Source organism: Mycolicibacterium houstonense (genome assembly GCF_900078665.2).
In the GTDB taxonomy this organism is placed as follows: Bacteria; Actinomycetota; Actinomycetes; order Mycobacteriales; family Mycobacteriaceae; genus Mycobacterium; species Mycobacterium houstonense.
The window spans coordinates 519,834-577,318 of the sequence record NZ_LT546207.1; the positions used below are offsets into that span (position 1 = coordinate 519,834).

Below are 57,485 nucleotides of genomic sequence, written 5' to 3' on the forward strand. Positions count from 1 at the left end.
CCCCGGGTGCGCCGGCACCTGGTGCCCCGGCGCCGACCCCGGCCCCCGCACCGCCTGCGCCCGGCGACAAGAAGGCCGCCCTGGCCCAGCGCATCGCCGACGAGAAGGAGCTGCGGCAGAGCACCAACCCGTCGATCCAGATCCTGGCGCTGCAGTACCAGGCGACCCGGTGCGGCGAGGACGACGTGCTCGCCGGCAATGACGATCCGAACCTGCCGCTGATCACCTGCTCCACCGACGGACAGACGGTGTACCTGCTGAGCAAGTCGATCATGAGCGGCGAGGAGATCGCCGACGCCACCTCCGGCCTGAACCAGCAGCAGGGTCAGTACGTCGTGGACGTGACCTTCAAGAGCGGGGGAGCCAAGACCTGGGCCGATTTCACCGCGGCCAACGTGGGCACCCAGACGGCGTTCACGCTCGATTCGCAGGTGGTGAGCGCACCCGAGATCCGGGAGCCCATCCCGGGCGGCAACACCCAGATCACCGGGCAGTTCAATGCCGACACGGCCAAGGAGCTGGCCAACGTGCTGCGGTACGGCTCGTTGCCGCTGTCGTTCGAATCGTCTGAGGCCGAGACGGTTTCGGCCACGCTGGGCCTGTCTTCGCTGAAGGCGGGTCTGATCGCGGGCGCCATCGGCCTTGCCGCGGTGCTGATCTACTCGCTGGTGTACTACCGCGTGCTCGGCCTGTTGGTGGCGTTGTCGCTGATCGCCGCCGGCGCCGCGGTCTACGCGATCCTCGTGCTGCTCGGCAGACACATCGGCTACACCCTTGACTTGGCCGGCATCGCCGGTCTGATCATCGGTATCGGCACCACCGCGGACTCCTTCGTGGTGTTCTTCGAACGCATCAAGGACGAGATCCGTGAGGGTCGCACGTTCCGGTCCGCGGTACCGCGAGGCTGGGCCAGGGCCCGCAAGACGATCGTGTCCGGCAACGCCGTGACGTTCCTGGCCGCCGCGGTGCTCTACTTCCTGGCGATCGGCCAGGTCAAGGGCTTCGCCTTCACCACGGGCCTGACCACCATCCTCGATCTTGTGGTGGTGTTCCTGGTGACCTGGCCGCTGGTGTACCTGGCGTCCAAGTCCCCGATGATGGCCAAGCCGGCATTGAACGGATTGGGAGCCGTGCAGCAGATCGCGCGGGAACGCCGGGAAACCGCACATGCGACCGCGGGACGGGGATAGCGACATGGCCGCTGAGAACACAGAACAGACAGAATCGACCGCCGTCGAGGCGGACGCCATCGAGTCGGCGTCCGCGGCGGGCACGAACCTGCCCAAGCACGGGTTCTTCGTCCGCCTCTACACCGGAACCGGTGCGTTCGAGGTCATCGGACGCCGCAAGCTCTGGTACACGGTCAGCGGTGTCATCTTCGCGGTGGCCGTGGTCAGCATCGTGCTGCGGGGCTTCACGTTCGGCATCGACTTCGAGGGCGGCACCAAGGTGTCGATGCCGGCCCAGGGGGCCCACGGCGTCGTTTCCGTGCAGCAGGTCGAGGACGTGTACAGCGATGCGTTGGGTCGCGCGCCCGACTCGGTGGTCATGGTCGGAAGCGGTGAATCGGCCACGGTGCAGGTCCGCTCCGAGACGCTGACGAACGAGGAAACCGAGAAGCTGCGGACCGCGTTGTTCGACGCTTTCCAGCCGAAGGGCAGTGACGGACAGCCCAGCAAGCAGGCGATCAGCGATTCGGCGGTGTCGGAGACCTGGGGCGGCCAGATCACGCAGAAGATGCTGATCGCGCTGGTGGCGTTCCTGGTGCTGGCCGCGATCTACATCGCCTGGCGCTACGAGCGCTACATGGCGATCGCCGCGCTGACGGCCATGTTCTTCACCGTCATCAGCACGGCGGGCATCTACTCGCTGGTTGGCTGGGAGGTGACACCGGCGACGGTGATCGGCCTGCTCACCATTCTGGGTTTCTCGATCTACGACACCGTCATCGTGTTCGACAAGGTCGAGGAGAACACGAACGGCTTCGAGCACACCACCAGACGCACCTTCGCCGAACAGGCGAACCTCGCGGTGAACCAGACGTTCATGCGGTCGATCAACACGAGCGTGATCTCGGTGCTGCCGATCATCGCGCTGATGGTGATCGCGGTGTGGCTGCTGGGCGTGGGCACGCTCAAGGACCTGGCCCTGGTGCAGTTGGTGGGCGTCTTCACCGGCGCGTACTCGTCGATCTTCTTCGCCACCCCGCTGCTGGTCTCGCTGCGCGAGCGCACCGAGTTGGTGCGCAAGCACANCGTCGGGCAAGCGGAACACCCGGCGGTAAACGCGGATGGTTCAGTGGCGGGCCTTCGCCCGGGCACGGACAGCGGTGACAGCGGCGGCGCTGTCCGTGGTCGCCGGAATGGGGCTGTCGGCATGCTCTGACAGTGCGGCCGACGAGATCGACTACGCCGTCGACGGCACACTGACCACCTACAACACCAACACCGTGGCCGGTGCCGCGTCCGCCGGGCCGCAGGCGTTCGCCCGGGCGCTGACCGGGTTCGCCTATCACGGTCCGGAAGGACAGGTGGTCGCGGACAACGACTTCGGCTCGGTGTCGGTCGTGGGGCGCGCCCCGCTGGTACTCGACTACGTGATCAGCGACAAGGCGGTCTACTCCGACGGCAAACCGGTCACCTGTGACGACCTGGTGCTGGCCTGGGGTGCGCAGTCCGGCCGGTTCCCCGGGTTCGACGCCGCCAGCCGTGCGGGGTATCGCGATATCGGCACGGTGGATTGTGCGCCCGGCCAGAAACGGGCCAGGGTGTCGTTCGCCCAGGACCGCGGATTCATCGACTACGGCCACCTGTTCGCGGCGACCGCGCTGATGCCCGCACACGTGATCGCCGACGAGCTCGGCCTCGGCGACGGCGGCGTCACGACCGCCCTGCAGACCGCCGACCAACCCACCATCGACCGTATCGCCAAGGCGTGGAACACGGTCTGGGACCTCAAGCCCGACCTGGACCTCAAACGCTTCCCGTCCTCGGGGCCCTACAAGATCGACTCGGTGTCCGACGACGGCGTGGTGGTGCTCGTCGCCAACGACAAGTGGTGGGGCACCCCGCCCATCACCAACCGGATCGCGGTGTGGCCCCGTGGCGCCGACATCCAGGAACGGGTCAACGAGGGGGCCTTCGACGTCGTCGACATCGAGTCGGGATCGTCGGGCCTGCTCAACCTGCCCGACGACTACGTCAGCATGGAGAGCCCGTCGGCCGGCATCGAACAGTTGATCTTCGCGCCGGGCGGTCCGCTGGCCGCCCCGCCGGCTCGCCGCGCCGTGGCACTGTGCACCCCGCGTGACGTGATCGCGCGCAATGCGGCGACCCCGATCGTCAATTCCCGGCTCAGTCCGGTCGCCGACGATGCCTTCAGTGCGGCCGAGAACGGCGGTGACGCAGGGCAGTTCGGCGTGGCGAACCCCAATGCCGCCCGCGCCGCGCTGAACAACAAGCCACTGACCGTGCGCATCGGCTACCAGACGCCCAACGCCAGGCTGGCCGCCACCGTCGGCGCGATCGCGAAGTCGTGCGCCGCGGCCGGCGTGACGGTCCAGGACGCCGGATCGGCCACGGCCGGCCCGGTCGCGTTGCGCAACAACGAGTTCGACGCCCTGCTGGCCAGCACCGGCGGAGCCGCGGGCAGCGGTTCGTCGGGCTCGTCGGCGATCGACGCGTACGCGTTCCACTCCGGCAACGGCAACAACCTGCCCGCGTATGCCAACGAGCGGATCGACGGCATCGTCGACGCGCTGGCCGTCACCACCGATCCGAAGGAACTGGCCCGCCTGGTGGGGGAGGGCGCGCCGATCCTGTGGGCCGACATGCCCACCCTGCCGCTGTACCGCCAGCAGCGCACGGTCCTGACGTCGACCAAGATGTATGCCGTGAGCGGAAACCCGACCCGGTGGGGCGCAGGCTGGAACATGGACCGCTGGAAGCTGTCCACATGAGCGGCGACACGGGCGAGGCCGGCGCCGCAGAGATCTCCCGGCTGGTCAAATCCCTGATCCGGGAGGTCCCCGACTTTCCCGAGCCAGGGGTGCAGTTCAAAGACCTGACGCCGTTGCTGGCCGACGCCGACGGGCTGGCCGCGGTGACCGACGCGCTGGCCGCCACCGCGGCCGATGCCGATCTGGTCGCCGGCCTGGATGCCCGGGGCTTCCTGCTGGGTGCGGCGGTGGCGACCCGGCTCGGTACCGGTGTGCTGGCGGTGCGCAAGGGCGGGAAATTGCCGCCGCCGGTGCACAGCGTGACGTATCAGCTGGAGTACGGCACCGCGACGCTGGAGATCCCGTCCGACGGGATTGATATCGCCGGCCGCAACGTTGTGATCATCGACGATGTCCTCGCCACCGGCGGAACTCTGGGCGCCGCGGCGCGGCTGTTGAAGGCCTGCGGTGCCAACGTGCTGAGCGCGGCCGTCGTGCTGGAACTGACGGCCCTGGAGGGCCGGGCCGCCGTGGCGCCACTGAGGGTCAGCAGCCTGCACACGGTGTGAGGGATATCCTCGAAATCTGAGTGAACCGCAGGAGGTGACGATGGCCGGCGAATCGGGTACGGACACAGGCGCGGGCCAGGCGGTGCAGTTGCCTCCGAAGCCGCCGGGCGCCGCGCCCGAGGCCGCCAAGCCTTCCGAGACCGCGAAGGCCGTCGACACCGCCAAGCTTCCGGATACGACCAAGCTGCCCGATACCACCAAGACCAGCGCGTCGCGCCGGGTACGGGCCCGGTTGGCCCGCCGGATGACCTCGCAGCGCAGCGCGGTCAACCCGGTCCTGGAGCCGCTCGTCGCGGTCCACCGGGAGATCTACCCCAAGGCCGACCTGCAGTTGCTGCAGCGGGCCTACGACGTCGCCGAGCAGCGGCACGCCGATCAGCTGCGCAAGTCGGGTGATCCCTACATCACCCACCCGCTCGCGGTGGCCAACATCCTGGCCGAGTTGGGTATGGACACCACCACGCTGGTGGCCGCCCTCCTGCACGACACCGTCGAGGACACCGGCTACACCCTGGAGGCGCTGACCGCCGAGTTCGGCGCCGAGGTCGGGCACCTGGTCGACGGCGTCACCAAGCTGGACAAGGTGGTGCTCGGTTCGGCCGCCGAGGGCGAGACGATCCGCAAGATGATCATCGCCATGGCCCGCGACCCGCGGGTGCTGGTGATCAAGGTCGCCGACCGGCTGCACAACATGCGCACCATGCGGTTCCTGCCGCCCGAGAAGCAGGCCCGCAAGGCCCGCGAGACGCTGGAAGTGATTGCGCCACTGGCGCATCGGCTCGGCATGGCGACGGTCAAGTGGGAGCTGGAAGACCTGTCGTTCGCGATCCTGCATCCGAAGAAGTACGAGGAGATCGTGCGCCTGGTCGCCGACCGGGCGCCGTCGCGCGACACCTACCTGGCCAAGGTGCGTGCCGAGATCGGGGTGGCGCTGAGCGCCATGAAGATCAACGCCGTGGTCGAGGGCAGGCCCAAGCACTACTGGTCGATCTACCAGAAGATGATCGTCAAGGGCCGCGACTTCGACGACATCCACGATCTGGTCGGCGTGCGCATCCTGTGCGACGAGATCCGCGATTGCTATGCGGCCGTCGGCGTCGTGCATTCGCTGTGGCAGCCGATGGCCGGCCGGTTCAAGGACTACATCGCCCAGCCGCGCTACGGCGTCTACCAGTCGCTGCACACCACCGTGGTGGGCCCGGAGGGCAAGCCCCTGGAGGTGCAGATCCGCACCCGCGACATGCACCGCACCGCCGAATACGGCATCGCGGCGCACTGGCGCTACAAGGAAGCCAAGGGCCGCAACGGAGTTCCGCAGAGCCATGCCGCCACCGAGATCGATGACATGGCATGGATGCGTCAGCTCCTGGATTGGCAGCGGGAGGCCGCCGACCCCGGCGAGTTCCTCGAGTCGTTGCGTTACGACCTTGCGGTCAAGGAGATCTTCGTCTTCACCCCCAAGGGCGACGTGATCAACCTGCCCACCGGGTCGACCCCGGTCGACTTCGCCTACGCCGTGCACACCGAGGTGGGGCACCGCTGTATCGGGGCGCGGGTCAACGGCAGGTTGGTCGCCCTGGAGCGCAAGCTGGAAAACGGTGAGGTCGTCGAGGTGTTCACCTCGAAGGCCCCCAACGCCGGGCCGTCGCGCGATTGGCAGACCTTCGTGGTGTCGCCCCGGGCCAAGGCCAAGATTCGGCAGTGGTTCGCCAAGGAGCGCCGCGAAGAGGCCCTGGAATCCGGTAAGGACGCCATCGCCCGCGAGGTCCGCCGCGGCGGACTTCCGTTGCAGCGCTTGATCAATGCCGACTCCATGGCATCGCTTGCCCGTGAGTTGCGCTACACCGATGTGNCGTGACGGTCCAGGACGCCGGATCGGCCACGGCCGGCCCGGTCGCGTTGCGCAACAACGAGTTCGACGCCCTGCTGGCCAGCACCGGCGGAGCCGCGGGCAGCGGTTCGTCGGGCTCGTCGGCGATCGACGCGTACGCGTTCCACTCCGGCAACGGCAACAACCTGCCCGCGTATGCCAACGAGCGGATCGACGGCATCGTCGACGCGCTGGCCGTCACCACCGATCCGAAGGAACTGGCCCGCCTGGTGGGGGAGGGCGCGCCGATCCTGTGGGCCGACATGCCCACCCTGCCGCTGTACCGCCAGCAGCGCACGGTCCTGACGTCGACCAAGATGTATGCCGTGAGCGGAAACCCGACCCGGTGGGGCGCAGGCTGGAACATGGACCGCTGGAAGCTGTCCACATGAGCGGCGACACGGGCGANGCGGCCGAGGACGAGCTCGCCGAGCGGTCCACCCCGGCCACCATGCCGGTGCGCCAGCGCAGCACCGACGACACCGGTGTCGCGGTGCCGGGCGCGCCGGGAACGCTCACCAAACTGGCCAAGTGCTGCACCCCGGTACCCGGTGACACCATCATGGGCTTCGTGACCCGCGGTGGCGGCGTCAGTGTGCACCGCACCGACTGCACCAATGCCGCGTCGCTGCAACAACAGTCGGAACGCATCATCGAGGTCAACTGGGCGCCGTCACCGTCCTCGGTGTTCCTGGTGGCCATCCAGGTCGAGGCCCTGGACCGGCACCGCCTGCTCTCCGACGTGACCCGGGTACTGGCCGACGAGAAGGTGAACATCTTGTCGGCCTCGGTGACGACGTCCAACGACCGGGTGGCGATCAGCCGTTTCACCTTCGAGATGGGCGATCCCAAGCATCTCGGCCACCTGCTCAGCGTGGTGCGCAACGTGGAAGGCGTCTACGACGTCTACCGCGTCACCAGTGCGGCGTAGGGACCGCCGCCGCGACCGTCCGCGTCAGTCTTGCGAAGCGGGAGAACCCTTCCAGATCAACAGGTCTCGGCCCCCGGCGTTGTAGACGACGCTGTCCGGTGCCGCACCGGTGACGTCGAAATAGAGCTCGCCCTCGGCGGACTGACCCTCGGTCAGCGTGCTCGGGTTGACCCCTTCGGCGGCGGGAACGGTGAAGATGACCCGGTAGGTCTGGCCGTTGGCGGCGCGGAGGTTGAAGTTGGAGATGATCGGGGTGACGGAGCCCTTGATCGCCTTGACGGTGGCGTCGGCCTCCCACAGCTGCCCGACCGGTTGATAGCCGGGAAGGGCGTCGTCGGCGGGCNCGCGGCCTGCGGGGCGGCGGCCAGTGCGAGCGCCGCGGCGCCTGCGATGGCGAACGGGGTGGTGAGCATGTTGATCATCCGCACGTCTCCTTGTCCGTCTGGGGCAAAGCCAACCCTAGGCCCGGCTCAGTCCACGCTGACCGACGCGATGGTCAGCGGCGTGGCGGGCTCGCCGTCGTTGCTCCCATCGGCCACGCCGTCCGCGGCGATCTCGTCCAGGATGGCCAGCCCGCTCGTGTCGACGGTGCCGAACACGGTGTAGGTCGGCGGCAGCAGCGAATCCTCGTACACCAGGAAGAACTGGCTGCCGTTCGTACCCGGCCCGGCGTTGGCCATGGCCACCGTGCCGCGCGGATAGATCACCGGGATTTCCACGGCCGGGTCCGAGAGCCGGTACTGATTGGTCGGGTACTCGTTGGGGAAGCGGTACCCGGGTCCACCGGTTCCGGTGCCCGAGGGATCGCCGCACTGCAGCATCGCCAGGTGGCCGGTGGCGAGCCGATGACATGTGGTGCCGTCGAAGAATCCCTGGTGGGCCAGGCTGGCGAAGTTGTTCACCGTGCACGGCGCCTGGCCGTTGGCGAGGTCCAGGCCGATGTTGCCGTGGTCGGTGGCGATCGCGGCGCTGACGGTGGCGGGTTCGGTCGGTACCTTTCCGGTCCGCGGCGGCGTGGCGGGCCGGGCCGCGGGTTCGGGGATCGCCGGGTACTGGCAGTTGGCGCCGAGGTTCTTGGGCGCCACGAACTCGGGCAGCGGCGGGCCGGCGGCCGCTGTGCCGCGCTCCGGCTGGGGCAGATTCTCGACCGTCCGGACCATGAAAACGGCGAACAACACCGACACCACCATCACCAGGATCGTCACCACCGTCATGACGTACCCGATGATCAGGCCGGCGATCGCGAGGCCACGACCCTCCTCGCCGCTGCGTTTGATCTGCGACAGCGAGATGTGCCCGAACACGATGCCCAGCGGCGCGAACACGAGTGAGCACACCAGGGCCGCGACCGCCATGCTGTTGGTGCGGGCCGACGGCGGATAGCCGGCCGGATATCCCACCGGGTAACCCGGCCAGGGGGCGGGCTGGTCCGGCTGGTAACCGCCGTACGGAGGCGGGGCAGTCAACGGTGACTAGTCCAGCGCGACGGACTTCAGCTCGACGTCGAGCGCCGGCTTTCCGTCGCCGCCACCGCCGGCCACACCGGCCGCGGCGATCTTGTCGAGGGTGGCCAGGCCGGTGTCGTCGATCTTGCCGAAGACGGTGTAGTTCGGCGGCAGCTGCGAGTCCTGGTACACCAGGAAGAACTGACTGCCGTTCGTGTTCGGCCCGGCGTTGGCCATGGCCAGCGTGCCGCGCGGATAGAGCACCGGCTGCTGCAGCGCCGGGTTGTCCGGCTGGTACTGGTTGGTCGGGTATTCGTTGGCGAACTGGTAGCCGGGGCCGCCAGTGCCCTGGCCGGTCGGGTCACCGCACTGCAGCACCGACAGGCCGCCCGTGGTCAGCCGGTGGCACGGGGTGTCGTTGAAGAAGTTCTTGGAGGCCAGGCTGGCGAAACTGTTCACCGTGCAGGGCGCCTTGGCGTTGTCGAGCTGGAGCCCGATGTTGCCCTGTGTGGTCACCATGCTGACGCTGATGGTGGCCGGGTCGGTGGGGACCTTGCCGGAGTGCGGCGGCTCGACCGGCTTGCTGGCGGCGCCTGCGGCCGGGTACTGGCAGTTGGCGCCGAGGTCGGCGGGCGCGACGAAGGCCGGCAGCTGACCGTCGGCGGCAGGCTGGGCCGCGGTGCCCGACGTCGCCGTGGTGGTGGACGCCGATGCGGTGGTGCTGCCCGAATCCTTGCTGGTGAACATGAACGTGGCGACGACGGCCGCGATGACGACGACGGCGCCTACCGCGGAGCCCGCGATGGTCAAGATGCGTCGTTTGCGTTCCTGGGCGGCGCGACGCTCCAGCTGACGTTCCAGCTTGCGCTTGGCCGTCGCACGCCGTTGTTCGTTGGTCGGCACCGCGGTAGTCCTCCTTGTGTGCGGTTGGGTCGGTGACGAGTCTGCCAGGCGCCCGGCGCGTCGGGCTTGCGACCCGCGGGAGCCCGAGGTCGGGGCACCATGCCCGACTCCGGCGACGTGGGAAACTGGCAACGTGCTCATCACCGGATTTCCGGCCGGGATGCTGGCGTGCAACTGCTATGTCCTCGCCGAGCGACCAGGTGCCGACGCGATCGTCGTCGACCCCGGCCAGCGCGCGATGGACCGGTTGCGCCGCATCCTCGACGAGAACCGCCTGACCCCGGCCGCCGTGCTGCTGACCCACGGTCACGTCGATCACATCTGGTCGGCCCAGAAGGTGGCCGACGCCTACGGCTGCCCGGCCTACATCCACCCTGAGGACCGGTTCATGCTGACCGACCCGATCAAGGGGTTCGGCCCACGCCTGGCCCAGCTCGCGTTCGGCGCGCTGTTCTCCGAGCCCAAACAGCTGATCGAGCTGGACCGCGACGGCCAGACGCTCGATTTCGGGGGTGTCTCGGTGAGCGTCGACCACACGCCGGGACACACCAGGGGATCGGTGGTGTTCCGGGTGGCCGGCGGGCAGGAGCAGGGCGACCGGGGATTGAGCGCAGCCACCGTGTTCACGGGAGATACGCTGTTCCGGTCCTCGGTGGGCCGCACCGACCTGCCCGGTGGCAGCGGACGTGACCTGCTCACCTCGATCGTCACAAAGCTGTTGGTACTCGACGACGACACCGTGGTATTACCAGGGCACGGCCCGAGTTCGACCATCGGGCACGAACGCCGTACCAACCCGTTTCTCGAAGGTTTAACTCTGTGACTTCTGCATTCCAGGCGCCCAAGGGCGTGCCCGACTACCTTCCGCCGGAGTCGGCGCAGTTCGTCGCGGTTCGGGACGGTCTGCTGACCGCGGCGCGCCGCGCCGGGTACGGCGACATCGAGCTGCCGATCTTCGAGGACACCGCGCTGTTCGCCCGCGGGGTGGGTGAGTCCACCGATGTGGTGTCCAAGGAGATGTACACCTTCGCCGATCGTGGTGACCGTTCGGTGACGCTGCGCCCCGAGGGCACCGCCGGGGTGATCCGGGCCGTGATCCAGCACCGGCTGGACCGCGGTGCGCTGCCGGTCAAGCTCTGCTACTCGGGTCCGTTCTTCCGCTACGAACGCCCGCAGGCCGGGCGCTACCGCCAGCTGCAACAGGTCGGCGTCGAGGCCATCGGCATCGACGACCCCGCGCTCGACGCCGAGGTGATCGCGGTCGCCGACGCCGGGTTCCGCTCGCTGGGCCTGGACGGTTTCCGCCTCGAGATCACCTCGCTGGGCGATGACACCTGCCGCCCCGCCTACCGCGAGCTGCTGCAGGACTTCCTGTTCAAGCTCGACCTCGACGAGGACACCCGGCGTCGCGCCGAGATCAACCCGCTGCGGGTGCTCGACGACAAGCGGCCCCACGTGCGGGAGATGACCGCCGATGCGCCGCTGATGCTCGATCACCTGTCCGACAGCGCCAAGCAGCACTTCGAGACGGTGCAGGCCTATCTCGAGGCCCTCGGTGTGCCGTACGTGATCAACCCGCGGATGGTGCGCGGGCTCGACTACTACACCAAGACCACGTTCGAGTTCGTGCACGACGGGCTGGGCGCACAGTCCGGCATCGGCGGCGGCGGCCGCTATGACGGGCTGATGAGCCAGCTCGGCGGCCAGGACGTCTCGGGTATCGGCTTCGGTCTCGGCGTCGACCGCACCCTGCTGGCGCTGCAGGCCGAGGGCAAGACGGTGGCCGGGGTCGGCGGCGTCGAGGTGTTCGGGGTTCCGCTGGGGGACGCCGCCAAGCTCGAGCTGGCCAAGCTGGCCGCGCGGTTGCGTGCCGATGGGGTCCGGGTGGATCTGGCCTACGGTGACCGCGGGCTCAAGGGCGCGATGAAGGCCGCCGACCGTTCGGGTGCCAAGTACGCCCTGGTGGCCGGCGACCGCGACATCGAGGCCGGGACGGTCGGGCTCAAAGACCTGTCGACCGGCGAGCAGGTCGACGTGCCCGCCGATTCCGTTGTCGCCGAGGTGCTTTCCCGCCTGGCCTAGCGCGGCTTCGTGCACCGCGATCGTGCGTGTCTGTCGGCCGCCGCGCCGTCGAACACCGGCATTCTGCGCACGCTCGTCGCTGCCCGGCCGCTTGTCAGCGGCCGTGCACCACGGCGGTCAGCACGGCGTCGAGGTCGCCGATGCCTCCGGTGAACGGGTTGCCCCGCTTGAGGATCCAGTCCCCGTTGGGTGTGCCGGCGACGAGCTTCGGTGAACTGGAGCCCAGTTGCATCCGGCGCTGGAACCGCACCTGTGACAGCGGCGCCACCACCGCGCCGTCGGCGTCGGTGAACACGCCTCTGGCCCGGTCGAACACCGCCACCGGCCGGTAGCCGGTGAGCGGCCGCCTGCCGTTGGCCTTGATCCGACGTACCGCCGCCGCAGTGGCGACCGCGAATGCCAGGCCGACGGCCAGGAACACCGCGCTCACCACGGGCGGGATGTCGGAGCCGCCGGAGACGGCGAGAGTGACGGCACCGAACCCGCCGAACACCACCGCCAGCACGCCGAGGACGAACGCCGTCGTCGCCAGGGGCCCGGTCGCCCGGTCGATGACGATGACGAGCGGGCCCTGTTCGGCCACCACCGCTCCGCCGGTCTCGGCGAGGATTCGAGGTTCGCCCACGGTGCTCATGGGCGAAGTGTGCGCCTCGCGCGCCGCGAGCGTGCACGAAATGCCGACCATCGGCGGCGTGTTGGGCAGCAGACCCGCCCGCTCGCGGGGCAGGGGGGATCAGATGGCCATGGCGGCGCGGACGTCGGCCTCGGAGGCCGAGCCACCGGTGCCGCTGGAGGTGATCCGGCCGGACTCCAGGATGTAGTAGCGCTGGGCGGATTCCAGCGCGAAACCGATGTGTTGCTCCACCAACAACACCCCGAGATCGCCGCGGGCGGTCAGCGACGTGATCGCGGCCTCGATCTCGGCCACCACCGACGGCTGGATGCCTTCGGTGGGCTCGTCGAGGATCAGGCACTTCGGCGAGGTGATCAAGGCGCGGGCGATCGCGAGCTGTTGACGTTGGCCGCCGGAGAGCAGGCCGGCGCGCCGGGGGAGCAGTTCCTTGAGGGCGGGGAACAGATCCAGCTGCTCATCGATCAGGGCCTTGCCGTTGCGCCGGCCGTCGGCGACCACCTGGAGGTTCTCCGCGGTGGTCAGCTGGCCGAACGACTGCTGGCCCTGTGGCACATAGGCCAAACCCCGGGCGACGCGTGCGCTCGGGCGCAGCTTGGTGATGTCCTCACCGCCGAAAAGCACCTTGCCCGCAGTGCATCTGAGCAGCCCGACGGCCGCGCGCAGCAGTGTCGTCTTGCCGGCGCCGTTGTGGCCCATCACCGCGGCGACCCCGTCGGACGGCACTGCGATACTCGCCCCGTGGATCACCTCCGATCGGCCGTAACCGGTGCGGACGTCGAGCATTTCGAGCATCAGGAGATTCCTTCCACGCCGGCCGCGGCGGTGCCGAGATAGACCTCTTGAACCTTCGGGTTGGCCTGAACCTCGGCCACCGAACCCTCGGCGATCACCTGACCGCGCGCCAGCACCGTCACCGATGTGGCGAATGCCCGCATGAAGTCCATGTCGTGCTCGACCACCACCACGGTGCGGGCGCCGCCGATGCGGCGCAACAGGTTTCCGGTTTCCTCGCGCTCCTCATGGCTCATCCCGGCGACCGGCTCGTCGAGCAACAGGACATCGGCGTTCTGCACCAGCAGCATGCCGATCTCCAGCCATTGCTTCTGGCCGTGGGCCAGGACGCCGGCCGGCTGGTCGGCCAGATCCGCCAGGCCGGTGGTCTCCAGCGCCTCCTCAATGGCCGGCAGGATGCCGTGCCGTCGGCGCAACAGGGTCCAGGGGGAGCGGCCTGCCCCCGCGGCGATGTCGAGGTTCTGCAGCACGGTCAATTGCTCGAACACGCTCGCGGTCTGAAAGGTGCGGCCCACGCCCTGCCGGGCGATCTGGTGCACCTTCTTGCCGAGCAGTTCCACCCCGGACTTGTTCACCGAGCCCGTGGCCGCCACCAGGCCGGTGATGGCGTCGATGACGGTCGTCTTGCCCGCCCCGTTGGGGCCGATCAGGAATCGCAGATCCCCTTGGAACAGGGTCAGATCCACGTCGCTGACCGCCTTGAACCCATCGAAATCGACGGTGAGCCCGCGGACTTCGAGATACTCCGCACCCATGCCCGCGTTGCCGCCGGCCACGGGCTCCGGGCTCTGGTCGGGTTCGGTCACGGCCTCGGTCACGATGCGGCCCCTACTTTCTCGTTGTCGGGATCGGTGTCCGGTGTCGTCTGGGGCTCGGCCGCCACGTGATCCGGAGTGGTGGACCTCTTGCGCCGCCACCTGCTGAACAGCACACCGAGGCCGGCCAGTCCGGCGGGGAAGAACCCGACCACGACGATGAACAGCAGCCCCTGGGCATAGATCCATCCGGACGGAAAGCGTTCGGAGAACAGGGTTTGCGCCCATGCCACCCCGATGGCGCCGAGGACCGGGCCGAGCAGCGTGGTGCGCCCGCCGATCGCGACGCCGATCAGGAATGCGATGGACGGCACGATCCCGACTTGTGACGGCGCGATGAACCCGACGATCGGCACGAACAGGGCGCCGGCGATGCTGGCGAACAACGCGGCCAGCGTGTAGGCCACCACCTTGATGTTCGCCGGGTCGTACCCCAGGAACCGCACCCGCTCCTCGCCGTCACGCACGGCGACCAGTAGTTCGCCGTACCGGCTGGACATCAGCTGGCGCACCAGCGCCACCACGATCAGCAGGGTGGCCGCCGCGATGAAGTACACCATCCGTTTGTTCGCCGGATCGTTGAGGTTGAACCCGAAGAAGGTGCGGAAGTTGGTCAGGCCGTTGCTGCCACCCAGGCTGGTCTGGCCGACGAGCAGGATCGCCAGCGCGGCGGCCAGCGCCTGCGACAGGATCGCGAAGTAGGCGCCCTTCACCCGGCGTTTGAACACCCCGAAGCCGAGCAGCGCGGCGATTCCGGTCGGGAACAACAGGATCGCCAGGAGAGTGAACGCCGGAGAGGCGAACGGCTCCCAATAGCCCGGCAGCTCACGGACACCGGCGATCTGCATGAAGTCGGGAACGTCGTGTCCGCGGATCGAAGCGTCGGCGATCTTGAGGTGCATGCCCATCAGGTAGCCGCCCAGGCCGAAGAACACGCCTTGGCCGAGCACGAGCATTCCGCCTCGGCCCCAAGCCAATCCGATGCCCGCGGCCACGATCGCGAAGCACAGGAACTTGCCGAGCAGGCTGAGCCGGAAATCCGACAGCACGGCAGGCGCGACCCCGAACAGCACCACCGCCGCGATACCGAACCCGGCCCAGGTCTGCCAGCGGCCGAGGCGGGTGCGTACGTCTTGTGTCAGCGCGCTCATGCCAGGCTCCTGGTTCGGACCGTGAACAAGCCCTGTGGGCGTACCTGCAGGAAGATCACGATGATGACGAACACGATCACCTTGGCCAGCGACGCCGTGGTGCTGTACTCGATGAACGAGTTCAGGAAGCCCAGCGCCAAGGCGGCGATCACGGTGCCCTTGATCTGGCCCAGCCCGCCGACCACCACCACCAGGAACGCGTCGATCAGGAAGCTCTGACCGATGGTCGGACTGGTGGAGCCGATCAGGGTCAATGCCACCCCGGCCACCGCCGCCAGCCCGGATCCGATGAAGAACGTGGTGATATCGGTCCGGCGGGACGAGATGCCGCTGGTCTCGGCCAGATCCCGGTTCTGCACCACCGCCCGGATCCGCCGCCCCATCGGGCTGGTCTTGAGCACGGTGGCGAGCACCGCCACGCACACGATCGCCAACACCAGGATGAAGATGCGGGTCTTGGGTACCACCGCGCCCAGGATTTCCACGCCGCCCGAGAGCCATTCCGGGGCAACCACATTGACCGCGGGTGCGCCGAAGATGTCTCGGGCCACCTGTTGCAGGATCAAGCCGACGCCGAAGGTGACCAGCAGCGTGTCCAGGGGGCGGCCGTACATCCGCTGGATGAGGGTCACCTCGAGCAGCGCTCCCATGGCGCCGCCGACGAGGAACCCGACGACCAAGGAGAACAGCAGGGAGGCACCGGCATTGGTGATGATCTGCTGCACCACATATGCGGTGTAGCAGCCGGCCATGATGAACTCGCCGTGCGCCATGTTGATGACGCCCATCTGGCCGAAGGTCAGGGAAAGGCCCAGTGCCGCCAGCAACAGGATCGAGCCGAGGCTCAACCCTGTTGCCAGCTGGCCGATGAGGATGTCCATGCGTGATTGGTTCCCGTCAGCTGGACAGCCCGGCCGCCCACGGGTAGGACTTCAGGTACGGATCGGGCTCGATCGGCCCCTTGGACTCCCAGATCGTGTAAATCAGTCCGTCGGGCCGGATTTCGCCGATGCGGGCGGTCTTGGTGATGTGGTGGTTCTCGCCGTCGATGGTGACCTTGCCCTCAGGGGCCTCGAAGCTCACGCCGTCCGCGTTGTCCTGAATCGCCTTGACGTCGAACGACTTGGCCTTTTCGACCGTGTTCTTCCACAGGTAGACCGAGGTGTAGGCCGCCTCCATGGGATCCGAGGTGGGCTTCTTGGGATCTTTGACGAAGTCCTTGTAGGCCTTGACGAACGCCTTGTTCACCGGGGTGTCGATGGTCTCGTAGTAGTTCCACGCGGTCAGCTGGCCGGCGACGTTCTGGACGCCGATTCCGCCGACCTCTTCCTCGGCGATCGATACCGAGACCACGGGCATCTGCTGCGGCGTCAGGCCGACGTTCTTGTACTCGCGGAAGAACGCGACGTTGGAGTCGCCGTTGAGCGTGTTGAACACCGCGTCCGCGTCGGCGCTACGGACCTTGTTGACGATGGTGGAGAAGTCGGTCGAACCCAGCGGCGTGTAGTCCTCGCCCTTGATCTCGATGCCGTTCTCCTTGGCGTAGGCCTTGATGATGCGGTTGGCCGTCTGGGGGAACACGTAGTCGCTGCCCACGAGGTAGAGCGATTTGACGCCCTTCTCCTTGAGGTAGTCCAGCGCGGGCACGATCTGCTGGTTGGTGGTGGCGCCGGTGTAGAAGATGTTCTTGCTCGACTCCAGCCCCTCGTACTGAACCGGGTAGTACAGCAGGGCGTTCGCGCTTTCGAAGACCGGCAGCATGGCCTTGCGGCTCGACGAGGTCCAGCCGCCGAACACCGCGGCCACGCAGTCGCTACTGATCAGCTTCTCGGCCTTCTCAGCGAATACCGTGGGCTCGGACGCGCCGTCCTCACCGATCAGCTCGATCTGTTTGCCCAGGACGCCGCCCCCGGCGTTGATCTCCTGGACCGCGAGCTTGATCGCATCGCGCACCGTCACCTCGGAAATGGCCATCGTGCCCGACAAGGAGTTCAGTGATCCGACCTTGATCTTCGGGCCGGACGTGTCCACACACGTTGCCGCATTTGCTGCGTCGGATTCGCTCGCGCGGCTACCGCAGCCAGCCAGGATCAAACTGGCAACGGCGATCAAACTCCCTGCCGCGAGTGTTGACCGGCGCAATGGCATACGGTTGGGCCGATGAGCGCTCGCGCGACGAGCATTTCCTGGACGCATGGGCGACCTTTCCCTTGAATTGCAGCGCGTATCCACCCGATGGCCATCGGGTGGCGGTGCAAGAGCGGAACACACTGTGCGGGTGTCGAATCGGGACGTTAGAGCGCCGCTGTTACTGAGAAATGTCTGTGTGTGACAAACAAATTAACCTCTAGCTAGACGGGGGTTGGTCTGCCGTTGGATCGGAATTCCGAAGCCCATTAGTCGCAGCTGTAACAAAGCGGTAGCCTGCGTCGATATGACGAACATGCGAAAAGTGACAACCACGGTCGGTGCGGCGCTGGTTCTGGCGGCCGCGGGTATGGCGGTCTCCAACGCAACGTCGTATGCGGAACCGGAGGCGCAGGGCCATCAGGTCCGCTACACCCTCACCTCGGGCGCGCCTTACGAGTTCGACCTCTACTACCTGACGACGCAGCCGGCGAGTAAAGACGCCTACAACGCCGACGCGTACAAGTACCTGCAGAAGGCAACGGTCAACGTCGGTCCCGATGCGCCGTGGGTGTTCGAAACCACGCTGGCCGATCCGCAGTGGGCCATCTTCACCGTCGCGAGCACCACGCACGGCGGCCGGGCCCAGCCCAACGCACACTGCGAGATCGCCGTCGACGGCCAGGTCGCGGTTCAGAACGACCACCCCTACAGCCCGCGCTGCCAGCTCGGTCAGTGGTGATCTGACCCGCCCGCGGGTGTGGTGATCTGACCCGCTCGCGGGTGTGGTGACCTGACCCGCTCGCGGGTGTGGTGATCCGACCCGCCCGGCGCGGCGATCGTTCTCACCAGGTGGGAACGGCTTGACGAATCGTTCGAACTATTGTTCGATAACTGTGTGCGTGCGACGCGGTACCGCTGCCGCTCTTCGGCGCACACCGACTGGGGTTCGCGCTACGGCGCGCGCCGGTGCCGTACCCGAAACCGCGGCGCCGGCGCTCCAGTTCCCCTTTTCGCCTCGGCCTGCATAGCCGGGATGGCAATGACTTTGCCAAGTGTCATTCTGGGCTGGGCAGCTCGTCCGCGGCAACCATGTCCCGGTGGCGTTGAGCGCGGCCAGATCGAATGCCGGAACCAATTCCGTTGTAGCGCACCTCCTGTCGCTCCCGCGAAACCGCGCCCGGGCGGCATCGACGGGCCGACACGGCTGAAATTACTTGACATCGACATCGAACAATTGTTCGATATGGGCATGCGGTGGGACGGGCAGGCGGTGCGTGCCGATGACGGGGCGCTGCCCGGTCTGCAGCGGCTCGGCTTCGTCCGCAGTGTCCGCACGCCGCAATTCGAGGGCATCACGTTCCATGAGGTGCTGTGCAAGTCGGCGCTGAACAAGGTGCCCGCGGCCTCGATGCTGCCGTTCCGGTACACGGTCAACGGCTATCGCGGGTGCAGTCACGCCTGCCGGTATTGCTTTGCGCGTCCGACGCATGAGTATCTCGACTTCGACAGCGGCGCGGATTTCGACAGCCAGGTGGTGGTGAAGACCAACGTGGCCGAGGTGCTGGCGCGTGAGGTACGGCGCCGGTCCTGGACGCGTGAGACGGTCGCCCTTGGCACCAACACCGATCCCTATCAACGTGCCGAAGGGCGCTACGCCCTGATGCCCGGAATCATTGCCGCACTGGCCGATTCGGGCACACCATTCTCCATTCTCACCAAGGGCACGCTGCTGCGCCGCGATCTGCCGTTGATCGCCGAGGCCTCGCGCCACGTCGACGTGAGTGTCGCGGTGTCCCTGGCGGTCGGAGATCCGGAGCTGCACCGCCAGGTGGAGCCTGGGACCCCGTCGCCCGACGCTCGGCTCGGTCTGATCGCCGCCATTCGCGATGCCGGGCTGCAGTGTCACGTGATGGTTGCGCCGGTGCTGCCGCGTCTGACGGATTCGGCCGAGCAGCTGGACGACCTGCTCAGCCGCATCGCGGCGGCAGGCGCCGGCGGCGTGACGGTGTTCGGGCTGCATCTGCGGGGGACGACGCGCGGCTGGTTCATGTCCTGGCTGCAGCGCGAGCACCCCGAACTGGTCGGTGAATATCAGCGGTTGTACCGACGCGGCGCGTACCTGCCTGCGGATTACCGCGACATGCTTCGTACCCGGGTGGCACCTCTGGTGGCCCGGTACGGATTGACTGGGCGAGCGCCCGTGGCGCGCGCCGGTGCCGTACGTGAAACCGCGGCACCGGCGCACCCGGTCCTGTTCTGAGGGCGGTCGGTGTGTCGGCGATGGCCCCGAACTGTCGGCCGATCACTGTGATTCATTGTGGGCGCAATACTTTCGAGCCCGGGCCGCGAGGGTTCGGGACAGCGCGACCACCTCGGGCGTGAGCCCGGTCCAGTCGTCAGCCAGCGTGCCCAGGTAGCCGGCGCGGGCACGGTTCAGCAGCTCGCGGTCGGCCGGCTCCAACGTCGGTGCCAGAGTTTCGGCTGCGACGTCTTTGGCGACGATCTCGCCGTCGGCGGCGGTCAGAACCATGCGCGCCAAGGTGAGCAGGGTATTGCGTTCGTCGCCTTCGACGCCGTCCAGTACGTCGGGGATGGTGTCGCACACGGCGGTTCTGAGCAGTTCCCGCGGCACAGGCAGGGCCACACTGTCGAGCGCGGCGCCGCGCAGCACCCGGTGGGCGGATTGGGCAGTGGCCATGAGGATGATGACATCGATGTCGTCGGAAGGCTCCGGAACGTGACCGGCGACGAGTTCTGCCCGCCGCCACTCGCCGTACTGGAAATCGTGGCGGGGCCGATACCGCCAGGATTGGTCGTCGTCGATGACGACACTCGTGAGTTCGACGGGCCGTCGCTGCGCGGCATCAGGAAACCGCTCCGAATGCCCTCGCCAGCCCGACACCTCGAGTAGCACCGAGGTCAGCGCCCTGCGTTCCTCCGTGATGAGGGATCGGTGCGTCAGTACGAGCAGATCGACGTCGCTGTCGGGCTTCAGGCCGGAACTGACGCTCGATCCGTAGAGGTAAACGCCGACGATGCCGCCCGGATTCTGTTGATCAAGGTGGTCGAGAATCCGGGTAACCGCGTCCTCCATGACACCACGTTAACCGCCGGGTACGAGCGGAGACTTCAGCTCTTGTTGCGCTTGACCTGATTGAACGGCACCCCACGGTCAGCCGCGAACTCCCGTGGAAAGCCGAGGATCCGCTCGCCGATCACATTCCGTGCCATCTCCGAACTCCCGCCGCCCAGCGATCCGGTCTGCCGGGACAGATAGCGCACCCCGATCTCCATCAGGCCGGAAAGTTCTGGCGCATCGCCGGACCCCTGATCGACGACGCCGGCGGTGCCCGCGATGGCCAATGCGGTGTCCACCTCGAGCTCGGTGGTTTCGGCATGGAACAACCGGATCAGGGTGCCGGCATTCGGTGGCAGCGAGCCGTTGCCGATGGCGGCGCCGACGTGGTCGATGAGCTGTTTCTTGACGATGCGCCGCACCAGGGCGCGCCCGGCCAGATCTTGCACGCGGGCGTCGTCGCCCTGGCCGGTGGCCTCGGCCAGCCCGATGTGGTCCGGCGGCATCTCGTTGGCGTTCTCGGCCCCGGTTCCGCTGGCGAATTCCGAGCCGCCACCGACGGCGCGACGCTCGTGGTGCAGTTGCCGCGAGGCCACCGTCCAGCCGTCGTTGACCTGGCCCACCACGGCGCCGGCCGGGAGCTCCAGGTTGTCGAAGAACTCTTCGCAGAATTCCTCGTTGCCGTTCACCTCGGTGATGCGGCGCATCGTGATACCCGGCGCGTTCAGCGGCACCAGGAACATGGTCAGTCCCTCGTGTTTGGGCACCGTCCAGTCGGTGCGGGCCAGCATCAGCCCGTAGTCGGCGGCGAAGGCGCTGGTGCTCCAGGTCTTGGCGCCGTTGATGATCCAGGTGTCGCCCCGGAGTTCGGCGCGGGTGATCACCCCGGCCAGATCCGACCCGCCACTGGGCTCGGACAACAGCTGGCACAGCACCTCGTCGCCGCGGATCGCCGCCGAGATGCGCTCACGCTTCTGCTCAACGCTACCCATGTCGAGAATCGTCGCGCCGCAGATGGTGAACGAGGGGGTGTTGAGGATGAGCGGCATCTCGTAGTTGCGGCACTCGTCGTTGAATGCCTTCTGGTAGGCGTAGTCGAGGCCCAGGCCACCGTATTCGCGCGGGAAGCAGATGCCGGCGAAACCGCCTTCGTAGAGTCGCTTCTGCAGTTCCTTTGCGCGTTCCCAGGATTCGGTCTCGGCCCGTACGGAGAACGGTGGATCGTTCGGATCGATGGGCGGCATGTTCTGGGCCAGCCAGGCGCGGGCGCGGAGCGCGAATTCCTCGACGGACTCCGTCGTTGCGGGGGTGCTCACGGTGTCGGTCACGCTCCAACCTCCTCGGCGACGCGGGTCTTGCGGCTCAACGCGTACACCGCGCGGTGGTGATCCTCGGGGGAGCCGTAGAGCGCCCGGTACAGGGCGACCCGCCGTAGGTACAGGTGCAGATCGTGTTCCCAGGTCACGCCGATCCCGCCGTGCAACTGCACACAGTNCGGTGTGCCCGGGACACGCCGATCCCGCCGTGCAACTGCACACAGTCGTGGAGCATCACCGGGGCACGTTCGACCACATAGGCTTTCGCGGCGCTGACGAGCTTCGGCGCCTCGGGGGAGCGTTCGGCCACCGCGGCCACGGCGCCCGCTGTGGTGGCGCGCGCGGCTTCGAACCACATCTTCATGTCGGCGGCGCGATGCTTGAGCGCTTGGTAGGACGCCAGTGGACGGCCGAAGCTGTGCCGGTCGGTGAGCCACTGATTCGTCATCGTCAGCACCGCGTCGAGAATCCCGACGATCTCCGCGCACTGCAGTATCAGGGCCAGCTGGCGCTGGCGTTCGATGATGCCCGACGCTTGATCGGCGGTCCCGACCGCGGCGGACTCGCCGACCTGCACGCCGTCGAATTGCACCCGGGCGTAACGCTTGACCAGATCGACCGAGTTCTGCGGCGTGACCGTGACACCGGCCGTGTCGGTCGGCACGACGAACTGCCGGGTCTGGCCGTCACAGTCGGCCACCACCAGCAACACATCACTGCGGTCGCCGGCCTCCACTCGGTCCTTGACGCCGTCGATCCGGTAGCCAGACCCGGTGCGGGTGGCGGTGGTGGCGATATCGGTGGCCGCCTGCAGGGCGTCGAACGGCCGGCCCGGCTCGTAGACCGCCCACGACGCCACGGTTTCCCCGGACACCAGTGCCTCGATCAGTTGCTCGTGGCCGCCGGGTGCTTCGACCAGGCCGGCCAGCACGACGCTCACCGGATGTAGGGGACCGGGGGCCACGGTGCGGCCGGCCTGTTCGGCGAGCAGGGCCAGGTCGGTGACCCCGTCCCCGGATGGACTGCCGCCGCCCAGTTCCTCGGGTACCAGCAGGCTGGCCCACCCCAATTCGGCTGCGCGTCCCCACCATTCGGTGTCGAACGAGCTGCCCTCGGCGTGCAGTTCGCGCACCCGGCTCAGCGGGACTTCCTTTTCCAGGAAGGCCTGGGCGGTCGAGGTGAACAGCATCTGTTCCGGATTTGCCACATCGGTCATGTAGTCGGCCAGCTTCTTGTATTCGAGGACAGGACTGGGTCAGGTCAGGACGAGCGCCGGGACATCGGGCCGGTACACCTTCTTGTTCTCGACCTTGAACAGGTCGACGAGGTTGCCGCCCATCACCTTTCGCACACCTTCGTCGTCGAGGCCGTGCGCCTCCAGATCGTCGACCAGCTTGATCGGATCGGCAAGGCCCTCCGGATGCGGCCAGTCGGAGCCGAAGATGATGCGGTCGGCGCCGCAGAGGTCGGCCATCTGCTTGAAGTCGTCCTCCCAGAATGGCGCGACGTACACACCACGCTTGAACGCCTCGATCGGATCTTCCGGAAACTCCTGCGGCATCTTCGAATAGACGTCTTTGAACTGGTAGAAGAGGTAGGGCACCCAGGAGGCGCCGTTCTCGACCGACAGGATGCGCAGGTCCGGGTTGCGGGTCAACGCGCCGTGGCAGACCAGCGCGGCCATGGTGTCTTCGATCGGCCGTTTGCCCATCGCGACCATCCGGAACGCCGTCGGCTTGAACGGCAGGAACTCGTCGGCCGGTTCCCAGTCGTTGAGGTACTGCGCGTACCCGCTGTCGGAGGCGTGCATGCACACCGGGATGCCTGCCTTGACGCACGCGTCCCAGAACGGGTCGAACTCAGCGAATCCCAGCGACCGGGTACCGCGATAGCCGGGCACCGGCGCCGGCCGAACCAGCACGGTCTTCGCGCCGCGCTCCAGGCACCATTCGAGTTCTTCCAGCGCCCGGTCGACCACACCGAGATTGATCACCGGCGTCGAGAAGATGCGATCGGCGTAGTTGAACTGCCATGTCTCGTACATCCATTCGTTGAGCGCGTGGATGATGTCGAGGATCAGGTCGGGATCGTCCTTGAGGCGTTCCTCCACCAAGCTGGCCAGCGTCGGGAACATGATGGTGTAGTCCAGGCCGAGGCTGTCCAGAACCTCAAGGCGTGCTTCGGGATTGCGGAAGGCGGGAATGGCCTTCATCGGTTTGCCCATCACCTCGCGGTAGCTCTTGCCGCCGCTGCCGTGGCGGAAATACTCCTCCTGGGCGCCGGGCCGGGCGACCACCTCGAACGTGGGGTTCGGGATGTAGTCGCTGATCTGGTTGCGCACCACGATCTTCGTGCGGCCGTGCACGTCGATGTAGTCGATGACGCCCTTGCGGTGCTCCGGGAGGAACTTCGTCAGCGCTTCCTTGGGCTCGTAGAAGTGGTTGTCGGCGTCGAACACCGGATACGGAAGCTCGCGTGAGGGCATGTTCGCCTCCTGGAAGAGTGATATTTTCCGGAATTGGTAATGACGTTACCACGTGCGGAGCCCGTCGGCCGAGCCCATTCGGGCGATCGCTCAAAAGCGGGGGAAAGGGCAGGTCACGCCCCGGATTGAGGGACAAGGAGGCCCCTCGCGCAGAACTCGTAGATGTGCTGGCCTTCGATGGGGGTCCCGTTGAGCTCGACCCCCAGTGAGCGCAGGCGCATCGCGCCGAGCACGGACTGCATGATCAGGGCCGCGGTGCTCTGCACGTCGATGTCGGCGCGGAACGCGCCGGCGTCCATTCCGCGGTGCAGGATGTCGCCGATGAGCTCGTGCAACGGTGCCAGCACGCGGGCGTACTCCTGGGGCAATGACTCGGCGAGGTGGTCGTTGTAGAACGTCAGGCCGCGATTGATGCTGTCCTGGGTGCTCGACGATGCGGGGACGGTGATGCGGTCGATGAGTGCGCGCAGCGCCTCGGGCCCCGGTAGCCCGTCGGTATCGGAGCGCCAGCGCTGTGTGGATTCGGACATGATCTTGTCGATCAGGGCCAGCAGTAGCTCGTCCTTGGAGGAAAAGTGCTGGTAGAACGACCGTAGCGAGGTCTTGGATCGTTCCACCACCTCGAGCACGGTGAAGTCGGTGCGCCCGGTCTCGCCGAGGATGGTCAGCGCCGATTTCATGAAGCGCCGGGCCCGGTCCGCCTGCGCCTCGGCGCGCGGGTTGTGCGACGCTCGCTCGACCGGCCTAGCCATTGCGCCATCACCTCCGTCATGCTGCACTTGCGAGAATGACGTTACCGGTTCGGTAGAAGCAATAGGCGGGTTGCGATTGACTGAGTGGTTCTTGTTCCTGCCCCAGGTGCGGTTGGACGTCGGCGATATCGTCGAGCGGGCGACGGTGGCCGAGGCGTGCGGATTCGACGGCATCGCGTTCATCGATCATCTGGAGGCGCCCGGTGCCACCCACCAAAGCATCTGGGAGGCAATGACTGTCGCGACCTGGGTGGCCGCCCGCACCGAACGCCTGCGGATCGGTCATCTGGTCTTGTGCGATGCGTTCCGTCATCCGGCGGTGCTGGCCAAACAGGCCGTCACGCTGTCGGAAGCCACCGGCGGCCGGTTCGAGCTCGGTCTCGGTTCGGGTTCGTGGCCGCAGGAGTTCGAGCGGTTCGGGGTGCATACCGGCGACGCCGCGGCGCGGGTACGCCGGCTGGGGGAGAACCTGCAGCTGCTGCGGCAGTACTGGGGCGGCGACGACGAACGAGCGCAGAAGCCGCGTCCCGAACACCCAATTCCCTTGGTACTCGGGGGAACCGGCAAGCGCATGATGGATCTGGTCCGCGCCCACGCCGACTGGTGGAACGTCCCGTCACATCAGCTCGACCGGCTGCCGGCGTTACTGCCGACGGTGGGCAGCGCGCGGGTGTCGCTGCAGCAGATGGTCGGCTTCGTGGGTCGTGGCGTGGACCGCACCGCGGTGACCGAGCGCAGCACCCGGTTGTTCGGTCACCTGGGCGACGGCCTGGTGTGCGGTGACGCCGTGGAACTCACTGGGCACTTCGCCGGGCTGGCGGCCCAGGGAGTCGAGCGCTTTTACGTCTGGTTCGCGGATTTCGCGGCACCACAAACCATTTCGGAATTCGCCGAGACAGTCATCAACGCGTGACAGAGAGGAAAGACATGACCGCCGATTCAGCTGAGGCCACCCAGTGGACCCTGCAGATGCTGCTCGACCTGTTCGACGCGGAACCGACGGGTGAGAATCGCTTCACGGTGCAGACCGGCATCGCCGGTGTCGACGAGCGCCAGGTCGTGGAAGGTACCCAGGTGCTGGGTGCCGCTATCGTGGCGGCCTCAAAACGCTTTCCGGACAAGTCGATCCGCTCCGTGCATGCGGTGTTCGCCCGGGCGGTCATGGTGGGCCCGCCGGTCGAACTCGACATCGATGTGATCAGCGAGGGCCGTTCCACGGCCACCGCGGTGATCGCCGCTTCGCAGAACGGCAAGCGCTGTATCACCGTCACTTTGCTCGCCGATGTGCCCACCGGCGACGTGATCCGTCATCATCTGCCCCGCCCCGAGGTCGCAGGCCCGGCCGACTCCAACGCCTCGCACATGCCGATGACCGGACGCGAACTGCGTTTGGTCGATGTCGTCGACGTCAACAGCCCGGACGAGGTCGGCCCGCCCGAGCTGTATGCCTGGTTGCGTTATGACCCCATCCCGGACCGCGACGACCTGGCCAAGGCGCTGATCGCGTATTTCACCGGGCACCTGGGTATTTCGACCACGATGCGAGCGCACGAGGGCATCGGTACCGCCCAGGCGCACCTGACCGTCTCGACGGCGCCCATGACCGTCACGGTGAGCTTCCACGAGCCGGTCGGGTGGGACGGCTGGCTGCTCTACAGCCATGAGAGCACGCAGGTGGGCGCGGGGATGTCGTATGTGCGCGGTGCGGTGCACACCGAGGAGGGTGAGCTGATCGCGTCGTTCAGCCAAGATGGGTTGATCCGCCCGTTGCGTACCACCGACACCAAGATCTCCGAGCACGCGCGGTTGTAGGCCGGCGCCGCCGCTCAGATCTTCAGATACCCCTTGTCTGCCGGGATCTGGGCGGCGGTGACCAACGACGACGCGTCGCCGGCGAGCCACACCACGATGTCGGAGATCTCGTTCGGGGCGATGAGCGAATCCGTCGGCAGCGCGCCGGGGGAGAAACTGTGGATGTAGGTCGGATGGTCCTGCAGCAGCTGGTACATGGACAGGTCATTGCCCATCGGGGTGTCGGTGCCGTACGGGTGGATCGAGTTCACCCGGATCCCGAATTCACCCAGTTCGACCGCGAGTGAGTTGGTGAGGCCGACAAGGCCGAACTTGCTGGCGCAGTAGTGCGCACATCCCGGCACCGCCTTGACCCCGGCGGCAGAACTGACGGTGATGATCGAACCGCCGTTGCCCGCCTCGATCATCGGCGGCACGACGGCCTGGATGGTGTGGAACACCCCGGTCAGGTTGACATCGAGGGTGTCCTGCCATTGCGTCGCCGGGATCTCCCATAACCGGCCCCAGTTGAGCACGCCGGCATTGGCCACCACGATGTCGAGCCGGCCGAACTGTTCGAGGGCTTCGGCCACCAGCCGGCGCTGTGCCTCCGCATCGCGCACATCGACCTCGCGGGCCAGAATCTTGCGGCCTTCACCCTCGACCAGTGCCACGGTCTCGGCGAGATCCTCCGGAGTGGACGCGGCGTAGCCGTTGTGTTCGGTGACCGGCGCACAGGCGTCGAGCGCGACCACGTCGGCGCCGGCGCGGGCCAGGCGCACACAGTGAGAACGGCCCTGCCCGCGGGCGGCACCCGTGACATAGGCGACGCGCCCGGCCAACGGCAGTTCGGATTCGCTCATGCGGAGATCTCCTTCAGATGTGCGGCCGGACGTCCGGACGGTGCGGCCGTCCTCGAGAACTGGTAGTCGGAAAGCGGGGAGCGGTGGGCGAATCGGCGAGACCCGGTGATGGTCTGGGGCCGGTAGTAGACCGTGTCGGTCTGGGAATTCACGAAGTACGTGCTCAGCCCGGCGCACTTGGTGTAGTAGACGTGCGCGACGCGGCCGCGACGGCGCATCAGGTCGTTCCATGAGTTGAAGGCGTCGGTGCCGACCGCGACCACACCGGCGCCGCGCCGACGCGCTTCGTCGATGATCCGGACGGCGTGTGCGGCCACCGTCTCGACGTAGTCGGGCCAGGCGAATCCGACGAACCCGAGTGGTCCGACGATCTCCCACCGGTTGGGCAGGCGCGGGTGGGCCGTCCCCGCGTAGTTGCGCAACCCGTGGGCGCGGTAGTACTCGGCGAGGTCGAAACCGCGTGCGCCCAGGATGGTATCCGGCCGGTACGTTTCCGGATCGGTCCACAGCTCGTATCCGGTGGCCAGCACGAGCAGATCGGCCGGATGCTCGGCTCCGTCGGTGGTGCGAACCCCGGTCGCGGTGATCCGTTCGATCGGTGTGGTGATCAGGTTGGTGTGTGGGTTGTTCAGTGCCGGGAGGAAGGTACTTGAGATCACCGGTCGCTTGGCCAGGATGCCGTAGCGCGGCACCAGCTTTCGGCGGGTCGCCGGATCTTCGACGACGCTGCGCAGCAACAGGCGGTAGAGCAGACGTGACCAGCCGTCGTAGAGCGGCATGAGCCGGCGCAGCCACCGGTCCGGCAGGCGCGAGAAGACATGCACGATGGGTGCCACCATGAAGAGGTCCATGGCCAGCCGTCCGGCCGCGTTGACCACGGGCAGGACGCCGGGAATCCGCAGGGCGCGGCGCATCGCCGGGGGAATGTCGAAGTCGATCTTCGGCAGCACCCAGGCCGGGGTGCGTTGATAGACATCGAGATTGGCCGCCTCCGCCGACAGCGCGGCGGTGATCTGCACCCCGGAGGACCCGGTGCCGATCACCGCGATGCGCTTGCCCTTGGTGTCGTAGTCGTCGTCCCACGCGTTGGGCCGCAGGATGGTTCCGGTGAAATCCTCGATGCCCTCGAGGTCGACGGTCTGCTTGGCGTTGACGTATCCGCCGACGGAGCTGATCACGAACCGCGCTGTCACCGGTGCCCGGTCGCGGATCTCCAGCCGCCAGATACCGGCCTCGTCGTCCCACTGCTGCCTGACCACCTCGGAATTGGCCCGCAGGCGCTCGTAGAGTCCCAGATCAGAAGCCGTGTCCTGCAGGTAGCGCTGGATCTCGGGACCCGGCGCGAACAGGCGAGTCCAATGCGGGTTCGGTGCGAACGACAGCTGATACCACAGGGTGGGGATGTCGACGGCCAGGCCCGGGTAGTGATTGTCCCGCCACGTGCCACCGAAGTCGTCACCGCGTTCGAGGATGACGAAGTCGTGGATCCCTTTCTGGCGCAAGAGGTGTGCTGCGGCGATACCGCCCGGCCCGGCGCCGATGATCGCCACCTCGTAGTCCGGTCTGCGCACGCGAGGAGCAAACGGAGATTCGGTCATTGCTGCCTTCCGGTCAGACCGGCCACGATGTGGTCGGTCACGAATCGTTTCACCGCGCGTGGGCTGTCGAGATTCACCCCGATCGGCGGGAGCAGTTCGAAGCTCAGCAGGAGCCGCACGATCCATTCGCCGGCCCGGGCCGGGGTGACGCCGGGGCCGATCTCCCCGCGTTGCTGGGCGGCCTTGACGTAGGGCTTCCACAGCTCGATCGAGCGCCGCATCAGTTCGTCACCGGTGTTGCGAAGGAGCAGCACCACGACGCTTTCGTTGATGCCCCGTTGCGGGACCGAAGCCGAGTTCTGCCGGTGTGCACAGATGACGACGGCGGCGGCGGCGACCTGATCGGCCAGGCTGTCGTGGCGATCGGCCTCGGCGGCGATGGTCTCGATGAATGCGCCGGCCAGGTGATCGAGTGCGATCCTGATCGCGTTGTCGCGGCTGCCCAGCGCGTTGTGCACGGTGCCGCGAGAGACCCCGGCCCGTTCTGCGACCGCGGTGAGGCTGAATTGTCTTGGCCCGAGCTGTCTGAGTGTGTCGGCAGTCGCGGCGAGCAGCCCTGCCGACACCGTCCGCCCGGGTCGGTGCATTTGAACAGATTAACGAAATATGTTCAACCTGGTCAGTGATTGGCCAGATCGCCGATCGTCACATCGCGGCGACGTCGTGGGCGTGGTGCACGATGTCGTGTAGGTGGTAGATCGCGATCGTCGCCACGGTGAACTCGCTGCCGTTGCTGCGTAGCCCGCGGCGCGACCAGGCGTCGGCCGGCACCCGGTCGTAGATGTCGGCGACGATGCCGGCTGCCTCGAACAGTTCGGTCGCAACCGTCGCAGGATTCTGCGACGCGTAGTCGTCCGCGATCGCGGTGGCGTCCTGATCCCAGTTCGGGAACTGCGGATCGTGCTCGGACAACATCAACTGCACCCGGTGCGCGAAGATCCGGTGTACGTCACGGATGTGGCAGCCGTATTCGAGGATCGACCAGCGGTCCGGCCGGCTCCTGATACCGACGCCCTGGCCGTGCAACCGCGGCACCCACAGGGCGGCGTCCTCACGGATACGGTCGGCCACCTCGGTGTGGTGCACCGCCGCCGGATCGAACCCGCACTCCGCACAGGCGCGGGTCAGCACCCAGGTCCAGTCCTTGCTGTCGGGCTCGAGGGCGGGGGTCTGCGGGTCCATGCCACCAGTGTGGTCGCCGGTCAGTCGGCAGACAATGCCGTCCTGAGCACATCGAGTGGTAGGCCACCCAGATCCAGTGCCCGGCTGTGGAATTCCCGCAGCGTCGCGCCGCGGCGTAGGGCGTCGTCACGCAACTCGTGCCAGATCCGTTGCCCGATCGCGTACGACGGCGCCTGCCCCGGCCAGCCCAGGTAGCGGTCGAGCTCGAAGCGCAGATGCTCCTCGGCCATGGCCGAATGTGAGGTCAGGAAGTTCCAGGCCCGTTCGGCGTCCCAGACCTCACCGTCGGGTGCGGTCAGTCCGCAGTGCACACCGATGTCGATGACGACGCGGGCGGCCCGGAACCGTTGCGCGTCCAGCATTCCCATGCGGTCACCGGCATCGTCGAGCCAGCCCAGTTCACTCATCAGCCGCTCGGCGTACAGCGCCCAGCCCTCGCCGTGTCCCGAGACCCAGCAGCCGAGCCGCCGCCATCGGTTGAGCTGGCCGGCCAGTGCCACCGCGCGACCGATCTGCAGATGATGGCCCGGGACGCCTTCGTGGAACACCGTGGTGGTTTCCTGCCACGTGTGGAACCGGTCGACTCCGGCAGGAACCGACCACCACATGCGTCCGGGCCGGGACCAGTCCTCCGACGGACCGGTGTAGTAGATGCCGCCGGTCTGGGTCGGCGCGATCCGGCATTCCAGGGTGCGCAGCGGGCCGTCGATGTCGAAGTGGGTGCCGGCCAGTGAGTCCACCGCCCGATCAGACAGATCCTGCATCCAGGCCTGCAGCGCATCGGTGCCGCTGATGATGTAGCGGGGCTCGTCATCGAGCCGCCGCAGTGTCTCCGCCACCGTGGCCCCGGGGTAGAGCTGCTGGGCGATCGATTCTTGCTCGGCCACAACGGCATCGAGCAGGCCCAGCCCCCAGTCGTAGGCCTCGTCGAGGTCGACGGCGGTGCCCAGGAACAACCGTGACATCAGCTGGTAGGCGTCCCGCCCGCAGGCATCGGACTCCCGGGCGTGCGGTGCGATGTCCTCGCGCAGCACATCGCCCAACTGACGGTAGGCGTCGGCGGCGGCCTCGGCCCGCCGGCGCAGTTCGGAATGCAGCCGCGGATTGTCCGTTACCGCACTGGTACCCATCTGCGAGAACAACTCGGAGATCTGCCGGGCCTGATTGACCCCGCGGGTGACCTGGCGCAGCGCCGGGGCGTGGCCCGAGGCGGTGGCCTGGCGCAGGGCGAGCGCATAGCCGGCGGCGCGTTCGGGCACCTTCGCCAACCGCGCGGCGATCAGTGCCCAATCGTCCTCGGTTTCGGTGGCCATCAGGTCGAACACGTCGCGCATGGTCTGCAACGGCGAGGCGATCACATTGAGCTCGCCCACATCCAGGCCGGCGTCGTGCACGTCGACGATGGCACCGAGGCGTTCGCGCATCGCGGCCATCGTGACCACGTCGACATCGTCGGCGGGTTGCAGCCCGTCCAGCTCCCGCAGGGTCGCCCGCGCCGCCTCCGCGCGGGCCGCAACTCCCTGCGGAGAGTAATCGGTCACGTCATCGTCATGACCGGTGATGCCCAGTTCGGTTGCGGCGCATGGATCGAGCCGTGCGTAGGTGTCGAGATAGCGCTCGGCTGCCTCGTCGACGGCGGTGGTGGCCCTAGCCAAGGTTGTTCGTGGCGAAGGTGTCGCACTTGTTCGGGTCACCGGTCTGGTAGCCGATGGTGAACCACTTCTGCCGCTGCTCGGAGGATCCGTGGGTCCAGGCCTCGGGGTTGACCCGGCCGGTGGCCGCGGACTGGATGCGATCGTCGCCGACGGAGGAGGCCGCCGAGAGGGCATCGGCGATGTCCTTGTCGCTCAGCGGTTCCAGGAAGGGAACGTCGGTGCCCTCTTGACGGGTGATCGACGCGTAGTGCGCCCACACCCCGGCGTAGCAGTCGGCCTGCAGCTCGGTGCGCACGCCGGCACCGGTGGCACCTTCCGGATCCTGCTGTGCCCGGCCGAGCACCCCGAGCAGGTTCTGCACGTGGTGACCGAATTCGTGGGCGACCACGTACTCCTGCGCGAGCGGGCCGCCACTGGAACCGAACTGGTTGACCAGCACCTGGAAGAAGTCGGTGTCGAAATAGGCGGTCCGGTCGACGGGGCAGTAGAACGGCCCGACGTCACTGGTGGCCGGGCCGCACCCGGTCTGGACCTGGCCCTTGAACAGCCGGACCTGCGGGCGCGAGTACCCCTTCAGCAGCTGCTGCCAGACTCCGTCAACGGAGTTGCCGGTGGCGACCACGCGGCACTCGACCTTCTCGTTGGCGTCGGCGCCCGTCTTGCACTGGCTCAGGTCGAAACCCTCGCCCTCGACGCCACTGGTGTCCATTTGCTGCTGCTGCGGCAGGACGGTGCCGGGGTCGACCCCGAGGAACATCGCGAGCACGACGATCAGCAGACCACCGAGACCTCCGCCGATCGCGATGCCGCGGCCCGGCCCGCGACCACCGCCGGAACTGGAAGTGGTGCTCGTGTCGATCTGCATACCCTCGTTGAAGGTCATCGCGTCACTCCATCGCATTCGCCGGTAGGTCCGAGCTCAACAGCGCCGTTAAGCTTGCCACACTACGATTCAGGCGTGTCCGTCGTTGCGGAACATTCGACCATCGCCCACACCTCGCTGGGGCGGCTACGTGGCACCCGCGAAGGCGGGGTCAGCGTATGGCGGGGTATCGATTACGCCCAGCAGCCCATCGGCGCACTGCGATTCCTGGCGCCGCGGCCCGTGGTGCCCTGGACCGGGGTGCGCGACGCCGTCGAGCACGGTCCTTTGCCCCCACAAGGCCGTTCGTTCGTCGGGGGAGGCCGCGACGACCCCAAGGTTCGCGACGAGGCTTGCCTGACCATCACGGTCTGGTCCCCGGACACGGGTGGATCACTGCCGGTGATGGTGTGGATACCCGGCGGGGCCTTCGTCTACGGCGCCGGCCAGTTGCAGCTCTACAACGGTTCGCGGCTGGCGGCGAACGGCGATGTGGTGGTTGTCAACGTCACGTACCGGCTCGGCGTGTTCGGCGGGTTCGAACTCGGTGATCTGGGTGAGGGATTCGACGACAACCTGTGCCTGCGAGACCAGATCGCCGCGCTGCAGTGGGTGCGCGACAACATCGCCGCGTTCGGCGGGGATCCCGAGCGGGTCACGGTGTTCGGTGAATCCGCCGGTGCCACATCGGTGTTGGCCCTGTTGGCCAGCCCGGCGGCCGAGGGCCTGTTCGCCCGCGCGATCGCGCAGAGTCCGGCGTTGCCGCTGATCGCCCACAGGGAGGACCGGGCTCGTCAATCCCACCGCTTCATGCAGCTGATCGGGGTCGGGGCCGAACAGCTCAAGGTGCTGCCGCAGCGGCAACTGCGGCGCGCCGCGGGTCAGGTGCAGCTCGAGAGTGCGCAGCAGACACCGACGCTGGCCTACGGACTGACCCACGGCGTCGACCTGTTGCCGTTGCACCCGGTCGAGGCGGCCCAGGCGGGTGCGGTGTCGGCGGTGCCACTGATCATCGGCACCAACAGCCATGAGGCGTCGATGTTCGCCTGGGGCAAGCCACCGATGCTGCCGACCACGCTCGACGGCGTCGAGAACTATTTCCGTCACCGATCCCCGCAGGACCGGGAGCGGATCTTGGCGGCATATCCCGCGTTCCCTCGTCGGAGTGCGTTGGTGGCGTTCGGCTCCGACGTCATGTTCGGCGCGCCGACCTGGGCGTTCGCCGACGCCTACAGCGTGCACGCGCCCACGCACGTCTACCGGTTCGACCACACCACCTGGACTCTCAAGGTGTTGGGTCTCGGCGCCACCCACGGCAGTGAGATCGTGCACATCCAGCACAGTTACGGGTCGTACCTGGGTCGCAAACTGCACCCGTTGGGCCGTCGGGTTCAGCCCTCGGTCGGCAGGCGGATGCAGCGCACCTGGCTGGATTTCGCCAGGGCCGAGATCGCCGACTGGCCCGAGTACGACGTCGACCGGCGCCTGACCCGGGTGATCCGCTCCGCGAGCGACGAGACCGTCGCCGATCCGGACGCGGTCCGGCGCGCGGCGTGGGACGGACTCGGGTACTAGGTGCCGTACCGCTCGTCGGTATAGCGACGCAGGTTGTGCAGGAACCGCTGGAACAACCAGGCCATCACCGGCCGGCCCAACGTCATCCCGAGTTTCCCGGCCGGCCCACTCGGCTTCATCGCCATGACCCAGGTCAGATGGCACCCGTCGGCCGTCTCCACGACGCGGTAATCCTCGGCGAAGGCCGAGATCGCGTTCGAGGTGCTGGTGTTGAACCGGAAAGCCATGTGTGAGTAAGGCTCCCAGGCCAGGAATTCCTCGTCGCCGACGATGTGCCCGCGCATCGTCACGGTCCGGGTGGTCCCCACGCCACGAGGTTCGGGGCTGGTCCACTCGACGTTGGTGATGACGGTCGCCCAATGCGGCCAGGAGTCGGCATCGCCGAGCACCTCGAACAATTGCTCGGGGGTGATGGCGAGATCGACGGTGCTGACGAAGCGGAACGGCGCGTGCTCGATGAAGTCCAACTCGACGCGTTCGCACTGGTAGGTCCGGGCCATGGGTAGACACCCTAGGACAGAGTGTCTACCGGCGGCTCAGCCCGGCCCGTCGCTCGCCGCCGCCAGCAGCGGGACCACCACGTCGCTGATCGGGGTGGGCAGTCCGTGTGCGGCCGCCGTGCGGGTGATGACCCCGTTGCGGACATCCCATTCCAGCGGCCGGCCGGCCTGATGATCGGTCAGCATCGAGGTGGTGAGGTCTTCGGGCGACGACGCCAGCATGGTGACGATCTCGTCGATCACGTCATCGGCCAGATCGGCGCCGTCGGCCCGCGCCACCGTCAGGCATTCGGACAGGTAGCGGCGCGCGAGTGTGGCCACGTCGTCGCGGCGGAACATTCCCGCCCGCCGGTCGGCCAGCACCATGAAGCCGACGACGGCGTTGACCAGCAGCTTGCGCCAGGCCGCAGTGCGGAAACTGGGATCGCGGACGACGGTGACCGCGGCTCCCGCCAGCGCATCGGCCACCGTGGCGGCCGCCGGGGTGTCGGGCAGCACCAGCACGGACTCACTGCGCAACCGCACCCAGCCATCGGGCTGCGTCTCGGCGGAGATCCACACCGCCGCGGGCACCACGTGGGCCTCGTCGGTGTGTGGGCTGACCGCGCTCACCCGCTGTACCTGCTCGACGCCGTTCTGCAGGGCGCACACCACGGTGTTCGCGTCACACAGCCGCTCCAGCCAGGCCGCGGCGTGGTCGTTCTGGGTGTCCTTGACCGCGAGAAACACCACGTCGACCGGGCCTTCGACGGTGCCGGGGTCGGTGCGCACCGGGCCGGGCACGAGGATCGGGTCCCGGTCGTCGGGCCTGACCTCGACCCCGTCGCGCGGGGTGCGCCCACACAGCAGAACCGGGCGTCCCGCGGCGTGCAGCAGCGCCGCGATGGTGGACCCGATGGCCCCTGGGCCGATGACCGCGATGGATGAGTTCACGATCGCCAAGTTAGCGCCGCGGGCCCACTCTCTAGACTGGTCACTCGTCACCACCCCCATCTCGACTCAACATTCAGGAGTTTTCGTGCTGCGCAGTCATGGCGCCGGTTCATTGCGGGCCGCGGATGCCGGTCAAACGGTCACTTTGGCGGGATGGGTGGCGCGTCGCCGTGACCACGGCGGCGTCATCTTCATCGACCTGCGCGATGCCTCGGGCGTGTCGCAGGTGGTGTTCCGCGAGGGCGACGTGCTCGCCGCCGCGCACCGGTTGCGCGCCGAGTTCTGCATCGCCGTCACCGGCATCGTCGAGGTCCGTCCCGAGGGCAACGAGAACCCCGACATCCCCACCGGCAAGATCGAGGTCAACGCGACCTCGCTCACCGTGCTGTCCGAGAGCGCCCCGCTGCCGTTCCAGCTCGACGAGACCGCCGGTGAGGAAGCGCGCCTGAAGTACCGCTACCTCGACCTGCGCCGCGAGGGCCCCGGCAACGCGATCCGCTTGCGTTCCAAGGTGAATGCCGCCGCACGCACCGTGCTGGCCGAGCACGACTTCGTCGAGATCGAAACCCCGACGATGACGCGTTCGACGCCCGAGGGCGCCCGCGACTTCCTGGTGCCGGCCCGGCTGCAGCCCGGCTCGTTCTATGCACTGCCGCAGAGCCCGCAGCTGTTCAAGCAGCTGCTGATGGTGGCAGGCATGGAGCGGTACTACCAGATCGCCCGGTGCTACCGCGACGAGGATTTCCGCGCCGACCGGCAGCCCGAGTTCACCCAGCTCGACATGGAGATGAGCTTCGTCGAGGCCGACGACGTCATCGCGATCTCCGAACAGATCCTGCGGGCGCTGTGGGCGCTGATCGGCTACGACCTGCCGCTGCCGCTGCCGCGGATCAGCTATGCCGAGGCGATGCGCCGGTTCGGCTCAGACAAGCCCGATCTGCGGTTCGGCGTGGAACTCGTCGAGTGCACCGATTACTTCAAGGACACCCCATTCCGGGTGTTCCAGGCGCCGTACGTGGGCGCGGTCGTCATGCCGGGCGGGGCGTCGCAGCCGCGCCGCACGCTGGACGGCTGGCAGGAGTTCGCCAAGCAGCGCGGCCACAAGGNCGCCGCACGCTGGACGGCTGGCAGGAGTTCGCCAAGCAGCGCGGCCACAAGGGTCTGGCCTATGTGCTGGTGGGTGAGGACGGCACTCTCGGCGGGCCGGTGGCCAAGAACCTGTCCGACGCCGAGCGTGACGGTTTGGCCGCCCATGTCGGCGCCGAGCCCGGCGACTGTGTCTTCTTCGCGGCCGGGCCGGTGAAGTCGGCGCGGTCGCTGCTGGGCGCCACCCGCATCGAGATCGCCAAGCGTCTGGACCTGATCGATCCGACGGCCTGGGCGTTCACCTGGGTCGTGGACTGGCCGCTGTTCGAGTCCACCGACGAGGCCACGGCATCGGGCGACGTCGCCGTCGGCTCGGGTGCCTGGACGGCCGTGCACCACGCGTTCACCGCGCCCAAGCCCGAATCCGAGGCCACCTTCGACACTGATCCCGGCACCGCGCTGGCCGACGCCTACGACATCGTCTGCAACGGCAACGAGATCGGCGGCGGCTCGATCCGTATCCATCGGCGTGACATCCAGGAGCGGGTGTTCGCGATGATGGGCATCGACCACGACGAGGCGCAGGACAAGTTCGGATTCCTGTTGGACGCCTTCACCTTCGGTGCGCCACCGCACGGCGGTATCGCGTTCGGCTGGGACCGGATCACCGCGCTGCTGGCCGGGGTGGATTCGATCCGCGAGGTCATCGCGTTCCCGAAGTCCGGCGGCGGCGTCGACCCGCTGACGGACGCGCCGGCGCCGATCACCGCGCAGCAGCGCAAGGAATCGGGAATAGACGCCAAGCCCGGGGAGCTCAAGAAGTCATGACCGAAATGGACAAGACGAAGTTCTACACCGACACCGAATTCCTCGATGACTTCAACCGCAATGTCGTCGAGGAATTCCGGGCCAACGGCGGCAAGGTCGGGGGACCGTTCGAGGGCGGCAACCTGTTGTTGCTGCACACCACCGGCGCCAAGTCGGGCAAGCCGCGGCTCTCACCGTTGGCCTACCTGACTGTGGACGGCAAGATGCTGATCGTCGGCTCGTACGCGGGTGCGCCGAAGGACCCGGCGTGGGTGCACAATCTGCGGGCCAATCCGACGGTGCACATCGAGGTGGGCACCGAGGCGTTCGACGCCACGGCCCGCGAGTTGCCCGATGCCGAGCGCGAGGCGGCCTACCCGAAGATCGTCGAGGCGGCACCGGTGTTCGCCGAATACCAGTCCAAGACCACCCGGACCATTCCGCTCTTCGAGCTGCAACGGGTCTAGTTTGCCCGCCTGGTGAGCGACAATTCAGCGACAATCCAAAATGATTGCCGGGCTTGGATTGTGCGGGTAGAATCGAACGTATGTTCGAATTGCTCGATCTGCGGTCTCTCGCCGACGCCGCACTGATCGATGCACTGGAGGACAAGACCCGCACCGAGGCGGTCGTCGCCGCCGAACGTCTGGCCATCATCGCCGAAATCGTGGCCAGGCACTGCGACGATGAGGACGATGCCTCGGCGCACCTGGCCATCGACGGGTGGGATCTCGCTGCCGCGGCGGTGAGTGCGGCCTGCAACCTGGGCCGCCACGCCGCCTCGGCGCAGATGTGCATCGCGCAAGCCCTGCGGGAACGGCTGCCGAAAGTCGCCGAGGTGTTCGGTCGCGGCGAGATCTCGGCGAAGGTGGTGTCCACCATCGCCTGGCGCACCAAACTCGTCGTCGATCCCGAGGCGCTGGCGTTGGTCGACGCCGCGTTGGCCGGGACCGCCACCAGTTTCGGGGCCTTGTCGGTAGAGAAGGCCGAGCAGGCCATCGACGTGTGGGTGGAGAAATTCGACCCCGCCGCGGTCCGACGTGGCCGTCACGGCGCCCGCAGCCGCGACATCAACTTCGGTGATGCCGAGGACCCGAACGGCACAGTGGCGATCTGGGGGCGGCTGTTGGCCACCGACGCGGCCATCCTCAAGAAGGCGCTGACCGAGATCGCCCACACCGTATGCGACGCCGATCCGCGCACCATGGCCCAGCGTCGCTCCGATGCGCTCGGCGCATTGGCGGTGGGCGCCGACCGGCTGGCCTGCCTGTGCGGAACGGAGGACTGCCCAGTCGCAGGCGCCGACGCCCGCTCCAGCAGTCTGGTGGTCTATCTGTTCACCGACCAGCTTCCTACGGCCGCTGAGGAAGCGGAGGCAGTTGGCGCCACAACCGACGTGGATGACCACCCCACTTCGACCAAAAGTGCGGACGCCGCACCGGAACCCGCCGACAATACGGCCGAACCTGTGGAGGCCGACCATACGCCGCCCCGTGATCCGCGGATACACGGCGAATCCAACGATTTCCTCGCTGATTCGACACCGGCGGTTTCCGGTAGCCCGGCGGTCATTCTCGGCGGCGGCATCGTTCCCGCGCCGTTGCTGGCCGAGTTGATCGCCACCGGCGCGACCGTGAAACCGATCGCCGAAGTCGGCGCATTCGGCGCCGAGAACCGTTACCGGGTATCGGAAAAACTGGCGGCGTTCGTCCGGTTGCGCGATATGCGGTGCATGTTCCCCGGATGCGGGGTCTCCGCGCAGCATTGCGATCTCGATCATGCGACTCCTTGGCCGCAAGGGGCCACCCATCCGGGCAATCTCGGCGCCAAATGTCGAAGCCATCACCTTCTGAAGACGTTCCCGGCCGCCGATGGTGGCTGGACCGACGTGCAGCATCCCGACGGCAGCCACACCTGGACCGCCCCGACCGGACAAACCTACCGGACCACTCCGCTCAGCCAGATCCTGTTCCCGCAGTGGAACATTCAAGCCTCCCCGCCGCCGCCACCTGGCCCGGCACCGATGTCCGGAATGAACCGGGACATCAAGGTGCCCATCCGTAAACGCACCCGGGAGCAAAACCGGACCCAACGGATCATCGCCGAGCGCCGACTCAACGGTGAAGGTGGAAACGCCCCGCCGTTCTGAGGGGATCGCGGTCTGCTGAACTCGCCACTGGTGGGTGTGCCCGTGCCCGGTGATCTGGCGCGCGACACAATCACGTCGGTGTGGATGGCGTCCGCCTGCGTCAAGCACCAGAGCCCCAGCCCGATACGACCGGGCTGGGGCTCTTTGGGCTAGCTGATTGTGTGTCTAGCCGAGGCGTTCGATGATGGTGGCATTGGCCATGCCGCCGCCCTCGCACATCGTCTGCAGGCCGTAGCGTCCGCCGCGTTGGTCGAGGGCATTGACCAGGGTGGTCATGATGCGAGCCCCGCTGGCGCCCAACGGATGTCCGATCGCGATGGCCCCGCCGTTGACGTTCGTCTTGGCGAGGTCTGCGCCCACATCATGTGCCCAGGCCAGCACGACGGGTGCGAAGGCCTCGTTCACCTCGAACAGGTCGATATCGGCCAGGGTCAAACCCGCACGCGCCAGGACCTTCTCGGTGGCCGGGATGACACCGGTGAGCATGTAGAGCGGATCCGAACCGACCACCGTGGTGGTGTGGATACGGGCCAGCGGCTTCAGGCCGAGCCTGCGGGCCGTCTCACCGCTGGTGATCATCACCGCCGCGCTGCCGTCGGACAGGGGAGAGGAGTTACCGGGGGTGATCTCCCAGTTGATCTGCGGGAAGCGGGCCGCGTAGGCCTCGTTGAAGAACGCCGGCTTCAATCCGGCCAGGGTCTCGACAGTCGTGCCGGGCCGGATGATCTCGTCGGTGCTCAACCCGGCGATCGGGGCGAGCTCGGCATCGAACAGTCCGTCCTTGGTGGCCTGGGCCGCCTTCTCGTGGCTGGCGGCGGAGAACTCGTCGAGCTGGGCCCGGGACAGCTTCCACTTGGCGGCGATCAGCTCGGCGCTGATCCCTTGCGGGACAAGGCCATCCGGGTAGCGCGCCGCCATGTCGAGTCCGAACGGATCGCTGCCGGGCAGCACTGAGGTGCCCATCGGTACCCGGGACATGGACTCGACGCCCGCGGCGATCACGATGTCATAAGCGCCGGCCAGCACGCCCTGGGCGGCGAAACTGATTGCCTGCTGCGAACTTCCGCATTGACGGTCCACGGTGGTGCCGGGTACGGACTCGGGGAATCCGGCACCGAGCAGCGCGTTGCGGGCGATGTTGACGGCTTGGTCGCCGACCTGCGTCACGGCGCCCGCAATGACGTCGTCGATGAGTACGGGGTCGACGCCGGTGCGCTGCACGAGCTCGCGCAGGCTGTGCGCCAGCAGGTCTGCCGGTAGCACGCCGTGCAGTGCGCCGTTGGCCTTGCCCTTGCCGACGGGGGTGCGGACCGCCCCCACGATCACGGCGTCCCGACCTGCGAATCCGGTCATCTGGTCCTCCTGATGCTCAGCGCTGAGTATTCTTATATGTACCCAGGTATACCACCTGGGTATAGTGAGAACAACTCAGGGATGAGGTTGATTCCGTGGGAATGCTGCAGGGCAAATTGGCCGACCGCGACAGCTGGTCGGCGGTGGGCCGCTGTCCGATCGAGACGACGATGGGCCAGGTCGGCGCCAAATCGGCGATGCTGATCATGCGCGAGGCGTACTACGGCACCACCCGGTTCGAGGACTTCTGGCGCCGGGTCGGAATCACGAAGGCCGCCGCATCGGCACGGCTCAACGACCTGGTGCAGGCCGGGCTGCTGGAACGCCGCCCGTATCAGGAGCCGGGTCAGCGCAGCCGCGACGAGTACGTGCTCACCGAGTCCGGGGTCGATTTCATGCCGGTGGTGTGGTCGCTGTTCGAATGGGGCCGCCGCCACATTCCCCCGGGCACCCCGCTGCGCCTGGCGCACAAGGGATGTGGCGCCCACGCCGGCGTCGAGATCCGCTGCGAGGAGGGGCACCACGTGCCCGCCGACGAACTCGTCGTCCGTGTCGAGCATCCCACCTCGTGACCGTCGGTAACCGCGCCATGGAGATTCTGGCCGCACACGGTCAATGGCGCATCGAACCCGGACTGACCGACGCCGAACTCGGGGCCCTGGAAGCACGATTCCAGCTGCGCCTCAATGTCGATCACCGAGATTTCCTGTCGGCCGGGTTGCCGGTCGGCTCAGGCTGGCCGGACTGGCGCAACGGCGACGAAATGACCCTGCGTGCGCACATCGGCCGGCCGGTGCGGGAGTTGTTGCAGTCCGTGCGCGAAGGCCGGCTCTGGCTTGAGAATTGGGGTCCGCGGCCACCCGATGACCGCGAAGCGATCACACGTGCCAGTCGAGCGTTCGCCGAACAACCGCGAGTGGTTCCGGTATACGGCGTTGCATTCCTGCGGCAGGGTTCCTACCCGGATCCGACGGTTTGGGCCGTTCAAGACGACTCCGTGACGGCGGTATGCGGCGACCTCGTCGATCTGGCCAGAATGCTGACGGGCCAATCTATCGACACTCCCGCCGGTACCGCCGATGTGCCGTTCGTACCGCCCCCGGCCGAACTGAACGTGGTGGCCTTGGAGGCACCGCCGTTTCCGCCGGATCCTGTTGCGGCGCCACCGGTCGCGGTGCGGCCACCGACCGATCCGGCAGCGGCATTCGCCGCGTACGGCATCGAACTGGGCACCCTGACGCGCCGCGACGACATACTGGCACACCGCGCCCCCATGTGGACGCTGCCCGTGGATCCTTCGGGTCACGGTGTGGCGCTGTGGCAGGCCGTGCGCGCCCGGTTCTCCGACACCGGGCTGTGGCCCGTGCTGTTGAGTGACCACACGTGGTACCGGATCGGGCTGGACGGCATCGCCGACGACATCCCGGTGCTCGCCGCCGAGCTCGACGGCGCCCGTTGGCTCGAGTCCGAATTCCTGCATCGGAGCGCGGATTGCGATATCGCTCGGGCGGACATCCCGTTTCGGTCACGGGCCGGGCGCGATTGGCAACAATCGTTCGTCGCCTTCGACCACCGCGGTGAGTACGCCACCCTGGCCCTGATTCCCACGCCGGCCGACTGGTTCGTCCCAGGGCTGCTGCAGTGGTCGGGTGCGGTCAATTCCGATGTCCTCGGCATCCGCCACGCGGCGGTGCTGCGCCGATGGGCGTATCGGTACGGCACCGAGGTGGTCGCTTTCGGTGACGGATACCTCACGCTGCGGGCATCGGCTCCGCCGACCGACGAGCGAGCCGGATTGGCCGCCGCACTGGAGGCCTGGCTGTACTGCGACGACGCGGTCAACACCCAGGCGGGTTCGCTCGACGCGCTCGCCTCCATGCTGACCGACCCGCTATGGACCTTCTGGTGGGACTGAAGCCCGCTAACGTTGGCCCGTGCTGCACTTACGCGTCATAGCGCCGGCGGATCTGCGCGATCCGATTCTCAACGTCCTGCACGACGAACCCGGTGTCACCCACGTCGTGTTGCTGGCCGGCGTCGCGGTCGACCCGCAGGGGGACCAGATCACCGCCGATGTCGCGCGCGAGGCCGTGAACAACGTCGTGGAGCGGTTGAAATCCCTTGACGTGCACCACTATGGCGCGATCACCCTGGAGCCGCTCGACACCGTGCTCTCGAGCGCGGCCCATCACGCCGAGGACGCCGCGGAAGGCGACGCGGCGGACGCGGTGATCTGGGACGAGCTCATCTCCCGGACCCGTGAAGAGTCCAGCCTCAATGTGACGTTCCTGATGTTCCTGTGCATCGCCTGCCTGCTCGCCGCGGTCGGCGTGGTCACCGACTCGGCCATCACCGTGGTCGGGGCGATGGTGGTCGGCCCCGAGTTCGGACCGTTGGCCGCGCTGGCCGTCGCGCTCGTGCAGCGGCGGATGTCGCTGGCCCGGAGGGCCGGTGCGGCGCTGGTGATCGGGTTTCCGGTGGCCATGGTCGTCACCGCGCTCGCCACGCTGGGCTTCGAGGCATTGGGGTGGGTGCAGCTGACCGCCATCAGCGAGCTGACCGCCGTGGACTTCATCTTCCAGGTGGGCCCGTTCTCGCTCGTGGTCGCGCTGCTCGCCGGTGCGGCGGGCATGCTGTCGATCGTCTCGGCGAAATCCGCGGCTTTGGTCGGCGTATTCATCTCGGTGACGACGGTGCCCGCGGCGGGCTTCGCCGTGGTGGCGGCCACCGTGGGGGACTGGGCCGTCGCCGCCAGTTCCGTGCTGCAACTGGTGGTGAACCTGGTGGGCATCACCGTGGCCGGGGTACTGGTGCTCGCGCTGTACCGGCGGACGAGGGCTGGAAGGTAGGAAACAATGAAGCTAGAAGGAATTCCATCGCCGCCGGAAGTCCGCGGTCTAGATCAGCAGATTCAAGACCTCGAAGAGTCGCACGGCGAATTGTTGCTGCGCTGGCGGTGGGCGATCGGCGGCATCTGCTCGGCCATGGTCGCCGCGGGATGCGGTATCAGTCTGGCCGTCGCCTTCGCCGGCGAATTCGCGCCACCGCTCATCATTTTTGCGTGCGTCGGCGCATTCATGGCTGCCGGAGTGTGTTTGGGCTATGCGCTGGAAAACCGAATGGAGCGAATCGGTATCAGGCGCGAATTACATCGCCAGAAGCTGACACGTAGCGAGATTCTTGCCGGACGAGTCAAGAGATCGGTCGGCCCCTATGCGCGATACAAGGAACACCTTCCGGCCTTGGCCGAGCACTACAAGTTCCGGGCGCAGCGGTATCGCCGGATGTTCGTCGCGTTGCAGCTCGTCGTCATCGTCGGATCGCTGTCAGCTTCGGCCGTCACCGCACTGTCCATCAGTGCGGACACCAAGTACGTCTCGGTTGTCATCTCGCTTATGGTGGCCGTCGCGGCGAGCTGCTCTTTGACGTTTCGGTTGCGGGAACGCGGGGACAGCCTGCAACGGACGGCCAACGACATCGAGCGGGAGTACCGTGCCGCGGAACTGCAGATCGGGGACTACGACACCGACAGTGACGAGAAGCAACGACTGAGGCAGCTCGTTGAGCGGATCGAGGCGTTACGCGCTGATCAAGCCACTGTTGAACGCAATCTCGAACAGCCGCCCGATATCCAGCAGTCGCCGACTTCAGGCTTGGGGATCTCCGGTTAGGTCAGAGGTCGCTGATCCCCAGCGAGACGAAGAACACACCAACGGCGCCGGCGATCACCGCCACCACCAGCCGGTGGTGGGTGCCCATCCACTCGTAGATCTGCTCGACACCCGACCGGGTGGCTTCCGGGGCGACCCAGAAACTGATGATCGGGATCAGCGCCGCGAGGAAACCGATCACGTTGAACACCACCAGCGCGGCCATCTGCGTGGCCACCGCGGCCCCTGAGGTGAGCGCGGCGGCCATCGCCGCCAGGTAGTACGGCGTGGGGAAACCGTTGATGAGCCCCAGCAGGGCGGCGGCCCAGGCCGACCCGCCACGCAGCGCAGCGGTCAGCCCGGTCGGCAACTTCGACAGGCCGGGCAACGCGTCTGCCGTGGGTTCACCGTTGTGGTGCTCACCCACCGCGGCAGGGACCTTGCGGCGGGATCTGATCCGGTTGACCAGGCGTTCCAGCACGCCGGTGATGGACAGCACGGCGATCGCCAATGCCACGACGCCGATGCCGATCTCCACCTCTGCCGGCACCGTGCGCCCGCCGCCGTCGCCGGTGGTGTGCTTGAACACGAACACCACGGCCGCACCCACCGCGACATTCGCGGTGAACGCGACGAGAAAGAACGGCAGCAGCAGCCGCACGGGTCGCGACCGCGACAGCATGAAGGCGACGACGCCGATCCGTAGGGGATCGGTCGCCGCCACGGCAGCCATCACCAGCACCGTGCTCCACATGCGGGCGGCCACATCCCTTCGGTCAGTTACCTCCCGCTGATTCAACCAGCGTCGGCTGAATCCGGCCGAATCACCGCGCGGCGGCCGGTGCGCCTCGGATACCGGATCTCCGTCGGGTGCGTACCGTTCTACCTGATGGTTCTTCGTACGAACGGCTCACCGGAGTCCGCCTGGGCCGGTGTCGCCACGGACACCGGCCCCGACCTGGACGGCGTGCTGGCCGGCTATCGCCGTTTGCGGGCCCAGCGTGCGTTGTTCGACGTCCGCGACGACGGTGCCGGTGCCGGTTACGACGAGCTGATCGACGCCGACGGTAACGTCCGACCCGCCTGGCGGGAGCTGGCCGAGGGGATCGGTGAGCGCGGCCGGGACGGTCTGGATCGGCTGCGCACCGTGGTGCGCGGCCTCGTCGACAACGACGGCATCACCTACATCCAGGTTGATCGCCACGGGCAGGTGGTCACCGACGGCGACGGCACCGCGGTACCGGGCCCGTGGCACCTCGATGCGCTGCCCCTGGTGATCTCGGCAGAGGACTGGGATTCCCTGGAAGCGGGGCTCGTGCAGCGCTCCCGCCTACTCGATGCGGTGCTCACCGATCTGTACGGCGCTCGGCGCTCGATTACCAGCGGCGTACTGCCGGCCTCATTGCTGTTCGGCCATCCCGGCTACCTGCGGGCCGCCCGCGGCATCGCGGTGCCCGGACGCCATCAGCTGTTTCTGCACGGCTGCGATGTCAGCCGCGGCGAGGACGGGGCGTTCGCGGTGAACGCGGACTGGACGCAGGCGCCATCCGGCGCCGGCTACGCACTGGCCGACCGCCGCGTCATCGCACACGCGGCGCCGGATCTGTACGAGCGGATCGGCCCGCGGCCGGCCTCGCCCTGGGCGCAGGCGTTGCGCCTGGCGCTGCTGGACGCGGCACCCGAGGCCGCCGAGGAACCGGTGGTGGTGGTGCTCAGCCCCGGAATCCACTCGGAAACCTCGTTCGATCAGGCCTATCTGGCCGGGGTGCTCGGATTCCCGCTGGTGGAGAGCGCCGATCTGGTGGTCCGCGACGGCAGGCTGTGGATGCGATCGCTCGGCACCCTCAAACGTGTCGATGTGGTGTTGCGCCGGGTCGACGCCGAGTACGCCGACCCGTTGGATCTGCGCCCCGATTCCCGGCTGGGCGTGGTGGGGTTGGTCGAGGTGTTGCGTCGCGGTGCGGTGACGGTGGTCAACACACTGGGCAGCGGGATTCTGGAAAGCCCGGGTTTGGCGCGGTTTCTGCCGCAATTGGCCGAGTTGCTGCTGGACGAGAAGCCGCAACTTTCCACGACCCCGATGTACTGGGGCGGCATCGACATCGAGCGTTCCCATCTGCTGACCAAGCTGTCCGCGCTGCTGATCCGGCCGGTGAACGGCGGTGAGCCGATCGTCGGGCCGATGCTGTCGGCGGCCGCCCGCGATGACCTGACCGCCCGCATCGAGGCCGATCCAGGCCGCTGGGTCGGACAGGAACTACCCCAGTTCTCCACCGCACCAACCGATTACCGTGCCAAAGGATTGTCGGCGGCACACGTCGGCATGCGCCTGTTCACCGTGGCCCAGCGCGGGGGATATGCGCCGATGATCGGCGGACTGGGATACGTTGTCGCCCCGGGGAATTCCGCGTATCAGATGAACACTCTTGCCGCCAAGGATGTTTGGGTTCGGACCCCGCAACGCATGACGGCCGAGCCGGCCCCGGTGATCCCGGCCGAACCGGTGGCCCCGGCCGCGACACCGAGCCCGACGCGGGCGGTCAGCTCGCCCCGTGTGCTATCGGACCTGTTCTGGATGGGCCGCTACGCCGAGCGCGCCGAGAGCATGGCCCGGCTGCTCACGGTTACCCGCGAGCGCTACCACGAATACCGCTACCGCCAGAACCTTGCGGAAAGCCAGTGTGTCCCGGTGTTGTTGGCCGCCATCGGGTCGATCACCGGCACAGACACCGGGGATGTCGACGATGGCGCCGAGATGATTGCGGGCGCACCGGCCGCACTGTGGGCTGCCACCGCTGACCGCAACTGGCCCGGGTCACTCGCGCAATCGGTGGAACGGCTGGGGTTGGCGGCCCGCGCGGTGCGCGACCAGATGTCCAACGACACCTGGATGGTGCTGGCCGGGGTCGAACGCGCGGTGCTGAGACCGTCCTCCGCGCGGCCCCAGTCGCCTACTGCCGCAGAGGCATACTTGGCCACCGCGCACAACCAGACCCTGGCCGGGATGTTGGCTTTGTCCGGTGTGGCCGCGGAGTCGATGGTGCAGGACATCGGCTGGACCATGATGGATATCGGCAAACGCCTCGAGCGGGGACTGGCGCTGACCGGGCTGCTGCGCGCCACCTTGACGACGAGGCGCAGCGCCGAGGCCGAACGCGCGATGATCGAGTCGACCCTGGTGGTGTGCGAATCCTCGGTGATCTACCGGCGGCGCAACCCGGGGCAGACCAGCATCACGGCGGTCGCAGAACTCGTGCTGTTCGACGCGGAGAACCCCAGATCCCTGATCTACCAGTTGGAGCGCGTCCGCTCCGGCCTCAAGGGCCTGCCCGGATCGTCGGGCTCGTCGCGGTCTGAACGCCTGGTCGACGAGCTGGCCACGCGGTTGCGTCGGTCCGACCCGGCCGATTTGGAGGAGGTCGCCGACGACGGGACACGGGAGGAATTGGCGGGTCTGCTCGACGACACGCACGCCGGAATGCGAGACCTGTCGGATGTGATCACCGCGGCACACCTGTCGCTGCCCGGCGGCATGCAGCCGCTGTGGGGCCCCGACGAGCGGCGGCTGGTGCCATGACCGGGATCACCGGTGCCGTCGGCACCCGCTGCTACGCGATCACCCATCGCACCGTCTATCGCTACTCCGACGATGTCACCAGCTCCTACGGCCGCGGGTTTCTCACGCCCCGGGATCTGGCGGGGCAGCGCTGCCTGTCTCACGAACTGGTGATCGAACCGCCCGCGGCCGATCGGTCGACCAGTCGCGACGCCTACGGCAACGTCAGCTCGTATTTTCATGTCACCGAGCGGCACCGCACGCTGAGTATCACGAGCCGGTCCGTGGTCGAGGTGGATCCTCCTGCGCCCGAACACTATTCGGGTGCATCGGCCAGGGCGCCGTGGGAGTTGGCCCGGCCGGTCGGTGGGGACGGTGCCCTGGCCGCGGAGTTCACCCTCGATCTGTCACCGCCGGAGATCACCGATGCGCTGCGCGACTATGCCGCGCCCAGTTTCGTTCGCGGGCGCCCGCTGATCGAGGTGCTGCGGGACCTGACCTCGAGGATCTACGCGGACTTCACCTACCGGTCCGGCTCGACCACGGTGTCCACCCAGGTGGCCGAGGTGCTCGCGGCGCGGGAAGGAGTGTGCCAGGACTTCGCCCGGCTGGCCATCGCGTGCCTTCGGGCCAACGGCCTTGCCGCCGGCTACGTCTCGGGCTATCTGGCCACCGACCCACCGCCGGGCAAGGAACGCATGATCGGGGTCGACGCCACGCATGCGTGGGCCTCGGTGTGGACGCCGCAGAACGTCTGGCTGGCAATGGATCCGACCAACGACCAGATGGTCGATGAGCGCTACATCGTGGCCGCGTTCGGCCGCGATTATGCCGACGTGCCCCCGCTGCGCGGCATCATCTACACGGACTCGGAGAGCAGTGTGATCGAGGTCGCCGTGGACGTGGCGCCGTATCCGGGGGCAAGAGGGGGAGTGCCGGATGCGTGATTTCACCTGCCCGAACTGCGGTCAGCGCCTGTCCTTCGAAAATTCCCTGTGCCTTGCGTGCGGCAGCGCGCTCGGGTTCTCGCTCGACGACATGGCCCTGCTGGTGATCACCGACACGGAACAGGGCAGCCATTCCGGCGCGGTAGATTCAGATGAATATCAGCTGTGTGCGAATCTGCATCTGGCGGAATGCAATTGGTTGGTCCGGATCGGTGACGGTCACCAGTTGTGCGCGTCGTGTGCGCTCACCCGTACCCGCCCGGCGGATGCCGATACCGTGGCGATGGCGTCGTTCGCCGAAGCCGAGCACGCCAAGCGCCGGCTCATCGCCGAACTGCACGAACTGAAGCTGCCGATCATCGGACGCGACGAGGATCCGGAGTTCGGTCTGGCGGCCGACGGTCCAGCTCGGCCTGGGCGGTTTCGGCATCGGGATACCCGGCCGCGCGAGCCTGGCCGGCACTGACCCGGTGGTCGCCGGGCAATTCGGCCACGTCGACGATGCGGATGGTTCCGGTGGGGGTGCGCTGGGTCCCGCCGGCCTTGGCGCGTGGCGCATCCCACCGGCGCAACACCAGCGTGATGGTGCCGTCGGCGATGCCTTCGGCCGTGCGGCGGTCTAACAGCACGGTCACGATCGTATGTCGCAACGCGGTTCTGGCCGCGGGCGTTTTTAGGATCGCCGCGTGACTGATCGCTATGGCTCCGACGTGTTGGCCCGAAACCCTCACACCCCGAAGATGACTCGATCCACGGAACAGGCCGCGGAGAAGGGCCTGGTCGTCGAGGACGCCCAGAGCGGTTACGTGGGCGCGGTGGTGCGGATCGAGGGTGGACGGGTCGAACTCGAGGACCGCCGCGGCAAGGTGCGGGCGTTCCCGATGGGGCCCGGCTTCCTGATCGACGGCAAGCCCGTGAGTCTCGTCGTCCCCAAGCGCACCGCGGCACCGGCCCGCACCGCGTCGGGTTCGGTCGCGGTTCCCAATGCCAAGGCCAGGGTGGCGCTGGCCAGCCGGATCTACGTCGAAGGCCGCCACGACGCCGAGCTCGTCGAGCAGGTGTGGGGCGCCGACCTGCGCATCGAAGGCGTCGTCGTCGAGTATCTCGGCGGCGTCGATGACCTGACCGACATCGTGGCGGAGTTCGCGCCAGGACCCGGCCGACGGCTGGGGGTGCTGGTCGACCACCTGGTGACCGGGTCCAAGGAGGCGCGCATCGCCGAGGCCGTGCGCCGCGGCCCGGGCGGGGAACACACCCTCGTGGTCGGGCACCCGTTCGTGGACATCTGGCAGGCCGTCAAACCGGCCCGGCTCGGGATGAAGGCCTGGCCGACCATCCCGCGCAACGTGGAGTGGAAACACGGCATCTGTCAGTCGCTGGGCTGGCCGCACCGGAACCAGGCCGATATCGCCGGGGCCTGGCAACGGATCCGGGGCCGGGTTCGCGACTGGAACGACCTGGAGCCCGCGCTGATCGGGCGGGTCGAGGAGCTGATCGACTTCGTGACCGCGCCCGCTTAGCGTGTTGTGTCGTGTCGGCGTGGTAAGCAGANCCGGCACCCGCCTCGGCGCCGCTGGCCGTGCGGATGCGCCCGGCCGGTCTCGACGAGGTTGTCGGCCAGTCTCACCTGCTCAAGGCCGGTTCGCCGCTGCGACGCCTGGTGGAGGGCTCCGGCGCCGCGTCGGTGATCCTGTACGGCCCGCCCGGTACCGGCAAGACCACGCTGGCATCGCTGATCTCGCAGGCCACCGGACGCCGGTTCGAGGCGCTGTCGGCGCTGTCGGCCGGGGTCAAGGAGGTCCGTGCCGTCATCGACACGGCCAGGCGTGCGGCCGTGCACGGCGGGCAGACCGTGCTGTTCATCGACGAGGTGCACCGGTTCTCCAAGACCCAGCAGGATGCGCTGCTGGCCGCGGTGGAGAACCGCGTCGTGCTCTTGGTCGCGGCCACCACGGAGAACCCGTCGTTCTCGGTGGTCGCCCCGCTGCTCTCGCGATCGCTGATCCTGCAGTTGCAGCCGTTGAGCGCCGAGGACATCGCGACAGTGGTGCGCCGCGCGCTGGCCGACCCCCGTGGCCTCGGCGGCGCCGTAGAGGCCACCGACGACGCCGTCGACCTCTTGGTGCGGTTGTCGTCCGGCGATGCCCGCCGCGCCCTGACCGCGCTGGAGGTTGCCGCGGAAACCGCCGGTGGGCCCGGCGGCACGATCACCGTGGAGATCATCGAGCAGTCGCTCGACAAGGCCGCGGTCCGTTACGACCGCGACGGCGATCAGCACTACGACGTCATCAGCGCGTTCATCAAGTCGGTGCGGGGCTCCGACGTCGACGCGGCATTGCACTATCTGGCCAGGATGCTCGTGGCGGGGGAGGATCCGCGCTTCGTGGCGCGCCGGTTGATGATCCTGGCCAGCGAGGACATCGGCATGGCTGATCCCACCGCGCTGCAGACCGCGGTGGCCGCGGCGCAGACCGTGCAGCTGATCGGCATGCCCGAAGCCCAGCTGACGCTCGCGCACGCCACCGTGCATCTGGCCACCGCACCGAAGTCCAACGCCGTGACCACCGCGCTCGGTGCGGCGATGAACGACATCAGGGCGGGCAAGGCGGGTCTGGTCCCGCCCCATCTCCGCGACGGCCACTACTCGGGCGCACAGAAGCTCGGCAATGCCGTGGGCTACAAGTACGCCCACGACGACCCCGATGGGGTTGTGCCACAACAGTATCCGCCCGACGATCTGGTGGGTGTGGATTACTACCGGCCGACCGGACGCGGCTTCGAGCGCGAGCTCGTAACCCGGGTCGACAAGCTGCGGGCGATCATTCGCCGCATCCGGCGCTGAGCCCCCGCCGCACCGGCTCGATCACCTCTTGACACCTCTTTCGGTGTGCCCTAGCTTGGTAATCAACCAATTGGTTTATCAACAGAAAGATTGACTATTGGGGCGTGATGAGGATGTCGAGTCGAAGCTGGACCGGGCTTTTCTGGCCCTCGCCGATCCGGTCCGGCGGGCGATGGTGGCCCGCCTGTCTCGCGGGCCGGCCACCGTCAACGAGCTGGCTGCGCCGTTCGCCATCACGAAACAGGCGGTGTCCAAACACATTCAAGTGCTCGAACAGGCGGGCCTGGTCACCAGGAGTCGGGAGGCGCAGCGGCGGCCGGTTCATCTCGACGCCGCGGCGCTGGAAGGGCTGACGGCATGGATCGACCGATACCGGCTGGACGCCGAACGCAACTATCGCCGGCTGGACGATCTGCTGGCCCGGATGGCAACGAACAACAACGACGACAAACCCGAGGAGAAATCATGACGAACCCGCTCAACCTGAACGTCCCCGTCGACACGCTGGCGATGGACTTCACCCGTCCGTTCGCCGCGCCCGTGGATGCCCTGTTCCGGGCGCACGCCGAACCCGAGCTGGTCACCCAGTGGCTGGGGCCACACGGCCTTGAGATGAAGGTCGAGCACTGGGATTTCCGCACCGGTGGCGGCTATCGGTACGCGCACTCCGACGAGTCCGGCAGCTACGCGTTCAACGGCGTCTACCACGTGGTGCGGCCCAACGAACTCATCATCCAGACCTTCGAATTCGAAGGCGCACCCGACATGGTGAACATCGAGTTCCTCTGGTTCGAAGACCTCGGTGCCGGCCGCAGCCAGCTGCGCGGGCGCTCGATCTGCCCCAACACCGAGGCCCGCGATGCCCTGCTGTCTTCAGGCATGGAACGCGGCATGACGGAGGGGTACGAGCGCCTCGACGCGCTGTTGGCGAACGGCTGAGGCGGGGCTCAGCGCATCAGTCCCGAGCCTCGGCCGCCCATCAGGCCCGTGCGTCTGCGACCCATCAGGGCCGCCGCGATCGCCACGCCGATGGCCGCCACGATCACCTGCACCAGCAGCTCGAGCCAGTCGATTCCGTTGGTGACCGTCGGTATCCCGATCGCCCGGGCGATGGCGCTGCCGATGAATGCCGAGACGATGCCGACCAGGATCGTCACGATCAGGCCGATCGGCTGTCTGCCGGGCACGATCAGCCGCCCGATCACCCCGACGACGATGCCGATCAGGATCGCGCTGAGTATTCCGCTGATGGTCATTTCTCCTCCAAGGCTGATGGGTGGAGGAGAGATACCCGGGCGAGATCGGCCGCAAACGGTCCCGTCAATACGATGACCCGTCAGGCCATCTCGGGGACCCGCAGGTGCGCCAGCACGAGTTCGAACTCGCCGACGTCGAGCTGATCGGCACTCAGATCGCGCAGCCGGGCCGTGCGCAGCGCCCTGGCCTGATCGCGGTTGCGGTCCATCGCCTCGGCACTGTCGAACGTGGCCGACGACACCGCCCGGCCCGAACCGCGGTCGAGCATGAGGCTGGCGCTGCAGAACCCTTCGAGGTCTTCCATCGCGGGCAGCACCGAGGTGCGGTAGAACTCGACGGCCCGGTCGAACAGCTCGGGGCGGGTCCGCAGCCAGGTGGCCCGCACACACGCGCCCGGCCCCGAGTACTGCTCACGGTGCACGACCGCGATCTCCCATTCGTCGACCGTCGCGGTCCCGGCGAACACTTCCACCACTCGGTGGCGCATGGGCGCTATCGCGGCCGCGCTGGCGTGCATGGCCTCCTCGGAACGCCAGGCCGTCGTCAGGACACAGCGGCCCGACTCCCGGTCCACCATCAACGAAAGACCCACGCAGCCGTCCACGTGGTCGAGGGCCGGCATGACCTCGTCGCGGACGTGGGCTGTGCCGGCATCGATCGCCTGGACGCGCGCCGCGATCGTGGTTGAACGTGCGAACACGATCCACCCCTTCCTGCCAGGGCGGCGCCCCGGTGGCGCCACCGGTTCCCACCCCCACCTTCCTCCCGTGTGTCTCGGGAGGCAATGGGCCGGCGCGCGCCTCGTAGGCTGGATGGATGGACACCGACGTGATCGACGTGGACACCTCGCGGCGCCGCATCGTCGATCTCACCGACTCGGTGCGCGAGTTCTGCGGCGCGCACCGCGACGGGCTGTGCAACGTGTTCGTGCCGCACGCCACGGCCGGCGTGGCCATCATCGAAACCGGCGCCGGATCCGACGAGGATCTGCTGGATACCCTGGAACGGTTGTTGCCGCGTGACGATCGGTATCGGCACCGCCACGGATCGCCAGGCCACGGTGCCGACCACGTGCTGCCCGCCCTGGTGTCGCCGTCGGTCACGGTGCCGGTACAGGCGGGACGCCCGCTGCTGGGAACGTGGCAGAGCGTGGTGCTGGTCGACCTCAACCGCGACAACCCGCAGCGGTCGGTGCGGCTGAGCTTCCTGCGGGCGTGACGTTCGTCGCCTTTTCGGCGTGAACGCGCAGAACGGTAATGTAAAGCGGTCGAACTGGTGGTTGCCCGGGCAATCCCAGCCACCCACGAACACGAGGACAGAGACGACGTGCAGACACACGAGATCAGGAAGCGCTTCCTCGATCATTACGTGAAGGCGGGTCACACTGAGGTGCCCAGCGCCTCGGTGATCCTCGACGACCCCAACCTGCTGTTCGTCAACGCCGGCATGGTGCAGTTCGTGCCGTATTTCCTCGGTCAGCGCACCCCGCCGTGGGATCGTGCCGTGAGCGTCCAGAAGTGCATCCGCACGCCGGACATCGACGAGGTGGGCATCACCACCCGGCACAACACCTTCTTCCAGATGGCAGGCAACTTCTCGTTCGGTGACTATTTCAAGAAGGGCGCCATCGAGCTGGCCTGGAGCCTGCTGACCAATCCGGTCACCGAGGGCGGTTACGGCTTCGATCCGGAAAGGCTGTGGGCAACGGTCTATCTGGACGACGACGAGGCGATCGAGCTCTGGAAGGAAGTTGCCGGGCTGCCCGCCGAGCGCATCCAGCGCCGCGGCATGGCCGACAACTACTGGTCGATGGGCATCCCCGGTCCGTGCGGGCCGTGTTCGGAGATCTACTACGACCGCGGACCCGAGTACGGGATCGAGGGCGGGCCGGAGGCCAACGAGGACCGCTACATCGAGATCTGGAATCTCGTGTTCATGCAGAACGAGCGCGGTGAGGGCACCTCGAAAGACAACTTCGAGATCCTCGGTCCGCTGCCGCGCAAGAACATCGACACCGGGATGGGTGTCGAGCGCATCGCGTGCCTGCTGCAGGGCGTCGACAACGTGTACGAGACCGACCTGGTGCGGCCGGTGATCGATTTGGTCGCCTCGATCGCACCCCGCGGGTATGGCGCGGGCAACCACGAGGACGACGTCCGCTACCGGATCATCGCCGACCACAGCCGCACGGCGGCCATCATCATCGGCGACGGGGTCAGCCCCGGCAACGAGGGCCGCGGCTACGTGCTGCGCCGGCTGCTGCGCCGCATCATCCGCGCGGCCAAACTGCTCGGCGTCGAGCAGCCCATCATGAGCCAACTGATGACCACGGTGCGCGACGAGATGGGTCCGTCGTACCCCGAACTGGTCACCGATTTCGAGCGCATCAACCGCATCGCCGTCGCCGAGGAGACCGCGTTCAACCGCACCCTGGTCGCGGGTTCGAAGCTGTTCGACGATGCCGCCGCCGCGACCAAGAAATCCGGGGCCACGGTGCTTTCCGGCAGCGACGCGTTCACCTTGCACGACACCTACGGCTTCCCGATTGACCTCACCCTGGAGATGGCCGCGGAGGCCGGCCTGTCGGTCGACGAGCAGGGATTCCGAAAACTGATGGCCGAGCAGCGGCAGCGTGCCAAGGCCGACGCCGCGGCCCGCAAGCAGGCCCACACCGATCTGTCCGCCTATCGCGAGCTCGTCGACGCCGGTCCGACCGAGTTCACCGGATTCGACGAACTGACTTCCGAGGCAAAGATTCTCGGCATTTTCGTGGATGGCAAGCGGGTTCCGGTGGTCTCGCACGAAGGGCTGGAAGCTGATCGGGTGGAACTCATCCTCGATCGCACCCCGTTCTACGCCGAGTCCGGTGGGCAGATCGCCGACGAAGGCCACATCAACGGGACCGGTAGCTCGGCAACCGCACAGGCCGCGGTCACCGACGTGCAGAAGATCGCCAAAACCCTGTGGGCCCACCGCGTCAACGTCGAATCCGGCGAGTTCGTCGAGGGTGACACCGTCACCGCGGCCGTGGATCCGAAGTGGCGTCACGGCGCAACCCAGGGGCACTCCGGCACTCACATGGTGCACGCCGCGCTACGACAGGTGTTGGGCCCCACCGCCGTTCAGGCCGGTTCGCTGAACCGCCCCGGCTACCTGCGGTTCGATTTCAATTGGCAGGGCGCGCTGACCGACGACCAGCGCACGCAGATTGAAGAGGTCACCAACGAGGCGGTCGAGGCCGACTACCAGGTGAACACCTTCATCACCGCCCTGGACAAGGCCAAAGCCATGGGCGCCATGGCGATGTTCGGTGAGAACTACCCCGACCAGGTGCGGGTGGTCGATATCGGCGGGCCGTTCTCGCTCGAGCTGTGCGGTGGCACCCATGTCCGCAACTCGGCCCAGATCGGGCCCGTCACCATCCTCGGTGAATCCTCGGTCGGATCCGGCATTCGCCGCGTCGAGGCCTACGTCGGCCTGGAGTCCTTCCGCCACCTGGCCAAGGAACGCGCGTTGATGGCGGGCCTGGCCTCGTCGCTCAAGGTGCCCTCCGAGGAGGTACCGGCCCGGGTGGCGAACCTGGTGGAGCGTCTCAAGGCGGCCGAGAAGGAACTCGAGAAGGCCCGGCTGGCCAATGCCCGGGCCGCTGCGGCCAACGCGGCCGCCGGCGCCGAGACCATCGGCAAGGTCCGGGTAGTCGCGCAACGGATGGCGGCCGGCATGTCGGGCGGTGATCTACGCACCCTGGTCGGCGACATCAAGGGCAAGCTCGGCTCCGACCCGGCGGTCATAGCGCTGATCGCCGAGGGCGAGAACGACTCCGTGCCTTTCGTGGTGGCGGTCAACCCGGCGGCTCAGGATCTGGGGCTGCGCGCCAACGATCTGGTCAAACAGTTCGGCGCAGCGGTCAACGGCCGCGGGGGCGGCAAGGCAGACATGGCACAAGGTTCCGGTAAGGGGGCGGCGGGTATCGACGCGGCATTGGCCGCGC

General features: G+C 67.6%; 50 protein-coding genes and 7 pseudogenes (1 of these 57 only partly in view). 30 read left to right on the forward strand and 27 right to left on the reverse strand.

Annotated features, from left to right (window positions below; genetic code table 11):
- The 7 genes and pseudogenes from secD to BN4332_RS02780 all read left to right on the forward strand — a co-directional run.
- Window positions 1-1,190: protein translocase subunit SecD (gene secD, locus BN4332_RS02750; protein WP_096866816.1), on the forward strand; the 1,190-nt coding region annotated here is incomplete at its 5' end.
- 4 nt (window positions 1,191-1,194) lie between these two features.
- Window positions 1,195-2,385 (forward strand): protein translocase subunit SecF, encoded by a 1,191-nt coding sequence (secF, locus tag BN4332_RS02755; RefSeq protein WP_084459150.1) that lies wholly within the window; start codon window positions 1,195-1,197, stop codon window positions 2,383-2,385.
- Window positions 2,291-3,958, forward strand: coding sequence for an ABC transporter substrate-binding protein (locus tag BN4332_RS02760; protein ID WP_066897073.1), 1,668 nt, complete (start codon window positions 2,291-2,293; stop codon window positions 3,956-3,958). Before secF ends, BN4332_RS02760 begins: the two co-directional genes overlap by 95 nt.
- Window positions 3,955-4,506: an adenine phosphoribosyltransferase gene (locus tag BN4332_RS02765; RefSeq protein ID WP_066897074.1), complete on the forward strand. Its 552-nt coding sequence runs from the start codon at window positions 3,955-3,957 to the stop codon at window positions 4,504-4,506. The genes BN4332_RS02760 and BN4332_RS02765 overlap by 4 nt, the downstream gene beginning before the upstream one ends.
- Before the next feature lie 40 nt (window positions 4,507-4,546).
- Window positions 4,547-6,358 (forward strand): annotated as a pseudogene (locus BN4332_RS02770) (RelA/SpoT family protein); the annotation flags it as partial.
- A 2-nt stretch (window positions 6,359-6,360) separates the two neighbouring features.
- Window positions 6,361-6,768 (forward strand): annotated as a pseudogene (locus tag BN4332_RS02775) (ABC transporter substrate-binding protein); the annotation flags it as partial.
- A gap of 17 nt (window positions 6,769-6,785) precedes the next feature.
- A pseudogene (locus tag BN4332_RS02780) lies at window positions 6,786-7,307 on the forward strand (ACT domain-containing protein); the annotation flags it as partial.
- Between the two features lie 24 nt (window positions 7,308-7,331).
- Here BN4332_RS02780 and BN4332_RS02785 read toward each other — a convergent pair.
- The 3 genes and pseudogenes from BN4332_RS02785 to BN4332_RS02795 form a co-directional block, all read right to left on the reverse strand.
- Window positions 7,332-7,637 (reverse strand): annotated as a pseudogene (locus BN4332_RS02785) (MPT63 family protein); the annotation flags it as partial.
- 140 nt (window positions 7,638-7,777) lie between these two features.
- Complete coding sequence (locus BN4332_RS02790; protein WP_066897077.1) at window positions 7,778-8,773, reverse strand: peptidylprolyl isomerase; 996 nt, start codon at window positions 8,771-8,773, stop codon at window positions 7,778-7,780.
- Window positions 8,774-8,779: 6 nt separating this feature from the next.
- Window positions 8,780-9,655 carry a peptidylprolyl isomerase gene (locus tag BN4332_RS02795; RefSeq protein ID WP_066897078.1) on the reverse strand — a complete coding sequence of 292 codons (876 nt, stop codon included), beginning with the start codon at window positions 9,653-9,655 and terminating at the stop codon, window positions 8,780-8,782.
- 133 nt (window positions 9,656-9,788) lie between these two features.
- On the opposite strand from BN4332_RS02795, the gene BN4332_RS02800 reads away from it, so the two are divergent.
- A complete protein-coding gene (locus BN4332_RS02800; protein WP_066897079.1) occupies window positions 9,789-10,478 on the forward strand; it encodes an MBL fold metallo-hydrolase in 690 nt (229 codons plus the stop codon).
- Window positions 10,475-11,737 carry a histidine--tRNA ligase gene (gene hisS, locus BN4332_RS02805; RefSeq protein WP_066897080.1) on the forward strand — a complete coding sequence of 421 codons (1,263 nt, stop codon included), beginning with the start codon at window positions 10,475-10,477 and terminating at the stop codon, window positions 11,735-11,737. The genes BN4332_RS02800 and hisS overlap by 4 nt, the downstream gene beginning before the upstream one ends.
- A 94-nt stretch (window positions 11,738-11,831) precedes the next feature.
- Here hisS and BN4332_RS33630 read toward each other — a convergent pair whose 3' ends face one another.
- The 6 genes from BN4332_RS33630 to urtA form a co-directional block, all read right to left on the reverse strand.
- Complete coding sequence (locus BN4332_RS33630) at window positions 11,832-12,371, reverse strand: hypothetical protein (RefSeq protein WP_200820251.1); 540 nt, start codon at window positions 12,369-12,371, stop codon at window positions 11,832-11,834.
- Between the two features lie 99 nt (window positions 12,372-12,470).
- A complete protein-coding gene (gene urtE / locus BN4332_RS02815) occupies window positions 12,471-13,163 on the reverse strand; it encodes an urea ABC transporter ATP-binding subunit UrtE (RefSeq protein ID WP_066897081.1) in 693 nt (230 codons plus the stop codon).
- A complete protein-coding gene (gene urtD, locus BN4332_RS02820) occupies window positions 13,163-13,918 on the reverse strand; it encodes an urea ABC transporter ATP-binding protein UrtD (protein WP_096867017.1) in 756 nt (251 codons plus the stop codon). The genes urtE and urtD overlap by 1 nt, the downstream gene beginning before the upstream one ends.
- Before the next feature lie 59 nt (window positions 13,919-13,977).
- Window positions 13,978-15,129 carry an urea ABC transporter permease subunit UrtC gene (urtC, locus tag BN4332_RS02825; RefSeq protein WP_066897082.1) on the reverse strand — a complete coding sequence of 384 codons (1,152 nt, stop codon included), beginning with the start codon at window positions 15,127-15,129 and terminating at the stop codon, window positions 13,978-13,980.
- The gene (gene urtB, locus BN4332_RS02830) at window positions 15,126-16,010 is read right to left on the reverse strand and encodes an urea ABC transporter permease subunit UrtB (RefSeq protein WP_066897083.1); all 885 of its coding nucleotides are present in this window, start codon (window positions 16,008-16,010) and stop codon (window positions 15,126-15,128) included. The genes urtC and urtB overlap by 4 nt, the downstream gene beginning before the upstream one ends.
- Window positions 16,011-16,026: 16 nt before the next feature.
- Window positions 16,027-17,277 carry an urea ABC transporter substrate-binding protein gene (gene urtA / locus BN4332_RS02835; RefSeq protein ID WP_066897084.1) on the reverse strand — a complete coding sequence of 417 codons (1,251 nt, stop codon included), beginning with the start codon at window positions 17,275-17,277 and terminating at the stop codon, window positions 16,027-16,029.
- Between the two features lie 295 nt (window positions 17,278-17,572).
- Between urtA and BN4332_RS02840 the strand changes: the two genes are divergently transcribed.
- Both BN4332_RS02840 and BN4332_RS02845 read left to right on the forward strand, forming a co-directional pair.
- Complete coding sequence (locus tag BN4332_RS02840; protein ID WP_235654231.1) at window positions 17,573-17,998, forward strand: Rv2576c family protein; 426 nt, start codon at window positions 17,573-17,575, stop codon at window positions 17,996-17,998.
- A 510-nt stretch (window positions 17,999-18,508) separates the two neighbouring features.
- Window positions 18,509-19,519, forward strand: a complete 1,011-nt coding sequence (locus tag BN4332_RS02845; protein WP_066897130.1) for an Rv2578c family radical SAM protein — start codon at window positions 18,509-18,511, stop codon at window positions 19,517-19,519.
- Between the two features lie 42 nt (window positions 19,520-19,561).
- On the opposite strand, the gene BN4332_RS02850 is transcribed toward BN4332_RS02845, so the two are convergent.
- From BN4332_RS02850 to BN4332_RS02870, 5 genes and pseudogenes are all read right to left on the reverse strand, one after another.
- Window positions 19,562-20,353 carry an aminoglycoside adenylyltransferase domain-containing protein gene (locus tag BN4332_RS02850; RefSeq protein ID WP_066897086.1) on the reverse strand — a complete coding sequence of 264 codons (792 nt, stop codon included), beginning with the start codon at window positions 20,351-20,353 and terminating at the stop codon, window positions 19,562-19,564.
- A 35-nt stretch (window positions 20,354-20,388) separates the two neighbouring features.
- Window positions 20,389-21,663: an acyl-CoA dehydrogenase family protein gene (locus BN4332_RS02855; protein WP_066897087.1), complete on the reverse strand. Its 1,275-nt coding sequence runs from the start codon at window positions 21,661-21,663 to the stop codon at window positions 20,389-20,391.
- Window positions 21,660-22,867, reverse strand: a pseudogene (locus BN4332_RS02860) (acyl-CoA dehydrogenase family protein). Before BN4332_RS02860 ends, BN4332_RS02855 begins: the two are co-directional and overlap by 4 nt.
- 39 nt (window positions 22,868-22,906) lie before the next feature.
- A complete protein-coding gene (locus BN4332_RS02865) occupies window positions 22,907-24,136 on the reverse strand; it encodes an amidohydrolase family protein (protein WP_066897088.1) in 1,230 nt (409 codons plus the stop codon).
- Between the two features lie 113 nt (window positions 24,137-24,249).
- Window positions 24,250-24,888, reverse strand: a complete 639-nt coding sequence (locus BN4332_RS02870) for a TetR/AcrR family transcriptional regulator (protein ID WP_066897089.1) — start codon at window positions 24,886-24,888, stop codon at window positions 24,250-24,252.
- Between the two features lie 76 nt (window positions 24,889-24,964).
- On the opposite strand from BN4332_RS02870, the gene BN4332_RS02875 reads away from it, so the two are divergent.
- Window positions 24,965-25,801 carry an LLM class flavin-dependent oxidoreductase gene (locus BN4332_RS02875; RefSeq protein ID WP_066897090.1) on the forward strand — a complete coding sequence of 279 codons (837 nt, stop codon included), beginning with the start codon at window positions 24,965-24,967 and terminating at the stop codon, window positions 25,799-25,801.
- Between the two features lie 14 nt (window positions 25,802-25,815).
- Complete coding sequence (locus tag BN4332_RS02880; protein WP_066897091.1) at window positions 25,816-26,700, forward strand: acyl-CoA thioesterase; 885 nt, start codon at window positions 25,816-25,818, stop codon at window positions 26,698-26,700.
- 14 nt (window positions 26,701-26,714) lie between these two features.
- Here the strand turns inward: BN4332_RS02880 and BN4332_RS02885 are convergent, their stop codons facing one another.
- Genes BN4332_RS02885 through ypfJ form a run of 6 tightly spaced genes read right to left on the reverse strand, consistent with a single transcriptional unit; the run spans window position 26,715 to window position 32,860 of the window.
- A complete protein-coding gene (locus BN4332_RS02885) occupies window positions 26,715-27,542 on the reverse strand; it encodes a mycofactocin-coupled SDR family oxidoreductase (RefSeq protein ID WP_066897092.1) in 828 nt (275 codons plus the stop codon).
- Entirely contained in the window at window positions 27,539-29,113 is a 1,575-nt protein-coding gene (locus BN4332_RS02890; protein WP_096866817.1) for a flavin-containing monooxygenase, read from the reverse strand. Before BN4332_RS02890 ends, BN4332_RS02885 begins: the two co-directional genes overlap by 4 nt.
- A gap of 23 nt (window positions 29,114-29,136) precedes the next feature.
- Window positions 29,137-29,727 (reverse strand): TetR/AcrR family transcriptional regulator, encoded by a 591-nt coding sequence (locus BN4332_RS02895; protein ID WP_066897094.1) that lies wholly within the window; start codon window positions 29,725-29,727, stop codon window positions 29,137-29,139.
- 58 nt (window positions 29,728-29,785) lie between these two features.
- Window positions 29,786-30,322, reverse strand: a complete 537-nt coding sequence (locus tag BN4332_RS02900; RefSeq protein ID WP_066897095.1) for a DinB family protein — start codon at window positions 30,320-30,322, stop codon at window positions 29,786-29,788.
- A gap of 20 nt (window positions 30,323-30,342) precedes the next feature.
- Entirely contained in the window at window positions 30,343-31,977 is a 1,635-nt protein-coding gene (locus BN4332_RS02905) for a DUF885 domain-containing protein (RefSeq protein WP_066897096.1), read from the reverse strand.
- Window positions 31,970-32,860, reverse strand: a complete 891-nt coding sequence (gene ypfJ, locus BN4332_RS02910; protein WP_066897097.1) for a KPN_02809 family neutral zinc metallopeptidase — start codon at window positions 32,858-32,860, stop codon at window positions 31,970-31,972. The genes BN4332_RS02905 and ypfJ overlap by 8 nt, the downstream gene beginning before the upstream one ends.
- A gap of 75 nt (window positions 32,861-32,935) precedes the next feature.
- On the opposite strand from ypfJ, the gene BN4332_RS02915 reads away from it, so the two are divergent.
- Window positions 32,936-34,414, forward strand: a complete 1,479-nt coding sequence (locus BN4332_RS02915; RefSeq protein ID WP_066897098.1) for a carboxylesterase/lipase family protein — start codon at window positions 32,936-32,938, stop codon at window positions 34,412-34,414.
- Here BN4332_RS02915 and BN4332_RS02920 read toward each other — a convergent pair.
- Both BN4332_RS02920 and BN4332_RS02925 read right to left on the reverse strand, forming a co-directional pair.
- Window positions 34,411-34,914 (reverse strand): SRPBCC family protein, encoded by a 504-nt coding sequence (locus BN4332_RS02920; protein WP_066897099.1) that lies wholly within the window; start codon window positions 34,912-34,914, stop codon window positions 34,411-34,413. The two genes, BN4332_RS02915 and BN4332_RS02920, sit on opposite strands and share 4 nt — an antisense overlap.
- A gap of 36 nt (window positions 34,915-34,950) precedes the next feature.
- The gene (locus BN4332_RS02925; protein WP_066897131.1) at window positions 34,951-35,847 is read right to left on the reverse strand and encodes an oxidoreductase; all 897 of its coding nucleotides are present in this window, start codon (window positions 35,845-35,847) and stop codon (window positions 34,951-34,953) included.
- Between the two features lie 85 nt (window positions 35,848-35,932).
- Here BN4332_RS02925 and aspS point away from each other — a divergent pair.
- The 3 genes and pseudogenes from aspS (at window position 35,933) to BN4332_RS02940 (ending at window position 39,889) form a co-directional block, all read left to right on the forward strand.
- A pseudogene (gene aspS, locus BN4332_RS02930) lies at window positions 35,933-37,761 on the forward strand (aspartate--tRNA ligase).
- Complete coding sequence (locus BN4332_RS02935) at window positions 37,758-38,207, forward strand: nitroreductase family deazaflavin-dependent oxidoreductase (RefSeq protein WP_066897100.1); 450 nt, start codon at window positions 37,758-37,760, stop codon at window positions 38,205-38,207. The pseudogene aspS and the gene BN4332_RS02935 overlap by 4 nt, the downstream one beginning before the upstream one ends.
- A gap of 80 nt (window positions 38,208-38,287) precedes the next feature.
- A complete protein-coding gene (locus BN4332_RS02940; RefSeq protein ID WP_066897101.1) occupies window positions 38,288-39,889 on the forward strand; it encodes an HNH endonuclease signature motif containing protein in 1,602 nt (533 codons plus the stop codon).
- A 165-nt stretch (window positions 39,890-40,054) separates the two neighbouring features.
- Here the strand turns inward: BN4332_RS02940 and BN4332_RS02945 are convergent, their stop codons facing one another.
- Window positions 40,055-41,242: a thiolase family protein gene (locus BN4332_RS02945; RefSeq protein WP_066897102.1), complete on the reverse strand. Its 1,188-nt coding sequence runs from the start codon at window positions 41,240-41,242 to the stop codon at window positions 40,055-40,057.
- Between the two features lie 101 nt (window positions 41,243-41,343).
- Between BN4332_RS02945 and BN4332_RS02950 the strand changes: the two genes are divergently transcribed.
- From BN4332_RS02950 to BN4332_RS02965, 4 genes are read left to right on the forward strand one after another with little or no spacing between them, the layout of a single operon-like run.
- Window positions 41,344-41,814 (forward strand): winged helix-turn-helix transcriptional regulator, encoded by a 471-nt coding sequence (locus BN4332_RS02950; protein ID WP_276079113.1) that lies wholly within the window; start codon window positions 41,344-41,346, stop codon window positions 41,812-41,814.
- Window positions 41,811-43,157, forward strand: a complete 1,347-nt coding sequence (locus tag BN4332_RS02955) for a DUF4253 domain-containing protein (protein WP_066897104.1) — start codon at window positions 41,811-41,813, stop codon at window positions 43,155-43,157. Before BN4332_RS02950 ends, BN4332_RS02955 begins: the two co-directional genes overlap by 4 nt.
- Before the next feature lie 19 nt (window positions 43,158-43,176).
- Window positions 43,177-44,091 carry a DUF389 domain-containing protein gene (locus tag BN4332_RS02960; protein WP_066897105.1) on the forward strand — a complete coding sequence of 305 codons (915 nt, stop codon included), beginning with the start codon at window positions 43,177-43,179 and terminating at the stop codon, window positions 44,089-44,091.
- A gap of 6 nt (window positions 44,092-44,097) precedes the next feature.
- Entirely contained in the window at window positions 44,098-44,913 is an 816-nt protein-coding gene (locus BN4332_RS02965; protein WP_066897106.1) for a DUF4231 domain-containing protein, read from the forward strand.
- 1 nt (window position 44,914) lies between these two features.
- Here the strand turns inward: BN4332_RS02965 and BN4332_RS02970 are convergent, their stop codons facing one another.
- On the reverse strand, window positions 44,915-45,658 hold the full coding sequence (locus BN4332_RS02970) for a GAP family protein (protein ID WP_235654003.1): 744 nt from the start codon (window positions 45,656-45,658) through the stop codon (window positions 44,915-44,917).
- A gap of 123 nt (window positions 45,659-45,781) precedes the next feature.
- Between BN4332_RS02970 and BN4332_RS02975 the strand changes: the two genes are divergently transcribed.
- From BN4332_RS02975 to BN4332_RS02985, 3 genes and pseudogenes are all read left to right on the forward strand, one after another.
- A complete protein-coding gene (locus BN4332_RS02975) occupies window positions 45,782-48,469 on the forward strand; it encodes a circularly permuted type 2 ATP-grasp protein (protein WP_066897133.1) in 2,688 nt (895 codons plus the stop codon).
- A complete protein-coding gene (locus BN4332_RS02980) occupies window positions 48,466-49,395 on the forward strand; it encodes a transglutaminase family protein (protein ID WP_066897107.1) in 930 nt (309 codons plus the stop codon). Before BN4332_RS02975 ends, BN4332_RS02980 begins: the two co-directional genes overlap by 4 nt.
- A pseudogene (locus tag BN4332_RS02985) lies at window positions 49,388-49,795 on the forward strand (zinc-ribbon domain-containing protein); the annotation flags it as partial. The gene BN4332_RS02980 and the pseudogene BN4332_RS02985, both read left to right, overlap by 8 nt.
- Here BN4332_RS02985 and BN4332_RS02990 read toward each other — a convergent pair.
- Window positions 49,752-50,024 (reverse strand): hypothetical protein, encoded by a 273-nt coding sequence (locus BN4332_RS02990; protein WP_235654314.1) that lies wholly within the window; start codon window positions 50,022-50,024, stop codon window positions 49,752-49,754. The pseudogene BN4332_RS02985 and the gene BN4332_RS02990 sit on opposite strands and share 44 nt — an antisense overlap.
- Window positions 50,025-50,081: 57 nt before the next feature.
- Between BN4332_RS02990 and BN4332_RS02995 the strand changes: the two genes are divergently transcribed.
- The 4 genes from BN4332_RS02995 to BN4332_RS03010 all read left to right on the forward strand — a co-directional run bounded on the left by BN4332_RS02995 (window position 50,082) and on the right by BN4332_RS03010 (window position 53,176).
- Window positions 50,082-50,915 carry a DUF3097 domain-containing protein gene (locus BN4332_RS02995; protein ID WP_066897108.1) on the forward strand — a complete coding sequence of 278 codons (834 nt, stop codon included), beginning with the start codon at window positions 50,082-50,084 and terminating at the stop codon, window positions 50,913-50,915.
- A gap of 65 nt (window positions 50,916-50,980) precedes the next feature.
- Window positions 50,981-52,237: a replication-associated recombination protein A gene (locus tag BN4332_RS03000; protein ID WP_066897109.1), complete on the forward strand. Its 1,257-nt coding sequence runs from the start codon at window positions 50,981-50,983 to the stop codon at window positions 52,235-52,237.
- Window positions 52,238-52,334: 97 nt separating this feature from the next.
- A complete protein-coding gene (locus tag BN4332_RS03005; protein ID WP_066897110.1) occupies window positions 52,335-52,706 on the forward strand; it encodes an ArsR/SmtB family transcription factor in 372 nt (123 codons plus the stop codon).
- Window positions 52,703-53,176 (forward strand): SRPBCC family protein, encoded by a 474-nt coding sequence (locus BN4332_RS03010; RefSeq protein WP_066897111.1) that lies wholly within the window; start codon window positions 52,703-52,705, stop codon window positions 53,174-53,176. Before BN4332_RS03005 ends, BN4332_RS03010 begins: the two co-directional genes overlap by 4 nt.
- 8 nt (window positions 53,177-53,184) lie before the next feature.
- On the opposite strand, the gene BN4332_RS03015 is transcribed toward BN4332_RS03010, so the two are convergent.
- Window positions 53,185-53,493, reverse strand: coding sequence for a GlsB/YeaQ/YmgE family stress response membrane protein (locus BN4332_RS03015; protein ID WP_066897112.1), 309 nt, complete (start codon window positions 53,491-53,493; stop codon window positions 53,185-53,187).
- An 80-nt stretch (window positions 53,494-53,573) separates the two neighbouring features.
- On the reverse strand, window positions 53,574-54,194 hold the full coding sequence (locus BN4332_RS03020; RefSeq protein WP_066897113.1) for an antibiotic biosynthesis monooxygenase: 621 nt from the start codon (window positions 54,192-54,194) through the stop codon (window positions 53,574-53,576).
- A gap of 116 nt (window positions 54,195-54,310) precedes the next feature.
- Between BN4332_RS03020 and BN4332_RS03025 the strand changes: the two genes are divergently transcribed.
- Both BN4332_RS03025 and alaS read left to right on the forward strand, forming a co-directional pair.
- Window positions 54,311-54,712: a secondary thiamine-phosphate synthase enzyme YjbQ gene (locus tag BN4332_RS03025; protein ID WP_066897114.1), complete on the forward strand. Its 402-nt coding sequence runs from the start codon at window positions 54,311-54,313 to the stop codon at window positions 54,710-54,712.
- 108 nt (window positions 54,713-54,820) lie between these two features.
- Window positions 54,821-57,485 carry the 5' portion of an alanine--tRNA ligase gene (gene alaS / locus BN4332_RS03030; RefSeq protein WP_066897134.1) on the forward strand. 26 nt of this gene lie beyond the right edge of the window, so the window shows 2,665 of its 2,691 coding nt (coding positions 1-2,665); it begins with the start codon at window positions 54,821-54,823; its stop codon lies off the right edge, out of view.

Excerpts from the sequence above, each read along its gene's own strand:
- BN4332_RS02760 (WP_066897073.1), top strand. The coding sequence starts at position 2,291 with ATGGTTCAGTGGCGGGCCTTCGCCCGGGCACGGACAGCGGTGACAGCG.
- BN4332_RS02765 (WP_066897074.1), top strand. The coding sequence starts at position 3,955 with ATGAGCGGCGACACGGGCGAGGCCGGCGCCGCAGAGATCTCCCGGCTG.
- BN4332_RS33630 (WP_200820251.1), bottom strand. The coding sequence starts at position 12,371 with ATGAGCACCGTGGGCGAACCTCGAATCCTCGCCGAGACCGGCGGAGCG.
- urtE (WP_066897081.1), bottom strand. The coding sequence starts at position 13,163 with ATGCTCGAAATGCTCGACGTCCGCACCGGTTACGGCCGATCGGAGGTG.
- urtD (WP_096867017.1), bottom strand. The coding sequence starts at position 13,918 with ATGGGTGCGGAGTATCTCGAAGTCCGCGGGCTCACCGTCGATTTCGAT.
- urtC (WP_066897082.1), bottom strand. The coding sequence starts at position 15,129 with ATGAGCGCGCTGACACAAGACGTACGCACCCGCCTCGGCCGCTGGCAG.
- urtB (WP_066897083.1), bottom strand. The coding sequence starts at position 16,010 with ATGGACATCCTCATCGGCCAGCTGGCAACAGGGTTGAGCCTCGGCTCG.
- urtA (WP_066897084.1), bottom strand. The coding sequence starts at position 17,277 with ATGCCATTGCGCCGGTCAACACTCGCGGCAGGGAGTTTGATCGCCGTT.
- BN4332_RS02840 (WP_235654231.1), top strand. The coding sequence starts at position 17,573 with ATGCGAAAAGTGACAACCACGGTCGGTGCGGCGCTGGTTCTGGCGGCC.
- BN4332_RS02845 (WP_066897130.1), top strand. The coding sequence starts at position 18,509 with ATGCGGTGGGACGGGCAGGCGGTGCGTGCCGATGACGGGGCGCTGCCC.
- BN4332_RS02850 (WP_066897086.1), bottom strand. The coding sequence starts at position 20,353 with ATGGAGGACGCGGTTACCCGGATTCTCGACCACCTTGATCAACAGAAT.
- BN4332_RS02865 (WP_066897088.1), bottom strand. The coding sequence starts at position 24,136 with ATGCCCTCACGCGAGCTTCCGTATCCGGTGTTCGACGCCGACAACCAC.
- BN4332_RS02870 (WP_066897089.1), bottom strand. The coding sequence starts at position 24,888 with ATGGCTAGGCCGGTCGAGCGAGCGTCGCACAACCCGCGCGCCGAGGCG.
- BN4332_RS02880 (WP_066897091.1), top strand. The coding sequence starts at position 25,816 with ATGACCGCCGATTCAGCTGAGGCCACCCAGTGGACCCTGCAGATGCTG.
- BN4332_RS02885 (WP_066897092.1), bottom strand. The coding sequence starts at position 27,542 with ATGAGCGAATCCGAACTGCCGTTGGCCGGGCGCGTCGCCTATGTCACG.
- BN4332_RS02895 (WP_066897094.1), bottom strand. The coding sequence starts at position 29,727 with ATGCACCGACCCGGGCGGACGGTGTCGGCAGGGCTGCTCGCCGCGACT.
- BN4332_RS02900 (WP_066897095.1), bottom strand. The coding sequence starts at position 30,322 with ATGGACCCGCAGACCCCCGCCCTCGAGCCCGACAGCAAGGACTGGACC.
- ypfJ (WP_066897097.1), bottom strand. The coding sequence starts at position 32,860 with ATGACCTTCAACGAGGGTATGCAGATCGACACGAGCACCACTTCCAGT.
- BN4332_RS02920 (WP_066897099.1), bottom strand. The coding sequence starts at position 34,914 with ATGGCCCGGACCTACCAGTGCGAACGCGTCGAGTTGGACTTCATCGAG.
- BN4332_RS02935 (WP_066897100.1), top strand. The coding sequence starts at position 37,758 with ATGACCGAAATGGACAAGACGAAGTTCTACACCGACACCGAATTCCTC.
- BN4332_RS02940 (WP_066897101.1), top strand. The coding sequence starts at position 38,288 with ATGTTCGAATTGCTCGATCTGCGGTCTCTCGCCGACGCCGCACTGATC.
- BN4332_RS02945 (WP_066897102.1), bottom strand. The coding sequence starts at position 41,242 with ATGACCGGATTCGCAGGTCGGGACGCCGTGATCGTGGGGGCGGTCCGC.
- BN4332_RS02950 (WP_276079113.1), top strand. The coding sequence starts at position 41,344 with ATGCTGCAGGGCAAATTGGCCGACCGCGACAGCTGGTCGGCGGTGGGC.
- BN4332_RS02965 (WP_066897106.1), top strand. The coding sequence starts at position 44,098 with ATGAAGCTAGAAGGAATTCCATCGCCGCCGGAAGTCCGCGGTCTAGAT.
- BN4332_RS02975 (WP_066897133.1), top strand. The coding sequence starts at position 45,782 with ATGGTTCTTCGTACGAACGGCTCACCGGAGTCCGCCTGGGCCGGTGTC.
- BN4332_RS02980 (WP_066897107.1), top strand. The coding sequence starts at position 48,466 with ATGACCGGGATCACCGGTGCCGTCGGCACCCGCTGCTACGCGATCACC.
- BN4332_RS03000 (WP_066897109.1), top strand. The coding sequence starts at position 50,981 with ATGCGCCCGGCCGGTCTCGACGAGGTTGTCGGCCAGTCTCACCTGCTC.
- BN4332_RS03010 (WP_066897111.1), top strand. The coding sequence starts at position 52,703 with ATGACGAACCCGCTCAACCTGAACGTCCCCGTCGACACGCTGGCGATG.
- BN4332_RS03015 (WP_066897112.1), bottom strand. The coding sequence starts at position 53,493 with ATGACCATCAGCGGAATACTCAGCGCGATCCTGATCGGCATCGTCGTC.
- BN4332_RS03025 (WP_066897114.1), top strand. The coding sequence starts at position 54,311 with ATGGACACCGACGTGATCGACGTGGACACCTCGCGGCGCCGCATCGTC.